At 63.6% G+C, this 57,671-nt stretch carries 37 protein-coding genes; 16 read left to right on the top strand and 21 right to left on the bottom strand.

Annotated features, from left to right (window positions below):
* Positions 1-28 precede the first annotated feature (28 nt).
* From MOV80_RS14455 to MOV80_RS14420, 8 genes are all read left to right on the top strand, one after another.
* Positions 29-1,324 carry a D-tagatose-bisphosphate aldolase, class II, non-catalytic subunit gene (locus MOV80_RS14455; protein WP_043593141.1) on the top strand — a complete coding sequence of 432 codons (1,296 nt, stop codon included), beginning with the start codon at positions 29-31 and terminating at the stop codon, positions 1,322-1,324.
* Positions 1,321-2,481 carry an SIS domain-containing protein gene (locus MOV80_RS14450; RefSeq protein WP_118267553.1) on the top strand — a complete coding sequence of 387 codons (1,161 nt, stop codon included), beginning with the start codon at positions 1,321-1,323 and terminating at the stop codon, positions 2,479-2,481. The genes MOV80_RS14455 and MOV80_RS14450 overlap by 4 nt, the downstream gene beginning before the upstream one ends.
* Before the next feature lie 8 nt (positions 2,482-2,489).
* Positions 2,490-2,987 carry a PTS N-acetylgalactosamine transporter subunit IIB gene (agaV, locus tag MOV80_RS14445; protein WP_043593137.1) on the top strand — a complete coding sequence of 166 codons (498 nt, stop codon included), beginning with the start codon at positions 2,490-2,492 and terminating at the stop codon, positions 2,985-2,987.
* Entirely contained in the window at positions 2,984-3,766 is a 783-nt protein-coding gene (agaW, locus tag MOV80_RS14440) for a PTS N-acetylgalactosamine transporter subunit IIC (RefSeq protein ID WP_233423356.1), read from the top strand. Before agaV ends, agaW begins: the two co-directional genes overlap by 4 nt.
* Positions 3,756-4,631, top strand: a complete 876-nt coding sequence (gene agaE / locus MOV80_RS14435) for a PTS N-acetylgalactosamine transporter subunit IID (RefSeq protein ID WP_039754129.1) — start codon at positions 3,756-3,758, stop codon at positions 4,629-4,631. Before agaW ends, agaE begins: the two co-directional genes overlap by 11 nt.
* Positions 4,632-4,878: 247 nt before the next feature.
* On the top strand, positions 4,879-5,331 hold the full coding sequence (gene agaF / locus MOV80_RS14430) for a PTS galactosamine/N-acetylgalactosamine transporter subunit IIA (RefSeq protein WP_019100768.1): 453 nt from the start codon (positions 4,879-4,881) through the stop codon (positions 5,329-5,331).
* 28 nt (positions 5,332-5,359) lie between these two features.
* Complete coding sequence (gene nagA / locus MOV80_RS14425; protein ID WP_039754152.1) at positions 5,360-6,517, top strand: N-acetylglucosamine-6-phosphate deacetylase; 1,158 nt, start codon at positions 5,360-5,362, stop codon at positions 6,515-6,517.
* Positions 6,518-6,634: 117 nt separating this feature from the next.
* Positions 6,635-8,410: a ricin-type beta-trefoil lectin domain protein gene (locus tag MOV80_RS14420; protein WP_107731881.1), complete on the top strand. Its 1,776-nt coding sequence runs from the start codon at positions 6,635-6,637 to the stop codon at positions 8,408-8,410.
* Positions 8,411-8,498: 88 nt separating this feature from the next.
* Here MOV80_RS14420 and MOV80_RS14415 read toward each other — a convergent pair whose 3' ends face one another.
* A complete protein-coding gene (locus MOV80_RS14415; protein ID WP_249605245.1) occupies positions 8,499-10,310 on the bottom strand; it encodes a sigma-54-dependent Fis family transcriptional regulator in 1,812 nt (603 codons plus the stop codon).
* A 374-nt stretch (positions 10,311-10,684) separates the two neighbouring features.
* On the opposite strand from MOV80_RS14415, the gene MOV80_RS14410 reads away from it, so the two are divergent.
* Positions 10,685-12,205: an aldehyde dehydrogenase family protein gene (locus MOV80_RS14410; protein ID WP_081576339.1), complete on the top strand. Its 1,521-nt coding sequence runs from the start codon at positions 10,685-10,687 to the stop codon at positions 12,203-12,205.
* Between the two features lie 62 nt (positions 12,206-12,267).
* On the opposite strand, the gene MOV80_RS14405 is transcribed toward MOV80_RS14410, so the two are convergent.
* The 12 genes from MOV80_RS14405 to MOV80_RS14350 all read right to left on the bottom strand — a co-directional run bounded on the left by MOV80_RS14405 (position 12,268) and on the right by MOV80_RS14350 (position 23,897).
* Positions 12,268-14,466: a phospholipase C, phosphocholine-specific gene (locus tag MOV80_RS14405; protein ID WP_118267549.1), complete on the bottom strand. Its 2,199-nt coding sequence runs from the start codon at positions 14,464-14,466 to the stop codon at positions 12,268-12,270.
* A gap of 17 nt (positions 14,467-14,483) precedes the next feature.
* Positions 14,484-14,660: a hypothetical protein gene (locus MOV80_RS14400; protein WP_019100762.1), complete on the bottom strand. Its 177-nt coding sequence runs from the start codon at positions 14,658-14,660 to the stop codon at positions 14,484-14,486.
* A gap of 172 nt (positions 14,661-14,832) precedes the next feature.
* Positions 14,833-16,182, bottom strand: coding sequence for a cell envelope integrity protein CreD (creD, locus tag MOV80_RS14395; RefSeq protein WP_249605244.1), 1,350 nt, complete (start codon positions 16,180-16,182; stop codon positions 14,833-14,835).
* 94 nt (positions 16,183-16,276) lie between these two features.
* Positions 16,277-17,695: a two-component system sensor histidine kinase CreC gene (gene creC, locus MOV80_RS14390; protein ID WP_249605243.1), complete on the bottom strand. Its 1,419-nt coding sequence runs from the start codon at positions 17,693-17,695 to the stop codon at positions 16,277-16,279.
* 2 nt (positions 17,696-17,697) lie between these two features.
* Positions 17,698-18,378 (bottom strand): two-component system response regulator CreB, encoded by a 681-nt coding sequence (creB, locus tag MOV80_RS14385; RefSeq protein ID WP_019100759.1) that lies wholly within the window; start codon positions 18,376-18,378, stop codon positions 17,698-17,700.
* Positions 18,375-18,839, bottom strand: a complete 465-nt coding sequence (gene nudB, locus MOV80_RS14380; protein ID WP_019100758.1) for a dihydroneopterin triphosphate diphosphatase — start codon at positions 18,837-18,839, stop codon at positions 18,375-18,377. Before nudB ends, creB begins: the two co-directional genes overlap by 4 nt.
* Positions 18,839-19,462, bottom strand: a complete 624-nt coding sequence (locus MOV80_RS14375; protein WP_019100757.1) for a response regulator — start codon at positions 19,460-19,462, stop codon at positions 18,839-18,841. The genes nudB and MOV80_RS14375 overlap by 1 nt, the downstream gene beginning before the upstream one ends.
* Positions 19,463-19,480: 18 nt before the next feature.
* The gene (locus tag MOV80_RS14370) at positions 19,481-20,764 is read right to left on the bottom strand and encodes a mechanosensitive ion channel domain-containing protein (RefSeq protein WP_233620847.1); all 1,284 of its coding nucleotides are present in this window, start codon (positions 20,762-20,764) and stop codon (positions 19,481-19,483) included.
* A 39-nt stretch (positions 20,765-20,803) separates the two neighbouring features.
* The gene (gene lolD / locus MOV80_RS14365) at positions 20,804-21,505 is read right to left on the bottom strand and encodes a lipoprotein-releasing ABC transporter ATP-binding protein LolD (protein ID WP_039754126.1); all 702 of its coding nucleotides are present in this window, start codon (positions 21,503-21,505) and stop codon (positions 20,804-20,806) included.
* On the bottom strand, positions 21,498-22,742 hold the full coding sequence (locus MOV80_RS14360; protein WP_043593116.1) for a lipoprotein-releasing ABC transporter permease subunit: 1,245 nt from the start codon (positions 22,740-22,742) through the stop codon (positions 21,498-21,500). The genes lolD and MOV80_RS14360 overlap by 8 nt, the downstream gene beginning before the upstream one ends.
* Positions 22,743-22,821: 79 nt before the next feature.
* Positions 22,822-23,043, bottom strand: coding sequence for a hypothetical protein (locus tag MOV80_RS14355; protein ID WP_174243663.1), 222 nt, complete (start codon positions 23,041-23,043; stop codon positions 22,822-22,824).
* 74 nt (positions 23,044-23,117) lie between these two features.
* Positions 23,118-23,897, bottom strand: a complete 780-nt coding sequence (locus MOV80_RS14350) for a C40 family peptidase (protein ID WP_043593114.1) — start codon at positions 23,895-23,897, stop codon at positions 23,118-23,120.
* A gap of 228 nt (positions 23,898-24,125) precedes the next feature.
* On the opposite strand from MOV80_RS14350, the gene MOV80_RS14345 reads away from it, so the two are divergent.
* The gene (locus MOV80_RS14345) at positions 24,126-25,808 is read left to right on the top strand and encodes an AarF/UbiB family protein (RefSeq protein ID WP_019100751.1); all 1,683 of its coding nucleotides are present in this window, start codon (positions 24,126-24,128) and stop codon (positions 25,806-25,808) included.
* Between the two features lies 1 nt (position 25,809).
* Positions 25,810-26,619: a hypothetical protein gene (locus MOV80_RS14340; RefSeq protein WP_249605242.1), complete on the top strand. Its 810-nt coding sequence runs from the start codon at positions 25,810-25,812 to the stop codon at positions 26,617-26,619.
* 203 nt (positions 26,620-26,822) lie between these two features.
* Here MOV80_RS14340 and MOV80_RS14335 read toward each other — a convergent pair whose 3' ends face one another.
* Positions 26,823-27,470 carry a hypothetical protein gene (locus tag MOV80_RS14335; protein WP_019100749.1) on the bottom strand — a complete coding sequence of 216 codons (648 nt, stop codon included), beginning with the start codon at positions 27,468-27,470 and terminating at the stop codon, positions 26,823-26,825.
* 325 nt (positions 27,471-27,795) lie between these two features.
* On the opposite strand from MOV80_RS14335, the gene MOV80_RS14330 reads away from it, so the two are divergent.
* Entirely contained in the window at positions 27,796-28,215 is a 420-nt protein-coding gene (locus MOV80_RS14330) for a hypothetical protein (protein ID WP_019100748.1), read from the top strand.
* A 324-nt stretch (positions 28,216-28,539) separates the two neighbouring features.
* Positions 28,540-29,532 (top strand): DUF2860 family protein, encoded by a 993-nt coding sequence (locus MOV80_RS14325; RefSeq protein WP_249605241.1) that lies wholly within the window; start codon positions 28,540-28,542, stop codon positions 29,530-29,532.
* A 198-nt stretch (positions 29,533-29,730) separates the two neighbouring features.
* Here MOV80_RS14325 and MOV80_RS14320 read toward each other — a convergent pair whose 3' ends face one another.
* From MOV80_RS14320 to MOV80_RS14300, 5 genes are all read right to left on the bottom strand, one after another.
* The gene (locus MOV80_RS14320; protein ID WP_249605240.1) at positions 29,731-30,456 is read right to left on the bottom strand and encodes a type III secretion system effector phosphothreonine lyase; all 726 of its coding nucleotides are present in this window, start codon (positions 30,454-30,456) and stop codon (positions 29,731-29,733) included.
* Between the two features lie 643 nt (positions 30,457-31,099).
* Positions 31,100-31,639 (bottom strand): hypothetical protein, encoded by a 540-nt coding sequence (locus MOV80_RS14315; RefSeq protein ID WP_083860596.1) that lies wholly within the window; start codon positions 31,637-31,639, stop codon positions 31,100-31,102.
* Positions 31,639-44,691, bottom strand: a complete 13,053-nt coding sequence (locus MOV80_RS14310) for a hemagglutinin repeat-containing protein (RefSeq protein ID WP_275975353.1) — start codon at positions 44,689-44,691, stop codon at positions 31,639-31,641. Before MOV80_RS14310 ends, MOV80_RS14315 begins: the two co-directional genes overlap by 1 nt.
* Positions 44,692-44,758: 67 nt before the next feature.
* Positions 44,759-46,453: a ShlB/FhaC/HecB family hemolysin secretion/activation protein gene (locus MOV80_RS14305; RefSeq protein WP_219909607.1), complete on the bottom strand. Its 1,695-nt coding sequence runs from the start codon at positions 46,451-46,453 to the stop codon at positions 44,759-44,761.
* A 183-nt stretch (positions 46,454-46,636) separates the two neighbouring features.
* Entirely contained in the window at positions 46,637-46,819 is a 183-nt protein-coding gene (locus tag MOV80_RS14300) for a hypothetical protein (protein WP_107732334.1), read from the bottom strand.
* On the opposite strand from MOV80_RS14300, the gene MOV80_RS14295 reads away from it, so the two are divergent.
* The 3 genes from MOV80_RS14295 (at position 46,818) to MOV80_RS14285 (ending at position 55,732) form a co-directional block, all read left to right on the top strand.
* Complete coding sequence (locus tag MOV80_RS14295; protein ID WP_249605238.1) at positions 46,818-52,496, top strand: MG2 domain-containing protein; 5,679 nt, start codon at positions 46,818-46,820, stop codon at positions 52,494-52,496. The two genes, MOV80_RS14300 and MOV80_RS14295, sit on opposite strands and share 2 nt — an antisense overlap.
* The gene (gene pbpC / locus MOV80_RS14290; RefSeq protein ID WP_107732336.1) at positions 52,486-54,675 is read left to right on the top strand and encodes a penicillin-binding protein 1C; all 2,190 of its coding nucleotides are present in this window, start codon (positions 52,486-52,488) and stop codon (positions 54,673-54,675) included. The genes MOV80_RS14295 and pbpC overlap by 11 nt, the downstream gene beginning before the upstream one ends.
* A gap of 70 nt (positions 54,676-54,745) precedes the next feature.
* Positions 54,746-55,732 (top strand): patatin-like phospholipase family protein, encoded by a 987-nt coding sequence (locus MOV80_RS14285; protein ID WP_249605237.1) that lies wholly within the window; start codon positions 54,746-54,748, stop codon positions 55,730-55,732.
* 126 nt (positions 55,733-55,858) lie between these two features.
* Here MOV80_RS14285 and yedF read toward each other — a convergent pair whose 3' ends face one another.
* Positions 55,859-56,098 carry a sulfurtransferase-like selenium metabolism protein YedF gene (yedF, locus tag MOV80_RS14280; protein WP_107732338.1) on the bottom strand — a complete coding sequence of 80 codons (240 nt, stop codon included), beginning with the start codon at positions 56,096-56,098 and terminating at the stop codon, positions 55,859-55,861.
* The gene (gene yedE / locus MOV80_RS14275) at positions 56,095-57,306 is read right to left on the bottom strand and encodes a selenium metabolism membrane protein YedE/FdhT (protein WP_019100737.1); all 1,212 of its coding nucleotides are present in this window, start codon (positions 57,304-57,306) and stop codon (positions 56,095-56,097) included. The genes yedF and yedE overlap by 4 nt, the downstream gene beginning before the upstream one ends.
* Positions 57,307-57,671 lie beyond the last annotated feature (365 nt).

Here is a 57,671-nt window from a genome sequence, read left to right as displayed (position 1 = left end):
TCGTTCCCATCAACCAGTGAGACAACTAATGAACCCCCTGCTAAAGCTAGTACGGCGCCACAGGCAAGGCGAGCATGTCGGCATCTTTTCCGTGTGCTCCGCCCACCCCCTTGTGCTGGAAGCCGCACTGATACAGGCACGCGAAAATCAGACTCCCCTGCTAGTGGAAGCCACGTCCAATCAGGTGGATCAGTTTGGCGGCTATACCGGCATGAGGCCCCATGGTTTCAGCGAACACCTGACCCAACTAGCGCAACACTACGGCTTTCCCGCCGACAAGCTGATTTTGGGAGGCGACCACCTTGGCCCCAATCGCTGGCAAAGCCTGCCCGCCGCTGAGGCGATGGAACATGCCCGCGATTTGATCGCTGCCTACGTGGCCGCCGGCTTCCAAAAACTGCATCTCGATTGCAGCATGGCCTGCGCCGATGACGAGCTCCCGCTGGACGACGCGCTAGTCGCCGCGCGCGCGGCGGACCTCGCCCGCGTAGCGGAAGAAGTTGGCCGCCACCTGTATGGCCGCAGCGAGCTTTTATATGTGGTGGGCACCGAGGTACCTACGCCCGGCGGCGCGCAGGAACATCTGGATGAGCTTACGGTTACGCGGCCGGAAGCCGCCGAACGCACTCTTCTCGCGCACCGCGAGGCCTTTGCCGCCGCCGGCCTGAGCGATGCCTGGCCGCGCGTGATCGCGCTGGTGGTGCAGCCCGGCGTAGAGTTCGATCACATCAGCGTGGCCAATTACCAGCCCGCCGCCGCCGCCGCGCTCAGCCGCATGATAGAGGAGCATCCGGGCCTGGTTTACGAAGCCCATTCCACTGATTACCAAACTCCTGCGGCCTACCGTCAGTTGGTGCGAGACCATTTCGCCATCCTCAAGGTTGGCCCGGCTCTCACTTTCGCGTTGCGCGAGGCTTTATACGCGCTTGCCGGCATCGAAAACGAATTGCTGCCGGAAAAGGAACGCTCCCATTTACGCAAGGTGCTGGAGCAATCAATGCTGGAGCGCCCCGCCTTCTGGCAAAGCCATTATCACGGCAGCCAGACGGAATGCCGGCTGGCACGCAGTTTCAGCTATTCGGACCGCATTCGTTATTACTGGCCCATCCCGGCGGTGGAGGCCAGTTGTCAGACGCTGCTCAACAACCTCTCCGCCGTAACCCTGCCAGAAACCTTGCTCAGCCAGTATCTGCCCGCCCAGTATCAGCGCGTGCGCGCCGGCACGCTGGAGGCTAAACCCAAGGCCTTGGTCATCGATTGCATCCAAGAGGTGCTGCGCCCCTACGCGGCGGCCTGCCGCGCGGAGACGGAGAAACAGCCATGATTCTGGGACATAGCCGTGAAGGCCTGGTGAAGGCGGGAGGGCTGGCCACCGCCCAAGAGATCGACCAGCAGCCGCTTGCTTGGGCCGATACGCTGGACATCGTCGAAGCCGAACGACCATCCATCAACGTCTTTCTTGCGCCGCTGCTCGCCCACCCCAATTTGCGCATCATTTTGACTGGGGCAGGCAGTTCCGCCTTCATCGGCGAAGCGCTCGCGCCCTATCTCAGCCGCTGGCTCGGCAGGCAGGTGGAGTCCATTGCCACCACCGACATTGTGACCTCGCCCGTCAGCTATTTCAACGCCAAGCGTCCTACCTTGCTCGTCTCCTTCGCCCGCTCCGGAAACAGCCCGGAAAGCCTGGCGGCCATAGAGTTGGCAGACAGCTTGCAACCCTCCTGCCGCCACTTGGTGCTGACCTGCAGCGAACATGGCGAACTCTATCGCCGCAGCCGCGAGAACCCCCGCGCGCTAAGCGCGCTGATGCCGCCGGACAGCAACGATCGCGGCTTCGCCATGACCAGCAGCCTTAGCTGCATGTTGCTTGCTTGTCTGGCCATCCTGTTGCCGCGACGCTTCAATCCCGTCGAATGCCTGGGCATGCTTCAGCGCGGTCGGCATCTGATGGACGCATTGCCGCGGCAACTGGCGGGCTGGGCGGTGCCCCCTCCGAAGCGCGTGGTGTATCTCGGCAGCAACGAACTCAAGGGCATCGCGCGCGAAGGGGCGCTCAAGATGTTGGAGTTAAGCGCGGGCCGCATCGTGGCCTTGTTCGATTCCGCCATTGGCTTTCGCCATGGGCCTAAGTCCGTCATTGACGAGCGGACGGTGGTGATACAGCTCATTTCCAACCAAGCGCATGTGCGCCGTTACGAATTGGACCTGCTGCAAGAGCTGCGCCGAGACGCGCGAGCGGAACAAGTCGTAGCGCTGGCCGATCGCCGCGACTCCATCATTGACGCCGGCGACCGGCTGTATCTGCCGCCAGGAAAAGAAGGCGACGATATGAGCCTGGCTTTTTGCTATCTGCCGTATTTGCAGTACATGGCTTTTCAAGCCTCCATGCTGCTGGGCATTTCTCCGGACTCGCCGTCTCCCGACGGGCATGTCAACCGCGTGGTGCAGGGCGTCACCATTTACCCCTATTCCGAGGCTTAGGAGGCGAAATGCCGAATATCGTATTGAGTCGCATCGATGAACGTCTGGTGCATGGACAGGTGGGCGTGCAGTGGGTGGGTTTCGCCGGCGCCAACCTGGTCATGGTGGCCAATGATGAGGTTGCCGCGGACACCCTCCAGCAAAACCTGATGGAGATGGTGTTGGCCGAGGGCATCGCCATCCGGTTTTGGCCGCTGCAAAAAGTAATCGACCAGATCCACCTGGCCGCGGACCGGCAAAAAATCCTCATCGTCTGCAAGACTCCGGGGCACTTTCTGCAATTGATCGAAGGCGGCGTGCCGATCAAACGCATCAATGTCGGCAATATGCATTACGCCAACGGCAAGCGTCAGATCCACAAAACCGTATCGGTAGACGAACAGGACGTGCGCGACTTCCGGGCGCTGCGCGAAAAGGGCGTGAAATGCTTTATCCAAGGCGTACCCACCGAACCGGAACAGGACGTTTACCCCTTGTTGCAAGACCAAGAAGAAGGAGAGTCATGATGGAGATCAGTCTGTTACAGGGGCTGGCCTTGGGCCTGCTGGCCTTTGCCGCCGGGCTGGACCTGTTCAACGGCCTTACCCATTTTCACCGGCCCGTGGTGCTGGGACCCTTGGTTGGCCTGATTCTGGGCGACGCGCGCACCGGCATTCTGGTGGGCGGCACGCTGGAACTGGTGTGGATGGGGCTTGCCCCGCTGGCCGGTGCGCAGCCGCCCAACGTCATCATCGGCACCATTGTCGGCGCCACTTTCGCCATCACCACCGGAGTCAAACCCGAGGTGGCGGTTGGCGTGGCGGTGCCGTTCGCCGTGGCGGTGCAGATGGGCATCACCTTTCTGTTTTCCGTGATGTCCGGCGTGATGTCGCGCTGCGACAGCATGGCAGCCGCCGGCGACTACAAAGGCATTGAACGGGTGAATTATCTGGCCTTGCTGGCCTTGGGTTCTTTTTATTTTCTCTGCGCCTTTCTGCCCATCTACTTTGGAGCCGAGCACAGCAAAACGATGATCGACATGCTGCCCAAGCGTCTGATCGACGGCCTTGGCGTCGCTGGCGGCATCATGCCCGCCATCGGCTTTGCCGTCTTGCTCAAAATCATGATGAAAAACGTTTATATCCCCTACTTCATCCTCGGCTTCGTTGCCGCGGCCTGGCTCAAGATGCCGGTATTGGCCATCGCCACCGCCGCGCTGGCCATGGCGATGATAGACATCATGCGCAAAGGAGGCGGTCAAACGCCGCCGCGCGCGCCTCAGGAGGCAGCGGAAGATGGCATCTAACACTTTGACCCAACCCTTGCCGCAGCAGGCGGAATCCCGTGCCGCGGACATGGATGACGACCGCTACGAAGACCAGCGCCTTGGCGCGGAATTGACGCGGCAAGACATTAATCGCTTCGCCTGGCGCTCCTTGCTGTTGCAGGCGTCTTTCAACTACGAGCGGATGCAGGGCGCAGGATGGCTGTACGGTCTGATTCCGGCGCTTCGCAAAATCCATACCCACCCAAGAGACTTGGCGCGCGCGATGAAGGGGCATATGGGCTTCTTCAATACCCACCCCTTCCTGGTCACCTTCGTGATGGGCATCGTCCTGGCGATGGAGCGCTCCAAACAGAACGTCAACAGCATCCAAAGCGCCAAGATCGCGCTGGGCGCCCCGCTGGGAGGCATCGGCGATGCGATGTTCTGGCTGACCTTGTTGCCTATCTGCGGAGGCATCGGCGCCGATCTCGCCTTGCAAGGCTCAGCGCTTGGCGCCGTGCTTTTCTTCGCCTTGTTCAACACCGTGCACTTCGGACTGCGCTTCTCTCTGGCTCACTACGCGTACCGGATGGGCATCGCGGCGATTCCCTTGATCAAAGCCAACACGCTCAAGGCCGCTCACGCCGCCTCCGTTGTCGGCATAACCGTGATCGGCGCCTTGGTCGCCACTTACGTGCGCCTCTCCACCCCCTTGAAAATTACCGCCGGCGACGCGGTGGTCAAGTTGCAGACCGACGTGATCGACAAGCTGATGCCCGCCTGTCTGCCTCTGGCCTACACCCTGGCGATGTATATGCTGGTGCGCCGCGGCTGGAGTCCTTTGCGGCTCATCGTCATCACCCTGGCCTTGGGCGTGGCCGGCACCTTTGGCGGCTTTCTGTAAGGATGACTTGCCTCGTATCGGCGACCACCACGCCCGTCCTTGTCGCCTCTGCACGACAAAAGCATCAACCACTGGGCCTTGGCCCTTAGAACGTGTTTACGATCTCGCGAGCAAGAGCGAGACAAGGCGAAAACGGCTGAGAAAGCGGAATGTACACGCGGTACATGAGCATTTCGAAACGGTTTTCAACGCGGTATCGCCGCAGCGCAGCAGATCGTAAACAGGTTCTTACAACCGGAGCATATCTATGTTGAACGTCATTTTCTGTGGTCATGGCCGCTTCGCCAGCGGCCTGCTCAGCGCCGCCGAACAAATACTGGGCGAACAGCACAACTGCATCGCCATCGACTTCCCCTCCACCTCGTCCATCGCGCTGTTGGAGCAGCAATGCCGCGACGCGCTCGCTTTACTGGATCATTTGCAAAGCGTGGTGTTCTTCACCGACCTTCTCGGAGGCACGCCGTTCCGCATCGCCTCCACGCTGGCGGTGCAAAACAGCCATATGAAAGTGGAAGTGTTGACGGGAGTCAATTTGCAACTGGCGGTGGAAATGCTGGGGGAACGTAACGGCGAAAACCTGGAGACCTTTCGCCAGCAAGCGCTGGACTGCGGCCGCCGCGGTTTGACCAGCCTTGCCGATGAACTGCGGAAACCGAGCAAGCCGCGTTGGCTGGATGGCGCCCCCGGCGCCGGCATCTGAACCGCGCCCGCGCCTGCCGGAGACCAATATGATCAACCTCATCCGCGCACGCCGCTTATTGACCGAGCAGGGCTGGCGGGAGCATCAGCTTCTCGCTCATGAAAACGGTGTCATTACCGCGATAGAGCCCCTTCCGTCCGCTCACGAGCGGTACGACGCCGAATGGCTGGTTCCCGCCCTGATAGACACTCATGTGCATGGCGGGCGAGGCGTGGACGTGATGGATTGCCGCGCCTCTTCGCTGCGCGCATTGTCGGCGGCCAAGGCCGATGAAGGCGTGGGCGCATTTTTGGCCACCACCGTCACCGCCCCGCTGCCCGAATTGGAACAAGTGCTGGCCTTGATCGCGGACGTCCGCCATGAAACGCCGCCCGGGGCGGAAATCCTGGGCAGCTATCTGGAAGGCCCCTACTTTACCCCCCGCCACAAAGGAGCGCATGAAGAGCGCTGGTTTCGCGAATTGGACATCGCGGAGCTTTCCCGCCTGAACGATTGCGCGGCCGGTTCGCTCAAGGTAGTGGCGCTGGCGCCGGAGAAGCCGCACGCCATCGCCGCCATCCATTACCTGAACGCCTTGAACGTGCGGGTCATGCTGGGGCACTCCGGCGCGGACTACGCCACAACCCAAGCCGCGCTGGACGCCGGCGCGTCCGGCCTCGTGCACTGTTTCAACGGCATGAGCGGCCTGCACCATCGCGCGCCGGGCATGGCCGGCGCGGGTTTGGCTCATCCCAAGGCCTGGCTGGAGCTGATCGCCGACGGCCACCATGTTCACCCCGCCGTTTTGCGATTATGCCGCTGCTGCGCCGGCGAGCGCCTGCTGCTGATCACGGACGCGATGCGCGCAGCCGGCATGCCGGACGGAGCGTACGAACTGGCCGGCAGCATGGTGGAAATGCGGGGAGGCATTGTGCGGACAGCCAGCGGCAGCCTGGCCGGCAGCACTCTGGGGCTGCTGGATGCGGTGCGCAATATGGTGGAGCTGGCCGGCGCGGACTTGGCCTCCGCTATCGAAATGGCTTCCCTGCACCCTGCACGGCTATTGGGCATTGACCATGAGTTGGGATCCCTGACGATAGGCAAACGCGCCAATGTGCTGGCGCTGGACGCCCGGATGCAACTGCAGGCGCTATGGGTTCGGGGCCGCCAAGTGAGAGGCAAGATATCCGCCCCGGTTTCAGCGTGAACCGCGAAATGCGCGGATAGAAAAACAAGAAGGATGCGGGGCCGCATGTTGTCGTTGCTTGACCTTCCGTTTCAACACCCAGGTTCTTGACTATCGCAAGCCAATAAAGGAATCGACATGTCCAGCATACTCTCCCGTTGCAGCCTGCTGCCCATTCTGGCGCTGCCCTGGTGCAGCCTGGCCGCTCAAGCGCAGCTCTTGGCGCCGCTGCCTCCCATGGGCTTCAATAACTGGGCCAGGTTTCAGTGCGTTCCGCAGAAACCGCTAGACGGCTCCAACCCCGCGGCCTACTCCTTCCAGCGCTTCATGGAGGACCAGGGCCGGGCGCTGCACGACTCCGGCTTGAGCGCGGCCGGCTACAAAACCGTTGTGGTCGACGACTGCTGGATGATGCGCAACTCGCAGGGCTACCTGCACGGCAACCCCAAGTGGTCCGGCTCTCAACAACCTGGCTTTGATTATGAGCTGACGGACTATATGAACACCCTGCACAATCTTGGCCTGCTGGGCGGCGTCTACAACACCGCCGGCGCCAAAACCTGCCAAGGGGAAAAGGCCGGCGCGCAGGGACACCAACAGGCCGACGCCAACTCCTATGCGTTCTGGGGCGTGGACTTTCTCAAGCTGGACAACTGCGGCGCTGAAGGCGGCGTTTCAACGGAAACACTGGATAAGCAGATGCAGGCGGCGCTGAAAAACGTCAGTCGCCCCATTGTGTTCGACCCCTCCTTGCCGGCGGGTCAATACCCTCAATCTCCCGCCAAATACACCGCGCTCGCGCTGGCCAAAAAACTTGGCCAGATGTGGCGGGTGGGACCGGACATCAAGATCACGCATGATACGGCGCCCCCGGTTTCCCCTTGGGATTTCAAGGAGGCCGGTTACGAAATCGGCGTCTATCAAAGCTACGACAGCACCATCGCCTTGTCGCGCTATGTCGGCCCTGGCAGTTGGAACGACGCAGACCAACTCATGCTGGGCGATAACGGCCTGTCCACCAGCGAAGAAAGAAGCCAAATGGGCCTGTGGTCCATCATGGGCGCGCCTCTGTTCATCAGCGCGGACGTCCGCAAAATGGTCAACCCTCAAACCGCGCACCTCAAGGATTCGCTCGCCATCTTGAGCAATAAGCGCGTGATCGCGGTCAACCAGGACCCCCTGGGCGCCGGCGGTTACCGCGTCCTGCGCGACAACCCCGCCACCAACGCCGGCTTCGACGTCGTCGTCAAACCCTTGAAGGACGGCAGCCTGGCCGCCCTGGTCTTGAACAAGAACGCTAGCGAGCAAACCTATACGCTGAAACTCGCGACACTGGGCCTGGCACCCGCGGCCAACGGCGCTTACACCGTGCACCACCTGTGGACCGGGGCAAGCCAGTCCTCGGTGAAGGCCGTGACGATGCGGATCGCTCCCCACGACAATATGATGCTCAGAATCGTAGGCGGCGGCACGCTGACCCCCACCGGCCAGATTCAGACGGTTCAGCCCAGCTTTGACGTGGCCGCCAAGTGCTTATCGGTGGAGGGCTCGGCCAAGCCCGGCGCGAGCATTATCATCGACAACTGCTCTAACTCAGCCAAACAACAATGGCAGCGCCAGGCCAATGGCAGGATCAGGCTCTTGGATTCCAATCTTTGTCTGTCCGCCAATAATGGGCCGGTTAACTCAAGCCACTCGCAATGGGCGAAGCTGGACGCCTGCAATCCAAACGACCGGAAGCAAGCCTTCACCTACACCTTGACCGGCAATCTGAAAAACAGCCAAGGTTGTCTGGGTGTTTTCCGAGGCACGGTCGCCATAGCCGGCTCCCGCGTCAATATGTATCGCTGCGCGGCGGAGACGGCCCCGCAAGTCAACCAGATCTGGTCCGCGCCTCACGGCGCCAAGCTGTAAGCACCCGCTCAACGTCTCGTAAGCAAGAGCGAAAAAAGCGAAACCGCTGAAAAACCTGGCTGGCCTGCCTTGGCAGGCCACGCCCGTTCTATCTCGGCGTCTGCTTGCGCCGACGGTACACTGTGCTGCGCGCCACACCCAGCTCCGCCGCCGCGCGGCTGACATTGCCCTGGCAACGCGCCAGCGCCCGCTCGATCAACTCGTCGCGGCCCACCGTCAACGTAGGGCAAGCTCGGGGGGCATCGACCCGGCAGCCGGACGGCAGGTCCTCTTCCCCCAGCACCACCCCATCGTCGGCCAGGGCCAGCATGGTGCGCAAGGCGCTGTACAGCTGGCGCGCGTTTCCCGGCCAGCTGCAGGCCTGCAAAGCCGCGCGCAGCGGCCCGCCCAAGCGCACGCCGCGTTGTTCCGCGCCCAGTTCGTCCCACATCTCGTCGATCAGGCGCGGCAGGTCGTCGCGCTCGCGCAAGGGCGGCAGCCGTACCGGGTAGTCCTGCAAGCGGTAGAACAGATCGGCGCGGAACTCGCCGGACGCCGTCATCGCCGCCAGGTCGCGATGGGTGGCGCAAATCAGCGCGAAGTCCACCGCATGCGTTTGACCTCCCCCCAAGGGCGTGACTTCGCGCTGCTGCAAGGCGCGCAGCAAGCGCGCCTGCATCGCCGCCGGCATATCCCCCACCTCATCCAGGAACAACACGCCGCCGCTGGCTTCGCGCAGCTTGCCCGCCATGCCCTTGCGCCTCGCGCCGGTGAAGGCGCCCTCCTCGTAGCCAAACAGCTCCGATTCGATCAGCGCCTCGGGGATCGCCGCGCAGTTGACGGCGACGAAGGGGCCGCGGCCGCGCCGGCTGGCGGCGTGCAAAGCGCGAGCGAACACCTCCTTGCCCACACCGGTTTCGCCCAGCAGCAATACCGGGATGTCGGCGTTCAGCACTTTGACGGCGCGCTGCAACTCGGCAGAGGGCCGCGCCGCCGCCTCGGTCTTGGGCGTTTGACATTCGGCCAAGGCCTTGCGCGCCGGAGGCGTGATACGCAGATGAAAATGCTGGCCGCGCCGGCTAAGCCGCGTCCGCAAGCCGTCGGCCGGTTCCAGCTCGCCGTCGAACAGCTGGCCGAAGCGCACCCGGCCCAGGTCCGCCCAAACCAGGCCCAGCCAGGCCAGCGCGCAGCTGTTGGCTTCCACCAGCACCTCATCGGCGAAAACCAGCACGCCTTCGCGCGGCGACCCCAGCAAAGCGTGGTTCAAATGGAAGCGCACCAGCCAATGCTCGGAGGCCGATCGGGCCAGCCAGCGGTGTTCAATCTGGCGCGCGGCCAGCCTCACCAGGCCCAGCGCGTGCGCGTCATGGGCGCGCGCGTCGCTGCTGATGTTCAGCGCGCCGGCCAGGCGGCCGTTGGGCGCGAAAATGGGCGCGGCCGAGCAGGAAATCCCACCATTGCTGGCCAGATAGTGTTCCCCGCCGTTCACCTGCACCGCCGCGCCCAAGGCCAGAGCGGTGCCGATGGCGTTGGTGCCTCGGTCCCGCTCGCCCCAGGCCATGCCGGGCAACAAGGCCACCTGTTCCGCCTTGGGCAAAAAGCCGGGGCAGCCGGCGGCGTTGAGAATCACGCCGTCGGCATCGCTGAGCAGCACGATGCCGCGGCGGTCGATGACTTGCTCCCCCAGCCCGTCCAGCTCGGGCTGAGCCAGCCGCAGCAGCAGCCCGTTGGCCTCGCGCAGCGCGTTCAGCGCCGCGCCCTCCAGGCCGTCCTCTTGCCGCGCGGCCTGCGGCGGCAAGGCTTGTTGTCGGCAACGCTGCCAAGACTGGGCGATTTCGCCCCTGAGCCCCGCCGGCGCCAGTCCTTGCTGAAAGAAGCTGCGGCGTGCCCGTTCCACGGGCAAAGCGATGGGATGATCCATGGTGAACTCCCTCCGGTCATGAAAGCCGGCGCAAGGTCTCGCAAGTGCCGCGAGACGGAACGAAGACGGTTGCGACGGCGGATGAACCCACGCGTCACCTTAACATGCGGCACGCCGGCACCCATGTCGCATCAAGCGCGACACTGTAGCGTTTTGCAACAGCTTGCGCCGCGTCCAATGGGACAGGTGGCCCGCCTGGCGCTTGCCGTGCCATGCCGCGCCGCAACGTGTGATGGGCGGAATAGTCGCATATGCTGGGCATACTGTGTTTTGCACTGCAACACGCACGCCAAACCTCCACCACTGGCACGCTTTCTGCTGAGCCACTGCCGCCGCCGCGCGGCAACCGGCTTATTCATAACAGGAGAAACACCATGCGTTACGCTCACCCCGGCACGCCCGGCGCGCTGATCGCCTTCAAGCCTCGCTACGGCAACTATATCGGCGGCGAGTTCACGCCTCCGGTCAACGGTCAGCATTTCACCACCACCTCGCCGGTCAACGGTCAGCCCATCGCCGAGTTTCCGCGTTCCGACGCCGCCGACATCGACAAGGCGCTGGACGCAGCCCACGCCGCCGCCGATGCCTGGGGCCAGACCTCGGCACAACAGCGTTCCTATCTATTGCTGCAAATTGCGGACCGCATCGAGGCCAATCTGGAAGTGCTGGCCGTCACAGAAACTTGGGACAACGGCAAGCCGGTGCGCGAAACGCTGAACGCGGATATCCCGCTGGCGGCCGACCACTTCCGCTACTTCGCCGGCTGCATCCGCGCCCAGGAAGGCACGGCGGCGGAGATAGACCACAACACCATGGCCTACCACATCCACGAACCCTTGGGCGTGGTGGGCCAGATCATCCCGTGGAACTTCCCCATTTTGATGGCCGCGTGGAAACTGGCGCCGGCGCTGGCCGCCGGCAACTGCGTGGTGCTGAAGCCGGCGGAACAAACCCCGTTGGGCATTGCCGTGCTGATGGAGGTGATAGGCGACCTCCTGCCGCCGGGCGTAATCAACGTGGTGCATGGCTTCGGCAAGGAGGCCGGCCAGGCGCTGGCCACCAGCAAACGCATCGCCAAAATCGCCTTCACCGGTTCCACCCCGGTGGGCCGCCACATTCTGCAATGCGCGGCGGAGAACATCATTCCGTCCACCGTGGAGCTGGGCGGCAAATCGCCCAATATCTTCTTCGAAGACATCATGCAGGCGGAGCCGTCCTTCATCGAGAAAGCCGCCGAGGGCCTGGTGCTGGCTTTCTTCAACCAGGGCGAAGTCTGCACCTGCCCGTCGCGCGCGCTGGTGCAGGAATCCATCTACCCGGCTTTCATGGCCGAGGTGATGAAGAAGGTAGCGGCGATCAAGCGCGGGGACCCGCTGGACACCGATACCATGGTGGGCGCCCAGGCTTCGCAACAGCAATTCGATAAAATCCTGTCCTACCTGGACATCGCGCGCCAGGAAGGCGCCGAGGTGCTGAGCGGCGGCAAGTTGGAGCCGCTGGAAGGCGGGCTGGCGCAAGGTTATTACATCCAGCCCACCCTGCTGAAGGGCAATAACAAGATGCGGGTATTCCAGGAAGAGATCTTCGGCCCGGTGGTCAGCATCACGACCTTCAAGGACGAAGCCGAAGCCATCGCCATCGCCAACGACACCGAGTTCGGCCTGGGCGCCGGCGTGTGGACCCATGACATCAACCGCGCCTACCGCGTTGGCCGCGCGATCAAGGCCGGCCGGGTGTGGACCAACTGCTATCACCTCTACCCGGCCCACGCGGCCTTCGGCGGTTACAAGAAGTCCGGCATCGGCCGAGAAACCCACAAACGCGCGCTGGACCATTACCAGCAGACCAAGAACCTGCTGGTGAGCTTCGACGGCAAGCCGCTGGGTTTCTTCTAACCCTTCCATCAATGAAAAAGGCGGGGCCGATCAGCCCCGCCTTTTTCATTCGCGCCATCCGTTCAAGCCGGCGGCGTCCACTGATCGCCCACTGCCGCCCCGCCCATCGCCGGGTCGCTGTAGCCGTCGCGTCCGGTTTCCACCCGTCCGGCAAAACGGCGGCTGAAGCCAGGGAAGATCGGCGCGCTGACGCTAACGTCATACCAGCCGTAGCTATCCTTCAAGGTCCAGTTCAGCACCGCTTCGCCTTGCGGCCCCACGACAACGCGCTGCGCGTCGGTCTTGGCATAAGCGTTGGCGCGCACCCGGAACTCGCAGTTCTCGCGGCCGCTATTGTGCAGCTTCAAGTAAACGTCGCCCGCGGCCGGATCGTAGCAGACCTGGATTTCCGGCTGCGCCTTGCTTACACGGCCCAGTTGGCCGGCGTCGCCGGTGAAATGGCGATGGAAGCCGTTGGGCCCCAGCACCCACAGGTCATAAAGATTAGCGTCGTAATTCACCCTCCATAACCCGGACAGCTGCTTGCCGGCCTCCACCGCGTAGCGGCGCGGCGGTGCGTCCAGATGACGGCGGTCGTAGACATGGAACACCGCCGTTGCCTGGCCGCTATTGGCGAAGATCAATTCCACCGTGCCGGCGTTGCCGTCCACGCGCGCGCTGGCGTGCAATTCGTAGGGCAAGGCGCGCGAGCGGCGCAGGCCGCTGGCCTGGACCGGCAGCTCCGGCAGCGCCGGCGCGCTGGGCTTGGTGCGGCCGGGCAAGGCTCGCGCCCGCGCCGCCAGCGCGGCGGTAGCCGGGAGTTTGGGCAGTTCCGCGTTGGGGTTGACGAAGTCGAAACAGGACAGCAGATCGCCGCATACCGCGCGTCGCCAGGCGCTGATATTGGGTTCCTTGACGCCGAAGCGCTGCTCGATGAAGCGGATCACCGAGGTATGGTCGAACACCTGGGAATTAACCCAGCCGCCGCGGCTCCACGGCGAGATCACATACATCGGCACCCGCGGCCCCGGCCCGTAGGGCACATGGATCAGGTCCGCGCGCTCGTTGCTGGTTTCGCTGCTGCGCAGATGGTGGTATTCGCCTTCGGTGGCCACGGTGGAGCCGCCGGCCAGCACCGCCTTGGCCGGATCCGGATCCCAGCTTAGATAGCTGGGCGCGGCAGGCGGCGGCACGTGGTCGAAGAAGCCGTCGTTCTCGTCGAAGTTGACCAAGAACACCGTCTTGCTCCACACCTCCGGATTGGCGGTCAGCGCGTCCAGCACGCGGGCGGTGTAATCGGCGCCCTGCGCGGGGCTGGACGGCCCCGGATGTTCCGAGCCGTCGGCGGTGGCGACGATGTAGCACACTTGCGGCAGGCGGTTGGCCAGCACGTCCTGGCGCAGATCCTCCAGCGTCCAGGTGGACAAGCCCTTGCTCTTGAGCGCGGGCTTGGCGCCGGCCTCGCCGAAGTAAGCGGCGCGGAAGCTGCGGAAGCCGGCCACCGGGTTGTCGGTGAAGTTATCGGCCATGTCCTGATAGATCTTCCAGCTCACCCCGGCCGCTTCCAGCCGCTCGGCGTAGGTGGTGAAGGTATAGCCGCCCTTGGGGTTGTAATCGACAGAATCGTAGGCGTTCGCGATCACCGGACCCTTGCCCTGTTGCAGCGGGTCGTTGCCGCCGCACCACAGGAACACGCGATTGGGATTGGTGCCGCCCTGGAAGGCGCAGTGATAGGCGTCGCACAGGGTGAAGGCGTTGGCCAGCGCGTACTGGAACGGCAGGTCCGCCTCCTTGAAATACCCCATGGAGTGGTTCTGCTTATAGGTGGGCCAAGCGTTCATCGCCCCCTTGCCCCAAGCGTATTGCGCGTCCGACCACACATGCGGCGTGCCCTCCACCCGCATATAGGCGAAAGTCTGCGCGGTGTTGAGATGGAACGGCGCCACCACGCGCGGCGGGGTGGCGCTGTTTCCCTGGTTGGTCTGATACCAGACGGTCTTGCGCTTGAGCAAGGCGCTGTCGGCCAGCGGCAGCGGGAAGCGGTCGCCAAAGCCCCGCACCCCGGCCAGGCTGCCGAAGTAGTGGTCGAAGGCGCGATTCTCCTGAGTCAGGATCACGATGTGCTCGACATCCTGAAGCGTGCCGGTGCGGTTGTTGGCGGGAATGGCCAGCGCACGCTGGATGGAGGCCGGCAACAAGGACAGCGTCAGGGAGCTGGCGGCCAACGCGCTGCCGCGCTTGATGAACTGGCGGCGGGAAGTGGAAACGGGGGTGTCGGTCATGGCGGGCTCGTACGGGTTCAGGGCGCGCAGCGGAGCTTGGCCGGCGGTTTGGTTTGATTGGAATTGCCGTTGCCCGGTTGGCCGGCGTTGTCCTGATTGTCGCCCAGGCAGCCGGCAAGCGCGGCCGCCAGCAGACAGGCGGCCAGCCGGCGCGCCCAACGGGCGGACCTTGGCGAGAGAGTCGTAAGCGTCATCGGAGTGCAGTCGTCTTGTGGCGGCGCGCCGCGCCGCGATGAAAAACCAAGGGCCCGGAAAGCGGAAACCGGGCCCTTGCCCAGCCCGGCTGCGATGCCGGGCGGGAAAACGATAGCGAGAACGCGTTACCTGATGATGGCGGTTTTGTGAAACCGAGAAATCATGATGTCGTCAAGGCTGCGGCGGTGCCGGCGGCGCCTCCTCGTTCCGCGCGGAGAAGCGATACCAATCCAACCGCCGGGTCAGCGTCATGATAGCGGTCAGTGCGGCGAAGAGCAGCAGGCTGCCCAGCAGCAAGGCGTTGTCTTCGGACTGCAACAGGCCGTACAGCACCGCGTACAACAGGCTGAGCAGTCCGGCGAAACCCAGGCCGCGCTTCCAGCCGCCCAGAATGTGGCTGACGTAGAAGCCGATCTGGCCTACGCAGGCCGTCGCCGCCAGCAGATAAGCCGGCCCAAAGCCCAGGTGCTCGGACAGCGCCAACAGAATCAGGAAGAACATGACCAGCGCCATGCCCACCAGCACATACTGGATGGGATGCACGCGCAAGCTGCGCAGCGTTTCCAGCAGGAAGAAGGACAAGAAGGTCAGGCCGATGAACAGCACCGCGTATTTGACCGAGCGCTCGTTCTGCTGATATTGATCCACCGGCTGCACCAAGCCAGTACTGAAGGACGGCAAGGCGCTCAAACCGGATTTCCCGTCGCTGAAGGCGGCCTGCTGAAAACGGTCGTTCAGATTATTGGCGAACCAGCTGCTCTCCCATTGCGCCTTGAAGCCCTTGGCGTCCACATTGCGCTGCACCGGCAGGAAATTGCCAATAAAGCTGGGATGCGGCCAGTTGGAGGCCAGGCTCAGCGTGCTGCTCTCGCCCACCGGCACATAACTGATGCTGCGCGTGCCTTGGAGATTGAGTTGAAAAGCGAACGGCAACGTCTGCGCCTTGGCGAAATCCAGCAACTGCGGCAGCGGCGCGTGTATGCCCTCGCTCATCCGCGGCAGCCCGGCGCCGGCCGCGAATGGATGCGCTTTGCCGCCAGCGCTCAATTGCGGCACTTTGCCAATGCCGCGCGGATCGCTGATGCCCACCGCCAGATACGGCGTTTTCAGCTGAATCGACGGCTTGAGCAGCTCGGGCTGCGACGGAATCTCAAAATGCCCGCTGAAGCCGGCCTCGCTGCCGAAAATCAGCGCCTGATAAATGCCCAGCGAGCGCGGGCTGACCTTCAGTTTGCCGTCTATCGCCAACTGGCGCGGCAGCACGTAACGCTCCAGCTCGCGCTTGACGCTTTGGGTCTTGCCGTTTTGCTTTTCCTCCACGGTTTCCACATAAGGGATCACCAGCACCGGACCGATCACGGTTTGCTCGCCGCTGGTGCTGGCCACCACTTTCTCCACCGCTTCTTCCTGGTAATGCTTGCGCTCGGAGATCAGGTTGCTGATCGCGCTCACCGGCACCAGCAGCGCCAAAGACAGCGCCAGCAGGATCAGGATTTTGGTCAATAAGGGGTTTTTCTTCATCGCTTGCCTCCTGGTTTCATCACGGGAGACAGCGTAAGCCTGGAGAGTGAAGCGGAAATGGGCTGGTGTGAAAAGCGTGTGAAGTCCGCGCGCCTCAGCCTAACGGCAGCCACAGCCGCGCCTCTGCGCCGCCGTCGGCGTGATTAAGCAGTTCGGCGCGGCCGCCATGCAACTGCGCCACCTCCCGCACCAGGCTCAAGCCCAGGCCGGTACTTTTGCCGCTGTCCGGACGCGGCAAGGAGTAGAAGCGCTCGAACACCCGTTCCAGCGCGTAATCCGGCACGCCCGGCCCGTGATCGCGCACGCGGAGCAGATACCCCCCCTCTTCCAGCCCACCGTGCAGTTCGATCACGCCGCCCGGCGGGCTGAACTCCAGCGCGTTGTCCAGCAGATTGGACAGCGCCTGAGTCAGCAGCAGGCGGTCTCCGTTCAGGCTGGCCGGGGTCAGCCTACGCTCTATGCGCGCGTCGCGCCGGGCGGCGGCCAGCGCCTTGCCGTCGGCGGTTTCCTCGATCAAGGCCGGCCAATCCAGCGGCTGAGCGTCCGGCCTCAGCCGGGACTCCACCCGCGCCTGCCACAACAGCCTTTCGATCAACTGCTGCATGCGCAGGCTTTGCGCCAGGATGTTGTCGACGAAGCGGCGACGCGTTTCCGGCGGGGGATCTTCCCGCAACAGCTCGCCGGCGCCGCGTATCGCGGCCAACGGGCTTTTCAACTCGTGGCTCAGGGTGTGCACATAGCCTTCCACATAGGCCTTGCCTTCCAGTTTGCGCCGCATCGCCTCCACTGCCTGGCCGAGGCTGTCCAGCTCCGGGCTGCCCAGCCTGGGCACATTGGCCGGCTGGCCGGCCGCCACCGCTTCGGCGTAGCTCACCAGCCGGCGGATGGAACGGTTGATCCACCACACCATCACCGCGCCTATCAGCAAGGCCGCGCCCAGCAGCGCGCCGCCGGCCAGCATGATCTTGCGCTCGCTGCGACGGATCACCGGCTCCATCGTCACATTGGGCTTGGACACGGTCAGCGAGCCGACGATGCGCCCGTCCAGCCGCACCGGGGCGGCCACGTGCATCACGCTGCTGTTTTCGTCCTTGGGGTCGCTGCGGGTGCTGCGCGCGCCGTATTCGCCGCGCAGCGTGCGGTAGACATCGTTCCAGCGCGAGTAGTCGCGCCCCAGATCGCGGCCGCTGGAGTCGAAGATCACCATGCCGCGCGCGTCGGTGACGTAGACGCGGAACTCCATGGCGTTTTTGACGATGCCTGAGATATTGGCGGCAATGGGCGGCCGCGCTTTGTCGCGAAAGGCGCGGGCCAGCCGTCCGTTGGCGATGTCGCCGTCCGCCATGTCCGCGGCGGCGATGCCGGCCAGCACATTGGCGCTGTCCACCAGCGTGCCCTCGGTGGCTCGGCGCACGCCTGGCTTCACTTCCTGGGTGAAGATGGCCAGCACGAACCAGCCGGCCACCGCCACGATCAGGAAATAACCGAGGAACAGCCGCAGGCCGAAGCGCATGCTCACTCGCCCAGGCTATAACCCAGGCCGCGGTGGGTCTGGATGGGCTGGGCGTCGGGGTCGATATCGCGCAGCTTGGCGCGCAGCGTTTTAACGTGGGTATCCACGGTGCGGTCGAAGCTGTCCTCGGCGTCGCGCCACACCCGCTCCATCAATTGCTGGCGCGAAAACACCCGGCCCGGCTCCGCCAGCAGGGTTTTCAGCAGCAGATATTCGTAGCGGGTCAGGTTCAGCTTGCGGCCGGCAAAATGGATGCAGGCGCGCGCCTCGTCCAGTTCGAAGCCGGCGGGCGCCGACGCGACGGCCGGGGATTGCCCCTTGGCGTAGCGCCGCAAGATGGTGCGCGCGCGGGCGCTGACTTCACGCGGCGAAAACGGCTTGGCCACGTAGTCGTCGGCGCCGATCTCCAGGCCGATGATGCGGTCCATTTCCTCGCTGCGCGCGGTCAGAAACATCAGCGGTAGATCGGCGCGCTCACGCAGCCGGCGGCACAACTCGAAACCGTTGATGTCCGGCAGACCCACGTCCAGGATGCACAAGGCCGGGGCGGCGTGATCCAGCCGCTCCAGCAGGGGCAGACCGCGCTCGAACCACTCAACCGCGAAGCCGTCGGTTTCCAGCGTGTAGATCAAAGTGTCCGCGATGCCGGCCTCGTCCTCGGCCAGCCAGATCAAGGGCTTCATGGCCGCGCCGCCACCGGCGCCAGCTTTTGCGGCAGCATCCGCAACGCCTCCGCGTTGGACGGAGAAAACACCTTGTCGGCGGCCTCGTCCCACGGCAGCCATTGCTGGGCCAGATGCTCGCGCGGCGCCAGCGTCACCGCCACCGGCCGCTCCAGGCACAGCCCGAACACATGCTCGTCGTTGTGGGTGACGCCTTCCGGATAACGGTGGCGCCAATGCGGATAGATTTCGTAGCGGTTGACCAGGCCCCAGTCGCTGAGCCGGGGATCGTCCCGCGTCAGGACCAGGCCGGTTTCCTCCGCCAGTTCGCGCAGCGCGGTGTCGCGCAAGGCTTCCTCGCCCTCTCGGCTGCCGGTCACGGATTGCCAGTAGCCGGGCTTGTCGGCGCGCTCGATCAGCAGCGCCTGGCCGTCTACGGTGTGGATCACCACCAGCACCGATACCGGTTGCTTGTCGCCCATCAGCGCTTGCCCCCGTTGGCCGGGCTCTGGCTGGCCAGCAGGCCGGCCAGCTCAACCGCGGATTTGACGCCCATTTTGTCGAACACGCGAGCGCGGTGGACTTCCACCGTTTTCATGCTGATGGTCAATTCTTCCGCAATCTGTTTGTTCAGCTTGCCGGTGAGGATCAGCTGCATCACCTCGCGCTCGCGGTCCGTCAACAAGGACAAGGCCGCGGACACCTTGCTGCGGCGGCCGTGGAGCAAACGATTCTGCTCATCGCGCAGCACCGCGGCCTCTGCGCGCTCCAGCAAGCGCTCGTCGTCAAATGGCTTCTCCATGAAATCCAGCGCGCCCAACTTGAGCGCCGCCACCGCGTGCGGCACGTCGCCGTGGGCGGTGAGCATGATCACCGGCGGACAGTAAGGCCAGCCCGCCAGCTTTTCCAGCAACATGATGCCGCTCATGCCGGACAGCCTCAGGTCCAAGATGATGCCGTTGAAGTCGCCGCCGTCCGGGCAAGCCAGAAACTCCTCCGCGCTGTCGAAGCCGCTGGCCAGATAACCCTGGCCGTCCAGCAGCCATACCAGCGACTCCCGCACCGCGGCGTCGTCGTCTATGATTGCCAAGCGTTTGCCTGCCATGGCGGCGTCTCCCCTGCCTTATTCTTGCGGCTTATCGTTGAGAATGCGGATTTCCCGCTGCGGGAACGGCATTTGAATGCCATGTTGCTGGAACAAGCGCCAAATTGCCATATTCAAATCGGATTTCAAACCCATGAAGCCGTTTTCCGGGTCCGCCACCCAAAAGCCCAGCTCAAGATTGATGCTGCTGTCGGCAAATAAAGTGACAAAGCCTCGCGGCGCCGGGTCCTGCTGTACCCGCGGGTGATTGGCCGCCTGCTTGAGCAGCTCCAGCGCCTTGTCCAGATCGGTGCCGTAAGCCACCGACACCGGCAGGCTGGTCCACATGCTCTTGTCGGAGTACGACTGATTCACCACGGTGTTGGACATCAGCGAGTCGTTGGGAATCAAGGCCTCCGTGCCGTCCGCCCCCTTGAGCACCACATAGCGCGAGGTCATCTTGGTGACGTAGCCCACGCGGTTTTCCACCATCAAGCGGTCGCCGATGCGGATGGAGTGGTCCAGCAGGATGATGAAGCCGGATACAAAATTACTGGCGATCTTCTGCAAGCCGAAGCCCAAACCAATACCTACCGCGCCGCCAAACACCGACAGCACGGTCAGATCAATGCCCACTACCGGCAGCGCGATCAGCACCGCGGCGATCAGCAGCCCGGTGCGGGTGAGCTTGGCGAACACGATGCGCAGGCTGGGGTCCAGATGCTTCAAATTCATCAAGCGCGATTCGATCAGGCGGCTGGCCCACAAGGCCACCACCACGATGATGGACACCCACAGCAGGCCGTTGAGTATGGTCAGCATGTTCAAGCGGCTCTTGCCCACCGAGAACGACATCGACTCCAGCCACTCGATCACCACCATGTCGAAGCCTATGGCCCAGCTGACGAAGCCCAGCCACAGGGCCGTGGCCAGGAAATGCTCGGTATGGCGTTCGAAACGGCCCTTGGGCAGCGCCTGGCGCACCACCGCGCAGCACAGCCGGATCAGGGTCAGCCAGAACAGCATCGCGCTCAGCAGGTGCAACACCATCGCGCGCTCGTGCAGCAGGTGCACCCAGGCCGAACGCGATAGCATCACCAGCGCCTGCGCCGCCACCGGCAGCACCAGGCGGAAACCCACATAGGGCAAAAAGCGCTCGTAGCGCTCGGGGTTGTGATCGAAAAATTGCTTGAAGGCGAAACGGGCCAGATAGAAGGCGATGAACACGCACAACACGCCTATCGCCGACTCCATCATGCCGGACGGGGTTTGCAGAATGTCCAGCAAGGCATCGAAATCGATTTCTTCACGCTTGAACAGCAATGTGGTCTCCTAAAGCTTTGGAACGAGTCCCGATAAAAATCACAGCGGCAGATCGGCGGCGCGCGCCGTCTCCGTCAACTTGCCTTCCGTCAGGCGCAGCACCCGCTGGGTGCGCGCCGCCAGGTCCAGATCATGGGTGACGATGATCAGGCTGGTGCCCAGCGTGCGGTTCAGTTCCAGCATCAGATCGAACACCTGCTTGGCGGTGTGCACGTCCAGATTGCCGGTGGGCTCGTCCGCCAGCAGGCAGGCCGGACGGGTCACCAGCGCGCGCGCGATCGCCGCCCGCTGGCGCTCGCCGCCGGACAATTCGCCCGGCTTGTGCTGCAGGCGCTGGCCCAGGCCCACGCGGCCCAGCATCTCGCTCGCCTCCCGCTCCGCCTGCTTGCGCGGCATGCGGCGGATCAGCAGCGGCATCATCGCGTTTTCCAGCGCGCTGAATTCAGGCAACAGATGATGGAACTGATAAACGAAGCCCAGCGAAGCGTTGCGCAGCCGGCCGCGCTCGGACTCGGACATGGTCGCCAGATCGCGGCCCAGCACCTCCACCCGGCCGGCGCTGGGCGTGTCCAGGCCGCCCAGCAAATGCAGCAGCGTGCTCTTGCCGGAGCCGGACGCGCCGACGATGGCCAGGCTGGCGCCCTTCTCCACCGTCAGGCTGACTTCGGACAACACCGTCAGCTGCAGCTTGCCTTCGTTATAGGACTTGCCCAGTCCTTGGCACGACAACACATTACTCATAACGCAAGGCCTCCGCCGGTTGCGTGCGCGCCGCGCGCCAGCTGGGGTACAGCGTGGCGAACAAGGCCAACGCCAGGGAAATCAGGGTGATGGTGGAGACATCGCTCCACTGCACGTCGGACGGCAGGTAGTCGATCATATACACCTCGCTGGACAGAATCTTGCTGCCGATCACGCGTTCGATCAGCGGCACGATCACATCCAGGTTCAAGGCGATCAGCACGCCCGAGGCCACCCCGGACAAAGTGCCCAGCACCCCGGCCACCGAACCCTGGATCATGAAGATTTTCATGATGCTGGCCGGCGACGCGCCCAGCGTGCGCAGAATGGCGATGTCCGCCTGCTTGTCCGTCACCACCATCACCAGCGTGGACACCAGATTGAAGGCCGCCACCGCCACGATCAGCGTCAGGATGATGGTCATCATCCTTTTCTCGATCTGCACCGCGCGGAAATAATTGGAATTGGTGTCAGTCCAGTCCGTCACCAGGTTTTGCGGCAGCTTGGCGCGCAGCGCCTGCTTCACCGTCGGCGCCAGCATCGGGTCGTCCAGCTTGAAGCGCACGCCGCTGACGCTGTCCCCCATCCGCGACAACACCTGGGCGTCGCGCAGGTTCACCATCGCCAGCGAGGCGTCGAACTCGAACATGTCCACCTTGAAAATGCCCACCACGGTGAACTGCTTGGAGCGCGGCAGCATGCCCGCCGGCGTGATCGTGCCCTGCGGCACGAACAACATCACCTTGTCGCCCAGGCCCACATTCAGCTGGCGCGCCAGTTCCGCGCCCAGCGCCATGCCGAACTCGCCGGGGCGCAGGCTCTCCAGCTTGCCGGCCACCATGTGGCGGCCCACGTCCACCACCTTGTCCTCCAGCGCCGGCTCGATGCCGCGCACCAGGCCGCCGCGGACATTGCCGTAAGCGGAGAACAGGCCCTGGCCGTTGACGAAGGGCGCGGCGGCCAGCACATGCGGCTGCGCGCCGCCCAGCTGGGCCACCTGCCGCCAATGATCCAGCCGACCGTCGTAAGTGCTGACCTCCAGGTGCGAGGCCACGCTCAGGATGCGGCCGCGGATTTCCTTCTGAAAGCCGTTCATCACCGACAACACGATGATCAGCGCGGCCACGCCCAGCGCGATGCCGACGATGGAAATCAGGGAAATGAATGAGATGAAACCGTTGCGGCGTTTGGCCCGCAAATAACGCAGGCCGATAAAGGCTTCAAAAGGCCAATGCATCAAAAAAGCCCCTTTCCGGAGCGAATCGCGGGCTCGCCGCGCGCGGCGGCCAGCCCGAGGGGGTGGATGAAAACGGCGCTCAGCGCCCTTGATAGGGGTTATGCAGGCTTTGCATCACCTGCACCAGGAAATCCTTGACCTGGCCTTCGTCACAGCCCATCAGCACAGCGTCTTCCAACGCGTCCTGCGCCAGCTGTGCCAGTTCTTCGAGGTTCTCCTGCATCACTTTCAGTTTTTCCACGCAAGCCACCACATTGCCTTGCGGATCTTTCCACACCGGAATAGTCACGTTCAATGCCATCATCTCGCTCCAAAGCACATTGCCCGCAACGCGGGCAATGTTGTTCCTGCATCTTTATCAGCTTAAGCCGCCAATCAACGCTTGGCTTTTTTCTTGGCGCCGCCGGCGGCCTTGCCGCCCTTCTTCGCCGCCGCCTTGCCGCCGCTCTTGCCCGACTTCTTGGCTTCGGCCTTGCCGCCCTTTTTGGCGGCGGCCTCCGGCTTGCACTTCTTGCCCTTGCGGCACTTGACCGCCGGGGCGCTTTCCGCCGAGGCCTTGCGCGTCGACACCGCCACGTTCAGATCGTCGGACGTGTCCGCCGACTGCGCCGCCGTGCTGCGATTCACCCGACGCGCGCCGTTGAAGCGGCCGTTCCAGTAACTCTGGTTGATATTGGCCACTTCAATATTCTTGCCGGTGCGCGGCGCGTGAATGAATTTGCCGTTGCCCATGTACATGCCCACATGGGAATAACTGAAGCCGCGGGTGTTGAAAAAGACCAGATCGCCGGGCACGAGTTCGCTGCGATTGATGGATTTCCCCACGCGGGCCATTTCAGCCGAAGTGCGCGGCAGGTTCACTTTCAGGGATTTTTGAAACACATAACGGATAAAACCGCTGCAATCCAGGCCGTTTTCCGGCGAATTGCCGCCAAAACGATAGGCCACGCCCAAAAGGCTCATGGCTTGCAACAGCAGATCCCCCACCGCGTCTTCCGCGGGGGAGGAGAATTTGGATATGGGATCGTCTTGGCCGGACTGCGCGCTAGCTTCCGCCGCGGGGCGCCCCTCCGGAGGGGCCTTTTCCGGAGCCGCTTCAGCGAATACCATAAAGCCCGCCAGCACCAGAGTCATTAAGCGGAGTTGCAATTTCATAGGCCGAACTCTATCGGACGGGGGCGGCAGTGTAAAGCCGCAGGCAGGCCGTTTCCAGCGCTTTGGGCCGGCCCGCTTGAACCTTGGGCGAAACAGCCCGCACTAATGGCGTACAATCCATCGCATTGGCATGGCCGACGACCAAACCGCGCGGCGGGACGGCGCCGGCGCGCCCGGACGGCAAGCCTTTGTTTTTGAGCGAAAACCAATGCCCACAAGGCAAAACCGATGCTGAGAGAAACCCTGATCGCCATGCGCGACCTGCCGCGACTGAAGGAAATCAGCGGCATCCTGATCCGTCACGGCCTGGGCGAATTCGCCCAAAGGCTAAAATTACCGCGCGCGGTGGAAAAAGCCGGCCAATGGCTGAACCTCAACCTGCCGGAGCCGGAAAACCGCCCGCCCACCCCGGTGCGCGTGCGTCTCGCCTTTGAAGAACTGGGCCCCACCTTCATCAAACTGGGCCAGATCCTCTCCACCCGCGTGGACGTATTCCCGCCGGACTGGATCGCCGAATTTGAAAAGCTGCAAAACAAGGTGCCGCCGGTTCGCCCGGAAGCGGTGCGCCGCCTGGTCAAGGCCGCGCTGGGCGACGAGCCGGAAGCCGTGTTCGCCCACTTCGACTTCAACCCCATAGGCTCCGCCTCCATCGCCCAGGTGCACCGCGCCACCCTGCACGACGGCACCGACGTGGCGGTGAAACTGCGCCGCCCCGGCATTGTGGACAAGGTGGAAGCCGACCTGCGCATCCTCAACCACCTGGCCGGCCTGCTGGAACTGGAATTTCCCGACGTGCGCCGCTTTCAGCCGGTGGAAATCGTCGGCCAGTTCGCCCGCTCGCTGAAGCGGGAAATGGACCTGGCGGTGGAAGCGCGCAACTCCGAGCGTTTCGCCCGCGACTTCGCCGACGATCCGGAAGTGCAAGTACCCAAGGTCTATTGGGATTACACCAACGCCGCCGTCAATGTGCAGGACTACATCGCCGGCGTGCCGGCCGCCCGGCTGGAACAACTGGCCGACAGCGGCCTGGACCCGGTGCTGCTGGCCCAGCGCGGCGCGGACGCGGTGTTGAAGATGATCCTGATCCACGGCTTCTTCCACGCGGACCCTCACCCCGGCAACGTCTTTTTCCTGCCCGAGCACCGCATCGCCTTCATCGACTTCGGCATGGTGGGCCGTATCAGCCACGGCCGCCGCGACGAAATCGTCGACCTGCTCGCCGCTGTGGCCAACCGCGACGAAGCCGGCATCATCGACGTGCTGATCGAATGGACCGGCAACACCCCGGTCAACGAACGCCAATTCGCCCACGACGTGGGCGAATTCCTGTTCCAGTACGAACATGTCCCCCTCAAGGGCATCAACATCAGCCAGCTGATCGCCGACATCATGGCGCTGATCCGCGACCACTCCATCCTGCTGCCGCCGGACATGGCCATGCTGTTCAAGGCGCTGATCACCCTGGAAGGCCTGGGCCGACAACTGGACCCGGACTTCCAGCTCATCGCCCACATCACCCCCTTTGTGCGCGAGCTTTCCATCGCCCGCTACCACCCGGCGGCCCTGCTCAAACGCGGCCGCCACTCGCTGGGCGAAGCGCTGGCCATGCTCTCCAGCCTGCCGCGAGACCTGATGCGCATGGGCAAGGACATGCGCCACGGCAAATTCCGCGTCAACCTGGACCTGCAGCGGCTGGACAGCTTCGGCCGTCAGCTGGACCGCAGCACCAACCGGCTGACCATGGGCATCGTCACCGGCTGTCTGATCATCGGCTCCTCCATCGTAATGACCGTCAACGCCGGCCCCAAGCTGTTCGGCCTGCCCTTCTTCGGCTTCGTCGGCTTCATGCTGGCCATGTTCAACAGCGTGTGGCTGGTGTGGGCCATCTGGCGCTCCGGCAAGGATTTGTGACATGAAATCAAACAAGAAAAACCTCTTTGCGGCCGCCTTGCTCGGCCTGGCCGCCGCGGCCAACGCCGCCGACGTCATCACCCTCAACTGGCGCGATGGCGACGAAGTGGCCGCCGCCCTGCGTCCGCAACTGCGCGACGGCGAAAAACTGGGCGCGCTGGGCAACCAACTGATCCTGGACGCCCCGCCCGGACGCAGCGCGGAGCTGCGCCGGCTGATCCGCCAGTTGGACGTCAAATCCTCGTCCCTGCTGGTGGAAGTGGCCCAGGACGGCGTCAGCCGAGAAAGCAAATCCGCGGTGCAACTGGGCGGCCAGGTTCAGGGCGGCGGCTACAGCATCAGCACCGGCAAGCCGATGACGGTGCGCCCCGGCAGCCAGGTAGTGATCGCCGGCGGCGCCGGCCAATCCAACACCCGGCTGCAAGCCAGCCAGGCCTTGCGCATGCTGGACGGCAAAACCGGTTTCATCGAGATAGGCAGCAGCCGGCCGCTGCCCTGGCTGATGTTCGGTGCCGACGGCCGGCCGGTAGTGGGCGTGCGCTACCAGGACGCCGTCACCGGCTTCTACGCCCGCCCTCGGCTGCACGGCCAGCGCGTGACGCTGGAGCTGGCCGCCAGCCAGCAAGCCTTCAACGGCCAGAACCTGGACAGCGCCAAATTGGCCACCACAGTGGAAGGCGCAGTGGGCGAATGGCTGACCGTGGGAGGCATCGGCCGCGACCAAAGCGGCCAGGAAACCGTGCTCATCGGCGTCAGCCGCAGCAATGTGCAACTGGAGCGCAGCATCAAAGTGAGGGTGACGCCGCAGTAAGAACGTGCTTACGATCCAGCGAGCGTTGCGGCTGAGAAAGCGGAATGGTCAAGTGGCACATGAGCATTTCGAAGAGGTTTTCAACGCCGTATCGCCGACGCGCAGCAGACTATGAACAGGCTCTAAAAACCATATTGCCGACGCGCGGCGGTTCGTAAACCGCTTTTTAAAACCCGTAGAAGATCTCTCTAGCCCAGCCGGGCCTAACCGGCCGGCGGCAGCCAACGCGCCCAGTCCGGCAACTCGTCGCGGTCATGGTCGCGGTGCGGGCCGCGGCCTTCCCTATTGCCGCCGCGCGTCACCGTGCGCGGAGAATCGTAAGCCGACGCCGGCCGCTCCAGTCTCGCCTCCAGCTGGCCGTCCCGCCAGGTCCACACCATCGCGTTCAAACGGTTGCGCTGCTGGCGCGCGCGCCATACCCCGTCGTCCGAGTTAACCGTCATGGCCTCGCTCTGATTGCAACTGGCCACCAGGGTCCAACTCTTGACCTGATAATCCCGCACGCACAGCAAACGATAGGCCGGTGCGCACTCAGCGTCGTCCGCGCGCAGCAGCACCAGCAGGCTTCCGCCCTGCTCGCTAGCGTCCATCACCCGCACCTTGCTCCAGCGCTCATCCAAGGGCACTACCAGCTGCCGGTCGTAGAACTTCAACTCATAACGCCCGGACAAGGCCGACGAGCGCAGCACCAAGTGATTGCCGGCCAGCGGCACATCCTGATGCACAAAAGACAAAGCCTCCTGCACATCCAGCCTACGGCTGAGCGTGCCGTCCGCGGAGCGTTGCATAGAACAGGCGGACAAGGCCAAAGGCAACAAGACCGACCAGATAAAACCGCGACAACCCGCCATGCCGGCCTTTCTCTGAGCATATTTGCTGAGCGATCGATACTACCATCAAATATTGCATTGCAAGAAAACGCAATGCGAAAGAAACCCAAGCCTTGCCTGCCGCGCTCCGGCCGGCAATAATGCGGCCGTGCTTGAGATTACAGGCACCGGGATTGCAAACCCGCCTCAGGAAAAGACACGCCATCGCTATGCCTTAAACGGCGGGCCATGGCGGGGAGGCCTATGGCCTGCCGGTTGTCTTTTCCCGGTTTTGCAATCCCTGTCATGCGCCTGCCTTCCCGATTGCAAACGGGGGTGCAGGGTTTACTCAGAAAGGAACCTGCACATGACATATACGCAAAAGCCTCTTCGCCGCCGTTATCACCCTGACCCTCAGCCCCAGCCTTACCACGCTTTGCCCTTCGTCGCCCCGCTGCCCGGTCAAGCCAGCGCCCGCTACTGGCAAGTGCCGCCGCTGGCCGATCGTCGCCAGGCTTATCTACTGGGACGGGAATACGCGGGCCACTACCTTGCCTTCCTGCAAGACAACCCCGGCTGCGCGGACCGTTTTCTGCTGGCGCGCATCGCCCAAGATGTGAACTTCAGCGACCCAAGCGCGGCCAGCGCATGTTGGGCCGGCTTCTTTCACCTGGTTGAACAAGTGCTGACGCAAAGCATCGCACCGCTGGACGTGTTCGAATACATTGACCGGCTCAACACCTACGAACTGTCGCTACAGCAGATCTTGCGTCAAACACCGTCTTAAACTTAAGATATGCACAAAGGCGGCCACGGTCGCCTTGCCCATTTCATCCCGCCACCGGCCGGCTAGTTTCAAGACTCGTCACGGCCCAGCTAGTCCGCACGGCAACAGTCTCTCCCTCTGCGGGAGCGATCGCCTCGCGATGGTAATTCCGCAACAAGCCGCGGCTAAAACAAAGCGATCTCAGGCTAAATTTTCGCTGCAAGCGACAAATCGGCCAGCCGTCGGCTTAACATGGACAAATAATCCATTTTGCATAAATCGACGCCATGCACTGCTGCGTCGGTGAAAACCTAAAGTAGCTCTTTTTATTTGAGGATGATGAATATGCGCACTATATGCGTGGGCTTGTCCGCTCTGCTGGCGGCTCAACTCGCAATGGCGGACCCCATACCGGAAGAAAACGGCTTCTCCGGCAGCATCGGCCTGGGCGTGGGCGGCAACCGCGTCAAATCCAACCTCTTCAAAGGGGACAAAAACCAAAGAACCAATAGCCTGAACAGCGCGCCGGAATCCCATAACGACTCCTTCGCGCTGCCGGTGCTGGACCTCAGCTACACCTTCGCCGCCAGCCGCACCCAGATCGTGTTCGACAGCCAAATCCACGACCCGCTGGGCATGGACGACACCCTGGAGCTGGGCGTGCGCCAGCAAGTGGGCAACAACGGTATCGTCTCCGCCGGCCTGCTCTATGGCGGCCTCAGCAAAAACACCTGGACCGACCCCTACGCCGTGGGCGTGGACCGCGACGGCACCAAGCGCAAATCCACCGGCCTGTTGCTGGGCTGGGAAAACATCATGGGCACCGGCTTCAAGGCCCAGCTGACCCAGCGCAACATCAAGATAGACGACGAGCGCAGCGGCCAGAGCGTGGCCGGCCTCAGCGCGGCGGACCGCGCCACGCTGAACCGCAACGGCGACGCCACCTTGCTGAAAGCGGGCTATGAATGGGCCTTCGCCCCCAATCAAACGCTGACCCCGGGTCTAAGCTGGGGCAAGGACAAGCTGGACGGCGGCGCGATGAGCAACAAGAGCTACGGCCTGAGCCTGGACTACGCCTACAGCAGCGACCTCAACACCCTCAGCGCCGGCCTGCAATTCCGCAAACAGCGCTTCGACCAAAGCAACCCGCTGTTCGGCAATAAAAAAGCCGACAGCAACGCCTACGCCGTCGACCTCAACTACCTGCGCCATCAGCTGTTCGGCGAGAAAGCGCTGTCCGCCTTCGTCAGCGCTGCCTACGGCAAATCCAACGCCGACATCAGCTTCTACGACGCTGAAATCCGTTCGCTGGGCGTAGGGCTGATTTACTCGTTCTAAGAACGTGTTTACGATCTCGCGAGCTAAGGCGAGACCAGGCGAAAACCGCTGAGAAAGCGGAATGCACAGGTGGTACATGAGCATTTCGAAGTGGTACTCACCGTGCCACGTCTCACGACGCGCAGCAGATCGTAAACAGGTTCCAAAACCATCGCGCGCCCCTGGCTGTTCAAGGGGCGCGACATGGCGGCTCCAGCCTTACTCCGTCATCAACCGATAGAACGGCTCCTCGCGCAAGGCCTGGCTTTGCGCATCGCCACCCTCCCGGCCGCTGCGCAATTCATTGCGGTAGCTGGCATAACGCCAGTGCTCAGGACGAACGTCGGACTCCGGATGCTGCCCCGGCTCAATCCCGTGCTCGGACAAGGTCGTTTCCAGGCGTTCCACAAACTGACGCACCTGGCTCAAACCTTGTGCGCTGTATTGGGAGTCCGCGCCATCCGGCTTCACATACAAGGTCAACTGCGCGCCGGCACCGACTCTGGCCTCCGGCCCTGCGCGCTCAATATCCGTCACTTTCCATTTATCAATCGGGCTGGACTCCGAAAACAACAGCCCGGACAGCACCTGAAACGCCTGCGGCACCAAGTCCCGCCGCACGCTGAGATGGAATTTATCGCCGGCGAATTCGCCCTGATTCTGCGCCTGCTCGCGCCGGGCATGCATGAACACATCCTGCCCTCCGCTGCTCAACATAAAGCCGTGGCTCATGCAGGCGAAACCGCTTTGCCGCATGCCGGCATAGTTCGGAGCATGCTGGGCCTCGCGAAAATCAGCGGGCGGCATCGCCCGCAACTGCTGGCGCAAGCCGTCCATATTGGCGCGAAGATGATCTGCACTGGACGGCGCTGGCGCGTGGGCGGCAGGCGCGCCCATATTCAGAGGAGGGAGATTCAGTTTAAGGCCGGGACGCTGGATGGGCATGGTGGGAGCACACAGGGAAAAGCGCAGATGCGCGACGCCGGCACTTTCGCATAGGCTCTGGAGGGCGAGCTTGCAAAAATTGCTCTGTGCTTCATACCTCACCCCCTCTCATACAAAGGCTTTCTGTCCAATCAAACAGGCCACTATCGTTATCGGCTTAGTAATAGTTAGCCTTTCTATCTTTTTAATGTCACAGTAGCTTTTCAAGATATGCCTCGACCACTCCAATGCCACTTACCCCTCAGTTAGTCCAGCTGCGTTCACGCCAGCATTTTCAAGAAAATCATCTCATCGCTTAAGAACCCTGCTACTGACACGACCTTCTAAGCAGGAGGCAAGGGCGATTCAATTGTCCAATTCCATCCGGTCCGCTCTATGACATACTCTTCAAAATCGCAAGAGGCTACCACGTAATCACAGAAACCGTGAAGTCTAACGATTAAGTCAAAGCCATCAAATATTTCACCCACTTCGCCATCCATGAAGCCTTGCAAAACCAAATCATCACAGCCTACATCTATGTAAAGCTTACAGCCCCACGCCCCCAAAGGCCCTTACAAGCGAAAACCGAAGACCATTTTCAAACATTTTCACCAAGCCAAAACCAATTCGCCGACATTAAATCGGCTTACCTCGCCCCAAGCTATATAGACCTAGTAAAATTAGATATATCTTCCGCTGTGAGCTCATCCAAAAAAAGATGAGTAATATTCCTTTCATTATTTAGCCCCAAATATACACCCCCACCACATCGCACCCATTTGACAGCCTGATTACCGAGTTTATTTATATCAAGAAGAATGGCGCCCTCTGATAAAAATATTTGCACCTCACAATTAAAGTTATCAAGAAAACGCTGCGAAAAATCACCACCGGATGAGCCCACCCATAGATCTAGACAAATCACTGGGAATCCGGATACTTGGCACGACAAATCAGGACGACAATTACTTACTTCATGAGTGGATTCAATATCTGCAATCACCAATGTAATGGCAGACAATAAACCACTTCCTGGCAAAACAGCCACCTCAAGCAAGCTCTTGCGCCCATCCCCAGCTCTCCAATAAAGAGGGGGGGCGCCATTTGGATCAACAAATTTAATATCTATCGGGACGTAGCCATCCATACTAAGCTCTACGCCCCCTGCAAATTCAACTACACGATCAATAGTCAAGTTCATTATTTATACAGTGCATGTTTTAGTACTGGATATGGATCAGTTGGTCGTTTACTAAACACCAATTCCCAACGGCCAACCTTGGTCATCTCATTAAACTTAATTCCTTGGGAAGATGCATTTTTAACAGCACTTTGAAGGCTAGTTAACATTGCCTGGCTTCCATCACTTGTACTATGGGACAAACCATTGCGTGTCAAATACTCTCCCATGTGTTTGGTCGCATTTGGATTTACCCAAATAGTCTGCCCATTGACTGTTAATTCGAAAGATTTGGGGATGGATGTTCCTGGTATCGCGGGCTGAGTTGCCTTAATTGAGTCAAATACAGTACCCGTTTTCCCTACATCCGCAGCAACAGCCCCAGCTTTACCAACGGCTTTCGCCACCGCCTTTTCCGTCACGACCACCGCGACTTTTTCAGCCAGCTGCATGCCAGTTTTGGCTAAGCCTGCACCACCGGCCACCAAGCCGGCCACGTCCGTAAATAATTTACCGGCCTCCTTTCCCGCATTGAATGCACCACTTGCTCCTGCCTTCTGATATTCGGCCTCCATTCGGTCAATGCGCTCAAGATAGCTTTGCTTAACCGATTGGCCAACCGAAGCAAACATGCCATCCTGCTGCAGTAACTGGCGCACAGCTTCATACGTTTCCAGTGGACTGCTGACCGTTTTAGCGAGACCGGCCACCGTATCATACAAGCTGAGGGGAATCCCGGCGACAAAGCCGCTGGCATAGACCGCATCCTGGCTTGACGACATCGCCTCCCATTTACCCCACACCTTGGCCTGACAAACGATATTATCTTCGCAGGCAGCCAGTTCTTTTTTCTTTGCCGTCTCTTGGCTATGGGACAGATAGTTGTTCTCCACCTCATTCTTGGCCGTCTGTGCCCCTGCCAGCGCTCCGGCACTATCACCCCCAGCCAACGAACCCGCCAGGCTGCCCGCCATCGTCGTCAGCGCGGAAATGGTCTGTTTCTGGGACTCGTTGAGATCCTCGACTTTTTTCCCAGGGTATAGCTGAGTTAACAGTAATTCGGCCACGACGGGAGCCGCTGCGCCGCCGGCAGCCCCCGCTGCCGCGCTTTCTCCCTTCATCTGCGCCAGCGTCGCGCCCAGCAAGGCATGCGCCATCACATTGGCTTCTTTGTTGCCATCGGTCAGGTTTTTAACTACGCCAGCCAAGTAAGGGGCGGCGGCGCCGCTGATGGCGGCTTGCACATTCCCGCCGGCCAGGCCTTGCAACGCGGCGGTGGCGGCCTGGGCGGCACGCTGGAAATCGCTGTCGGCACCCCATTTAGCGTTCAGCTTCTTATAGTCTTCGCTGTCCGCATATGCGGGATTCCGTCGCAACTCCTCGTTCGCCTTCATCATCATCTGAGTGGCGACAATCTGGGTGGCTTGCGCGCCGATCTGGCCGACCAGCTGCGCTTCCTGCAGGCGGTTGAGCTCCTTCTCCTTGTCGAAAATCGGGCTCAGGCCGTTGGCGGCGTGTTCGGCGTCGCGGCTCAGCTCTTTCAGAGCTTGTTGCTGTTTGTCCTGGTCGCGGACCTTGATCGCCCCTTCGCTGACCGCGGCGTAGGTGGTGGATTCGGCGTGGCCGCTGCTGTTGCCTCCGCCCAGCACGCTGCTGGCGCCCTGGCTCATCAGCGTGCCTTTTAGCGTGCCGGTGATGCTGCCGCCGCTGCTGAAGCCGAAGCTTTGGCTTTCCACCTTGAAGTCCGCCTGGTTGTGCTGATTGTTGAAGCCCAGCGTGCCGGTATCCAGCGTGTTTTTGTCCGCCTTGGCGGTGCTGGCGATCACCGCGCCGTCCAGCTGGGTGTGGCTGCCCACCTTCACGTCGAAACCGCCCTGGCCGGCGTAGAGGCCGGTTTGCTCCTGCACGCTGACAAAGTCGCTATTGGCCTTTTGACGGCTGATGCTGACGGAGGCGCTGCCGTTCATGCTGCCGAAGGTGAAGCTGGCACCGGCGGAAGCGTTGCTCTGCTCGCTGTGGTAGCGGTCCTGATCTTGCAGACTCTGCAGCGTCAGATTGCGGCCTATATCCGCCACCACGGTCTTGCCGCTGGCGCTGGCGCCGGTCAGGCTCGCGTCGCGGCCGCTTTGCAGGTTCAGAGTGTCGCCGGCGCTAAGCACGGTTTCGTTCCAGCGGCTGCCCTGACCCTCTTCCTTGCCCTTGCCCTTGTTGGCGTTGGCGAAGATGGAGATGCCGGCCCCCTGGCCAACGCCGATGCTGAAACCGGCGTTCCAACCACTGCTCTTGTTGCCGCCGCTCTGAGAGTCTTCATTGCGGCCGGCTTGCAACTGCAGATCCCGCGCGGCGTCCAGCGTCAGGTCCTTGCCGGCCTTGAGACGGCCGCCGGTAACGCTGATGTCGCCGTCCAGCGCCTGGCCCTGGGCATCCTTGGCGCCGCTGCCGGTGGCGGTCAGGCTGAGATTGCCGCCGGCGGTGAGCTGGCTGCCCTGACTCTGGCTCTGCTGGCGCTGGCTGTGGGATTGGCTTTGCTGGTTGCCCACGGACAAGCTGATGCCGACAAAGCTTTGTTCCGCCGCCGGTTTCATCGCTTCCTGCTGGTAGGCCTGATAAGCCTGGTAGCCTGACAGACCGGCCTGAACGCCTTGCAGCGCGGCCAGGCGGCCGCTGGCTTTTTTGCTGTCCTGCGCCTGCTGCACGGCGGTGTTGGCGGCGGCGCCCACCACGCCGGACAAGGCCACGGTGAGGCCGCTCTTGCTGGCTTCGTGCTTCTCGTCGCGCTGATAGCGGTTGGCCACGTCTTCCACGCGAATGTTCTGCGCTTGCACGTCGATGTCGCCGCCGGCAACCAGGTCGGAGCCCTTGATCAGCGCATTGCGGCCGGCATCGACATTGACATTGCCCAGTACGCTGCCAACAGTGCTGCTGGCATGGCTGACACTGGTTTCGCCCACCTGGTCGCGCTGTTTCTGGCTGCCGATGGTGAAACCGATGCCGCCGCTACTCAGTAGGCCGGATTTTTTGACGCTTTCATCCCTATGGCTGTATTCGGTGTTTGCCGCGCTGGTGATGCTGACATCGCGGCCGGCGCTCAGGTCGGCGTCATGTGTGGCGGCAACGCTGCTGCCGGCCACGCTCAGATCACGCCCCGCTTGCAGCACAATGCTGTCGCCGGACAAGCTGCTGCCCTTGGCGGTGGCGCTGTCCGTTTCGGCGCGAGTCTGCTTTTGCGTGCTGCTGAGGACGCCTTTGCGGGTACCGCTGCTCTGAAGCAATTCTGTTTCACGCTCGGTCGCGACACCGATATCGATATCGCGGCGCGCGCTCAGTTTCAGCGCGCCTTGTTCGCTATCTATGGTGCTGGCGCGTACGGTCAGGTCGCTGCCGCGCGCCTGGACGGTGACGCCTTGCTGACCACTGATCTGGCTGCCCATCGCCAGGTCGCTGCTGCTTTGGATGTGCTGACTGCTGCGTTTCTTGCTTTCTCTGTCGTCATCCTGGGCGTGGCGCATCACTTCAAGAATGTCCACCTTTTCGCCGGACAGCAGCACCTGTCCCTGTTTGCTGTCGATGGCGCTGCCCTGGATGCTCAGGTCTTGCCCCGCCACAACCGTGACACCAGCGCCGCCGCCCAACTGGCTGGCATGCAGTGTGTCTGCGTTATGGCTGGCGTTGACGCTGGAGCTGGCGCTATTGGCGCTGAGCTGGCCGCTGTTGGTGGTCTTGTCCGCCCTCACCGTCAGTTGGCCGCCGGCGCTGGCCAGCAACTGGTCGCGAGCCTGGGCGCTGGAGCCGATCACGCTGAGATCCTTTCCTGCGCTGAGCTTGATCTTGCCGTCGGATTGGAGGCTGGAGCCCAGAGCCTGCTCCCAATGGCCGCTGTAATGCGCGACACCACTGCCACCCACCTCGCCGCCAAGGCTGCTGTCGCGGTTGCCCATGCGCCCGGCAAGCAGGTCCAGACTGCCGTCGCGGCTGCTGCGGGCGGTGCTGATGCTCAGAGTGTTGCTGGCGGACAAGCTGGCCAGCTCCGTAGCCGTGACCTTGGCGCCCTGCAGGGTAATGTCCTTGCCGATCAGGCTGATGTCGCGCCCGCTGACGGCGGCCTGCCGGCCGCCGTTTTGCAGATCGGTGTCCAGCATCAGACTGTCCGCCAACAACTTAACGGTGTCGGCCTGGATTAGGCCGCCGGTGTTGCGGATGACGTCGGCCTTGGCCACCAGACTTTGGTCCGCCTGCAGCTTGCCGCTATTGCTCAGGCTGGCGGCGGACAGGCTGAGGTCCTTGCCGGCGATCACTGCGCCGTCGCCGGTGAGGCTCACGGTGTTGTGCGCCAAATAGACGGTGGGCACCAACACCGTTTGCGGGCCGTTGGCGGTGTTGACGGTTTCGTTGACCATCCAGACGATGTCCTGCTGCAAGGCGGCGATCTGCGCCGGGGTCAGCGCCACGCCGGTGGTGAGGCGGAAGTCCTTGGCCACGTTGACGCCCTGGTTCATCAGCGCCTTGAATTGCTCGGTGGCGTCCTCTCCGCGCAAAGACGGCCGGCCGGTCAGCGCAAGGACCTGGTCACGCACCAGCTTCTGCTCGTAATAACCGTCGCCCAGGCGCTTGTGCGCGCCGGCCGGGTCGTAGTTCAACTGCTTCAGCATGTAATCGCTGCTAACGAAGTTGTTGTACTCGGTGAAGCGGCTGTCGGTCTCTATCAGGTAAGGCGCCGTGGGGCTGGGGTTTTGCTGGAACAGCTGGTTGTTGGGCAGGCGGTCCAACAGGCCGGGCTGAGCGGCGCTGCCCTTGAGCGGATGCGTTTGCGCGCGCGGCTGAACCGTGGCCACTTGCGCGGCGGCGGGGACGCCTCCGGCCTGGGCTTGCTCCAGCCTGGCCCCTTCAAGCGAAAGCCCGCCAGTGGATGGAGTTTGCTCCAGCTTGATTTGCTGAGCCGCCGTGCCGGCTTGCACCGCAGCCACCGCGTTGTGTCCGGTGTTGGGGGCAATGCGCTCGCCCGCTCCCAAACTCAAGGGCAAGGCTTCCGCGCCGGATTGCGCCTGGCCCAGACGGCCGGCTTCCGGGCCTTGGCCGCCTCGGGCCTGGCCAGCGCTGGCGGCGGTCTGCGCGCCGTCCCAGACAGCCTGTTCCGCTTGCGCGGCGGCCTTGGCCGCTTCGGCCACGCTGACCTGGGCAGGATTGACTGTAATGTTTTCTATACTGGGCGCACGTACGCTGACGCCCTGGTGGCCGGCGATGGTGGCGTCCAGGGTTTCCAACGCCGTAGTCTTGTCCAAGGTGTAAGAGCGATACCAATGGTGGCCGACGTGGCGATCATAGTGGTCCACGCCGGTTTCCTGCCGGCGCTCATTGATGGAGTAAGCGCGGTTGACTACGCGCGCGTCGCCGCCTCCATTATCCTGTCCGTTGATAACCAAGCTGCCGTTGGCAGCGATGTGGCTGGCATCGTTCAACAACTGCCCGCTGATGGAAATTCGCATCTGGCCGCCAGCGCTGAGCGCGGCCGCCGTACCGGCGGAAATCAGCTTGTCCACGGTGCGGGTGCCGTTGGCCGAGCGCTCGCGGAAGTTGTACAAGTCCTCGATATTGTTCAGTTCGAACGGATTGACGTGCAGATTGGGATTCCACTGTTCTATCCGACGACCGCCATTGTCAAACTCCCGATACACCACTTGCTGATAGGGGCAGGCTTCACCGATTCCCTGGCAGGCTCGCCCTTCATAGAAGGTCATGTCGTAGCTGCCGTTGGCATTTTGCTTGATCGCGTTGTAGTTCACCCATAGCTGCTTGTCGCCGAGGAAGCGCACCAGCGCCTGCTTATTGGCGGCATCCACTTGCAGGATGGTGCCGTACTTGCCATTGGCCGCCGCCGCGTCGTTGAACGGCAGATTCTGGGTGGTGGCGCTCAGATCACCGGTTCCGTAAGCGCCCCAAGTGCGCCAATAGAAGTTGTACTTATTCCAGCGATAGGTGCTGGATTCCGCCGCGCGCTGGATGTTGACGTGGGTGCGCTGGTTGTTGAACCGGCCGGCGCTGATGCTGACGTCTCCTTCGGCCTCGATGGTGGTGGAGATGTTTTCGATCAAATCTCCGCTGCTCAGGCTCAAGGCGCCGCCGCTGTAGATGTAGGCGCTGTCGCGGTTGCTCAGGCGGGTGCCGGCGTTGAGGCCCAGGCTGCGGGTGGCGGCCAGCACCGCCTGGCCGCCGTGATTGTCGATGACGCCGCCGCTCGCTGTGACGTCGCGACCACTGATCATGCCGGTGTTGTCCAGCGAGGCCGCAGTCAAGTTCAGTTGCTCGGCGTCCAGCCGGCCTTGGTTAAGCGCCTGGCCGGCGCTGTTGATGTCCAGGCGGCCGCTGGCGGCCAGTTTGGCGCCGGCGGCGTTGCTGAAGCTGGCCGCTTGCAGGCTGACGTTGCCGGCGCTGGCCCATTTGCCCTCATTGCGCAGGCTGCCGCTGGTGCGGAAGCTCAGCGATCCTTGGCTGGCCAGGGTGTCGCCTTCGCGGAAGACATAGTCCTGGCGCAGGTCTAGGCTGAGGCTGGCCTGCCCCACCATTTTGCCGCCCTGGTTGCTTAGCTGCTCCGCGTTCAGACTCAGCGCCTGACCGCTGCTGACCGCGCCGCCCTGGTTGTTCAGCTGGCTGGCGCGCAGCCGCTGGTCGCGATCGGCGATCAGTTTGCCCTGGCGATTGTCGATCTGGCCGCTCAGCTGCGCCTCCAGCGCGCCCGTGGTCTGTACCTGGCCGTATTGGTTGTCGAAGCCGCTCAGGCCCAGGCTGATGTCGCCCAGACTCAACAGGCTGCCATAGCGATTGCCAAGCTCGCCGGCGGTCAGCGCCAAGGCGCCGCGGCTGCTGAGCATGCCGCCGGCGTTGTTGACCGCGGCGGCCTGCAGCCGCATTCCCTGATCGGCGATGACCTTGCCCCGGCTATTGTCCAGCCCGCCGCTCAGCTCCAGCCGCGCGGCGCCGCCGCTCTGCAGTTCGCCGTCCTGATTGAGCAGCTGCGTCAATTGATAGCGCGCATCGCCGCTGCTGATCAGCTTGCCTTGCTGATTGCGCAGCACGCCGCCGTCCACGCTCACGGCCTGGCCGCTAGCGATCAGGCCGCGCTGGTTGTCCAGTTCGCCGGCGCGCAACTGTAGCCCTTGGTCCGCCACCAATTTGCCGCCCTGATTATTCAGCAGGCCGGAGCTGCTCAACGTCAGCTCGCCCAGGGATTGCATCTTGCCATCGCGGTTGTCCAGCGCATCCAGCGTCAGGCTCAAGCCGCGTTGACTGGCCACCGCGCCGTTCTGGTTGTCCAACTGGCCGGCGCGTACCTCAATGCCCTCTCCCCCGGCTAGCGTGCCCTGTTGATTGCGCAGCGCGCTGCCGACCAGCCTCATCGCACCCTGGGCACTGATACGGCCCAGTTTGTTGTTGATCTCTCCTTGGCTCTGCACCATCAGCGCGCCGCCGCTCTGCAGCTTGCCGCCGACATTGTCCAGTTGATCCAACCGAACCTCTCCGTCGCCCAAGCTGGTGATGCGGCCACCCTGGTTGCTGGCGGCGCCGGTTTTCAGTTTGAACGCGGCGCGGCTGACGATGTCGCCGCCATCATTGTTAAGGCTGCCCGCTTTCAGGCTTTGCCGCTGATTGCTCAGCAAAGAGCCCTTGGCGTTATTGAGCCGGCCGCTGACTCCAAGAGCCAGGGCTGCCTCGCTTTCCATCGCGCCGGCGGCGTTGTCGATATTGGAGGCTTGCGCCGCAAGGCCCGCGCCGGCGCTAATCTTGCCGCTCCGATTATCCAGACTATCCGCAGCGGACAGCTCCAGCGCGCCGCGTCCGTCGATGATGCCGCCCAGGCTATTGTCCAACTGCTGCGCGCCGGCGTTCAACGCGCCGCCGGACAAGAGCTTGCCGCCCTGATTGTCGATCTTGCCGCCCAGGCTGCTCAGGTCCAGCTGCTTAAGCGCGCTGAGCTGGCCCTTGCGGTTCAGAATATCGCCTTGCGCCCGCACTTCCAGCTTGCCGTCGCTGTGCACCTTGCCGCCGGCATTGTCCAGGCCGGCCAGCTTGAGTTCGGCATCGCCCAAGCTGAGGATTTCACCTCCTCGGTTGCTGGCTGCTCCGCTGTCCAGCTTCAGGCCGGCTCTGCTGCCTATGCTGCCGCCGTCATTGTTCAGGTTGCCGGCCCGCACGTTCAACGCCTGCTCGCTCAGCAGTCTGCCGCCATGATTGTCCAAGGCCCCGTCCACGCCCAGTTCCAGCACGCCCACGCCTTCCAGTTTGCCGCCGGCATTGCTCAGGCTGGCGGCCTGCACGGCCACCGCCGCGCCGCCATGGATGCGGCCGCCGTCATTGCTTAGTTGGCCGGCGCTGTTCAGCGTCAGCGTGCCGTCGCCATTGATGATGCCGCCCTGGCCGTTGTCCAGTTGCTGCGCACCCAATTTCAGCGCCTCGCCGGCCTGCATCTTGCCGCCGACATTGTCTACCTTGCCGTCGCTGCTGTTCAGCGTCAGTTGCCGGTCTGCGCCGATCAGTCCGCGCGCATTGAGGACATCGCGCCGAACTTGCAACTGCAGTGAATCGCCACTCAGTATCTTGCCCCCGGCGTTCTGCAAACCATCCAGTTGAAGCCCGCCACGCCCCAGACTGGCGATAGTGCCGCCCTGATTGCTGACAGCGCCTGTCTGCAAGTCCAGCGTTTCAAGACTGGCGATCTCGCCGCCGTCGTTATGGACGCTGCCAGTCTTCAGATTCAACGCCTGCTTGCTGCGCAGCTTGCCTTGCCCATTGCTCAAGGCTTGGCCGATATTCGCGCTGACAGCGGCCTCTCCCTCCATCATGCCGCCGGTATTGTCCAGCTCGCCCGCTTGCAACGCGATGTCCGAGCCGCTGCCAATGTGACCGCCGGCATTGTCTAGCCGGCCGGCGCTGTTCAAGGTTAACGTGCCTCCGCCATCAATGACTCCACCCTGGCTATTGTCCAGCCGCTGCGCGCCGGCGTTCAGCGCTCCGCCGGACAGTAATTTGCCGCCCTGGTTGCCCAGCTTACCGGCCTGGCTGCTCAGTTCTAGTTGTTTCAGCGCGCTTAATTGGCCCTTGTTGTTCAGAATGTCGCCTTGCGTCCGCACGTTCAGTTTGCCGTCGCTATGCACCTTGCCGCCGGCATTGTCCAGGCTGGCCAGCTTGAGTTCGGCATCGCCCAAGCTGAGGATTTCACCTCCTCGGTTGCTGGAGGCGCCGCTGTCCAGCTTCAGGCCGGCGCGGCTGCCTACGCTGCCGCCGTCGTTGTTCAGGCTGGCGGCCTGCAGGCTCTGCGCCTGCTCGCTCAGCAGTTTGCCGCCCTGATTGTCCAGCGCGCCTTCCACTTTGAGCGCCAATGCTCCGGTGCTTTCCAGCGTGCCACCGGCATTGTTCAAGCCGCCGACCTGCAGTTCCACCGCCGCGCCGCCATGGATGCGGCCGCCTTCATTGCTCAGTAGGCCGGCGTTGTTCAGCGTCAGCTTGCCGTCGCCGTCGATGAGGCCGCCCTGGCTGTTGTCCAGCTGTTGAGCGTTAACCTCCAGTGTGTCGCCGGCTTGCAGCTTGCCGCCGGCATTGTCTATCTTGCCGTCGCGGCTATGCAGTTCCAACTGCTTCAGCGTGCCGAGCAACCCTTGGTGATTCCGGATGTCGCCCTGTGTCCGTACCTGCAGCCTGCCGTCGCTGAGCAGCTTGCCGCCGGCGTTGTCCAGACTGGCCAGTTGGAACTCGCCATCGCCCAGGCTGAGGACTTCACCGCCGCGGTTGCTGGCCGCGCCGGTCTGCAAGCTCAAGGTCTGGCGGCTAACCATCTGGCCACCGTCGTTGTTGACGCTTCCGGCCTGCATGTTCAGCGCCTGCTTGCTACGCAGCTTGCCTTGGCCGTTGTTTAGGGCTTGATCTACGCTGACGCTGACGGCGGCCTCTCCATCCACCACGCCGCCAATGTTATCGAGTTCACCTGCTTGCAACGTAATGTCGGCGCCGCCGCCTATCCGACCGCCGGCATTGTCCAGCCGGCCGACGCTGTTCAGAGTCAGTTTGCCGGTGGCGTCGATGCCCCCTCCCTGGCTATTGTCCAGCAGCTTCGCACTGGCGCTCAGGCCGCCGCCGGACAACAATTTTCCGCCCTGGCTGTCTATCTTGCCGGTCCGGCTATGCAGTTCCAGTTGCTTCAACGAACTGAACTGGCCCTTGCGGTTCAAGATATCGTCCTGCGTCAGCAACGCCAGCCTTCCGTCGCTGTGCACCTTGCCGCCGGCGTTGTCCAGGCCGGCCAGCTTGAGTTCGGCACCGCCCAGGCTGAGAATTTCGCCGCTACGGTTGCTTGCTGCACCGGTTTCCAGCTTCAAATCGGCGCGGCTGCCTATCTTGCCCTTGTCGTTGTTGAGGCTGCCGACCTGCAAGCTCTGCGCCTGTTCGCTCAACAGTTTGCCGCCCTGGTTGTCCAGCGCTCCATCCACCTTGACCACAAGCGTGCTCTTGCTTTCCAGCGCGCCGCCGGCATTGCTCAGGCCGCCGGCTTGCAGTTCCAGCGCCGCGCCTCCGTGGATGCGGCCGCCGTCATTGTTCAAATGGCCTAGACTGTCCAGCGTCGACTGGCCGCCTCCGTCAATGACGCCTCCCTGCGAATTGTCCAATTGTCTCGCGCCGAGACTCAGCGTGTCGCCGGCCTGCAGCTTGCCGCCCGCGTTGTCTATCTTGCCGTCGCGGCTATGCAGCTCCAGTTGCTTCAACGTGCTGAACAAGCCTTGCTGATTCAGAATGTCGCTCTGCGACTGCAAGCCCAGCTTGCCATCGCTGATCAGCTTGCCTCCGGTATTGTCCAAGCTGGCCAGCTGAAACTCACCGTCGCCAAGGCTGACGATTTCACCGTGGCGATTGCTTGCTGCGCCGGCTTGCAGGCTCAAGCCAGCGCGGCTGCCGATGCTTCCGCCGTCATTAGTGAAAGTGCCGGCCTTCAGCGTCTGCGCGCGCACGCTCAGCAGCTTGCCCTGGCTGTTGTCCAACAAGCCCTGGGCGCTAAGCCTCAGCGCCCCCTGGCTTTCTATCGAGCCCTTGGCGTTGCTCAGCCCACCCACGCTGACTGCGACATCGGCGCCGCCCGCCAACTGACCAGCCTGGTTGTCCAGCAAGCCGGCGGTGTTCAGTGCTAGACTTTTTCCGCCATCGACGCGGCCGCCGTCACGGTTGTCCAGGCTGCCCGCATCCAGTTTCAAGTCGTCCGCGGCTAGCATTTTGCCCCCGCGGTTGCCCGCGGTGGCGTCAATGCGCAAGCTAAGGCGGCGCGCACTCTGCACGATGCCGCTGGCGTTGTCCAAACTGCCGGCGCTCAGGCTCAGATCGCCGTTGCCGCCAATCAGACCGCCCTGATTGCTCAGGCTCTGCCGCACGCTCCAACTCTGCTCCGCTTCGCCCAGGGCCAGCAGTTTACCGCCGCCGTTGTCCATCTGGCCAAGACTCAGCGCCAGGCTGTCGGCCTCGATGCGGCCGCCGCGGTTGTCCAGCAGTTGGCCGATGCGGAAGTCGCCGCTGCCCTGGCCTATCTGTTCCCAAACGCCGCCCAGGTTGTTGAGCGCGGCGGCGCTAGCCTGCCATTGGCCCGCTTGCAGCCTGGCCGAGTCGCTGTCGATCTGCCCGCCGGCCTGGACGATCAGCCGGCCGGTGTTCAAGCTGGCGCGGCTGAGCCCCAACCCGTCCGCCGCTTTCAAGGTGGCGCTGTCCTTGGCGCGCAGTTTGGCGTCGGCGGCCTTGATCGTCGCCGCGTCCAGTTCCAGGCTGGAACCGGCCAGCGCGTGGCCGCTCAGCTGCAGGCTGTCGCCGGCCTTCAGGCTCAGCGCGCCTGCCGCGCCCACTTGCCCCTTGTCGTCGCTGCCGGCGGCGAAGTCGCCGCTGGCAGCGATGCTGCGCGCCTTGACCCTTACATCGCCGGCCGCCGCCATGGTGCCGCTCTGGCGCAAGGCGGCGTCGCCGTCCAAGGCCAACTTGCCGCGGCTGTAGCTGGCGCCGCCGTGTTCGATGTCGCCGGCGGCGTGGTACTGGATGTCGCCGCCGTTCTGGCGGCCGCTCAGGTTCAGCTGGCCGGCGCTGTCCAGCCGCAGCTGCTCGTCGCCGCTCAGCTGCCCGCTGCTGCGCACGCCTACGCCGGCTTCGGTGGCCAACAGGCGGATCTTGCCGGCGTACATGCCGCCCAGTTGCGCCACGTCGATGGCGAAGCCGGGCCGGCCGGCGCCGTCCGCCGCCAAGGCCTGGACGTTTTGATGGTCTGCGCTGATGCGGTTGCGCCCGGCGCTGACGCTAAGCTGCGGCGCCCAGATGCCGGCCTGCACTTCCACCGCGCGCGCCATCAGGTCTGCGTACTCGGTGCTGCCGGCCTGCATGCCGGCGCCTTCAATGCGGATGGTGCCACTTTCCACCCGGTAGCCGGCCAGGCTGCCGTCCGGGTTCAGTTCCGGACGGCCGGTGGTCAGGGTCATGCGCCCGGCGTTGATGGTGCCGCAGCCGTCGCAGAGAATGCCGGAAGGGTTGGCCACGATGACCTGGGCGCGGCCGCCGGCCACTTCCAGGAAGCCGCGCAGCTGGCTGGGATTGGCGCTGTTGACCTCGTTGAGGATCACCCGCGCCGGCGCGGCCGGATTGAGGTTGGGGTTGCCCTGAATCCACCCGCCCAGTTGGGTCTGCACGCTGGTGCCGCTGTTGTTGAGAATGGCGCCGCCCTTGTCGACGTCGAACTGGCTGTACTGATTGCGGGACACCCCGGCGGCGCTAGGCGCCTGGATATTCACCTGCGGCAGGCCGTTGGCGGTATTGATCACGCTGGGGCGCTGGGCCGTTGGCGCGTTCGGGTCCGCCGCGATGCCGCCGGCCAGCGCGGACGCTCCGGCCAGCGCGCACCAGCTGGCCCAGACGATGCCGCGCAGGGTCACGCCCAAGCGCCGGTTTGCCGCCGCCGGCTCGGCGGAGCGGCCGCCGCCCGCGCTCATCGGCTTGACGATTTCGGCGACGGCCATGATCAGGCCCCGCGCGCGGTTGAAAATTAGACGGTAACAAAGACGGTTCATGGCCAAAACTCTCGACAAGGACGGGGCCGTGCACGCAGAACGTTGCCGCCGGCCCCAAATTCAAAGATCAAAATTGCAGGTTCAGGCTGAAGCCCGACGCCGCGCCGGTATGGAAGCCGGCGGGTTTCTGGATCGGCCAGCCGGTGAACATGTCGTAGGACAGGCGCTTGAACAGGCTGCCGCGCATGCCGACCGCGCCGCCGGCCAGCTGCCGGCCTATCAACTGGCTGCTTGCGGCGCCGCTGACGCGGCCCAGATCCAGCCCCAGATACAATTCCTGACCGCTGGGGCCCATCGCCCAGGACAACTCGTTGCGCCACAGCCAGCCGCGTTCGCTGGACAGGCTCAGATCGCCGTCGAAGCCGCGCACGGTGTAACGGCCGCCAATGGCGAAGCGGTCCTGCGGCACCAGCGCGCCCTTGCTCCACTGGCCGCGCCACTGGCTGTTGAGCCGCAGCTTTTGCGTACCGATTTGCAGCGGCTGGTTGTAGCTCAGGTCCGCGGTCACGATGCTGGACCGAGAGCTTCCGTTGCCGGTTTCTTCTTCCGGCGCAGGCAAGGCGCCCAGCATGCCGGTGCCGCGCCGCCAGTTGAGACCGGCGTCCAGCGTGGCGTCGCCCAGATAAGAACGCTGGTTCAGCCCCAGCTCCCAACCAGCGGTTTGCCGATGCTGCAGGCGGATTTCCGTGTCTTCGACAAAGTTGCGCGATTTGCGCTGGTAGGCGCGCAGGCTGAGCGTGGTCTTGTGCGCCTGGCTGCGGTACACCACCCGCGACAGGCTCAGCTGGCTATTCTCGCTGTCGCCGCGATACAGGTATTTCTCGTTGGCGCCGGCTATGGTCTGGTGGTAGCGGTAATCATTGAGGGTCAGGCCCAGCTGCCAGTACCCCAAGGGCAGCGAGTAATGCAGCGAACGGCTTTTCGAACCCAAGGGGTCGTGCTGGAACAAGTCCTTGCCCTGGCTGTAATAGAACAGATCATTGACGGTGAGCAGATTGTCCAGCGACAGCGTGGCGCTGCCCTGATAACGGCCGGTGGCGTCGCTGCCGCCATCGTCCAGGCTCAAGGACAGCCGGATGGGCAAGGCCTCTTTCCAGGCAATCACCAAATCGCTTTCACCGTCGGCGCCGGCCGGTTCGATCTGGATGTCGGCGTCCGCCGTCGGCACCCGTTTGAAGTTTTCCAGCGCCTGTTCGATGTCGCGCAGGTTGAGCACGTCGCCCGGACGCGCCGGCAAGGCGTTGGACCAGCGCGCGCGCCATGACATCGGATCGGCGAAGCGGATGGCGTGGATGCGGCCGGGAACCAGCGTCAGGGTCAGCACGCCCGGTTTTAGATCCTGCGGTTTGACCAGCACCCGGGTGGTGACGTAGCCCTGTGCGATCAGGGCGTTCTGCACCCGCTTCATCGCCAGGTTGACCCCTTGTGCGCCCAGGCAACGGCCGGGGGCGTCGGCGGCGGCCAGCGCCCAGCGGAAGCGCTCGGCCAGTTCTCCGGCCAAGCGCAGTTCATGGATGGCGAAGCACGGCGCTTCGCTGGCCGGATAGTCCGCCAGCGCATCGGCCTGGCGCGGCAGACGCACGTCGGGCACCGCCGGCTGCGCCTGCTCTTGCAAGGCCCGCTCGCGCTCTTGTTGCAGAATCAGTTGCTGATTGGGAGACGGCAACTCCGCCGGCAGCTTGGACCAGGCCGGCGCGGCCAGGCAAAACGCGCTTAGCGACGCGATAATGGCCCCGGCTGGCCGTTTTAACAGGGAGGCCACCGGCTTTAATTTAAAGTGAGACACTTACGAATGCGATTTTTCTTAAAAACGGGCGATTCTATGACAAACGACGCCTCTCCCCATCCGTATAACTACGTAACCCACGGGTGTGAATCTTCACACCAAAGCGTTTGGAACATTTTGTTTTTATTAGGAATAAATGGTCAGCATCATTCCACCCCCTCATCCTTCCTTCTTTCCCGCCCGCTTGTCCGCAACGCATCCATCATGAAAATCTAAAATTCCGCTGAGGGCCGAGAAACCCCGGAACCAGGGCAAGCCGCCGCCGGTCTTTTTTACATCTCGCCTCTTGCCGCCGCTCCAGCCGCGTATAATTGCGATGGTATTTTCCGGAGCCTCGTCCATGTCTTTGCCATTCCGCCTTGCGCCCGCGCTTTTGGGTTTCGCCTGCGCCGCCGGCCTTGCCGCCGGCGTCACCACTTTCAGCCCCCAGGGCGAAGTCAAAGAAGTGCAGCAGGTGCGCGCCACCTTCAACAGCAGCATGATTCCGCTGGGCAATAGCGCCGCGCCGGCTCCGTTCGCCTGGAGTTGCGGCTTGAAGGCCAAGGGCCACTGGGTGGACGACAAGACCTGGGTGCTGGACGTGTCGGAAACCCCGGCTGCCAACACCGACTGCCGCTTCACGGCCAAGCCCGGCCTCAAGGATCTACAGGGCAAGGCCGTGGACACTGGCTTGAGTTTCCGCTTCTACACCGGCGCGCCGGTGGTGGTGGAGCGCTGGCCGCGCAACGGCCGCATCGAGGAAGACCAGGCCTTCGTGCTGCAATTCAACGGCGCCGGCGTGCCGGCCTCGTCCCTGTATTGCCAATCCTCCAGCTTGCCGGAACGCATCCCGGTCCAGCCCTTGCCGGCCGGCGAGCGCGCGGCGCTGCTCAAGCATCTGAAGCTGGAGCAGCAATCCGCCAAGGTGCTGACCTTGCGCTGCGGCCAACGGCTGGCGCCGGACAGCAAACTCACCCTGGTGCACCAGCGCGGCGCGGCCGCGCCGGACCGGCTCAATTACCAGGTGCGGCCGCCGTTCACCGCCAATATGAGCTGCCTGCGCGAGAACGCAAAAGGCGCGTGCATCCCGTTCAAGCCCATCTCCCTCAATTTCAGTTCGCCGGTACCGGAAAAACTGGCGATGGCGGTGCGCCTGAGCGGCGCCGGCGCCGAGCGCGCGCCGCAGGCCGAGGCGCGCGGCAAGGGCGAGCCGGTGGACAGCGTCAGCTTCGCGCCGCCGTTCCCGCCGCTGGAAACGCTGACGCTGAAGCTGCCCAAGGACTTTGGCGACGAGGTGGGCCGGCCGCTGGTCAACGCCGAGCGCTTCCCGCTGGCCATCAAGCTGGCCGATTACCCGCCCTTGGCCAAATTCGCCGCCGCGCCGTTCGGCATCATCGAATCCGGCGCGGACGCGGCGCTGCCCATCACCCTGCGCGGAGTGGAGGGCGACCTCAATATCAAATCGGTGCAATTGGGCGGCCAGGCGCTGCGGCTGAACAAGGATCAGGACATGATGGCCTGGCTGGCCAAGGTGCTGCGCTATCACGAAAGCTATCTGCCCGCAGGCAAGGACAAGACCATAGAAAGCCGGCGCCTGTCCCTGCTGGCCAAGGAAAAGGCCGCTCAGCCGCTGAAGCTGCCCAGCCAGCCGGACAAACAGGGGAAATGGCCGTTTGAAGTGGTGGGCATCCCCCTGCCCAAGCCCGGCCTCTACGTGGTGGAAGTATCCTCGCGGCTGCTGGGCAAATCGCTGCTGGCCAGTACCAAGCCCATGTATGTGCGCACCGCCGCGCTGGTCACCAATATGGCGGTGCACTTCAAGAGCTCCAAGGAAAATGCCGCGGTGTGGGTGACCACGCTGGACAAGGGCAAGCCGGTGCCGGCCGCCCGCGTCAACATCTACGATTGCAAGGGCAACGCGCTGTGGTCCGGCAAAACCGACGCCAAGGGCGTGGCCGCGGTCAAGTCCGTGCTACCGGCCGGCAGCTGCGACAACGGGGAGCTGTCCGGTCTGTTCATCACCGCCGCCGCCAAGGACGCCAACGGCAACGACGACGTGTCCTTCGTCCGTTCCAGCTGGAACCGCGGCATCGAATCCTGGCGCTTCCCCTTCCCCACCCAGTGGAGCGACAGCCCCAACATCCTGGCCCACACCATCCTGGATCGCGCGCTGTTCCGCGCCGGTGAAACCGTATCGATGAAGCATCTGCTGCGCACTCAGGTCAGCCGCGGCTTGGCCCAGCTCAAGCCCGGCCAGCTGCCGCAGCAACTGCGCATCGTCCACGACGGCAGCGGCGACGAAATCAGCCTGCCGCTAAGCTGGCGCAACGGCCGCTACGCGGAAAGCAGCTACGCACTGCCCAAGGAAGCCAAGCTGGGCGAATACACGCTGTATCTGGAACGCAAAGGCTCGCGCGGCCCGGACGACAAGGACAAACCCTCCAGCCCGGAACTGGACGGCTACTCCTTGCACAGCGGTAGTTTCCGGGTGGAGGAATTCCGCCTGCCCACCATGACTGGCCGCCTGTCCACGGTGAAGAACGCCGGCATCGCGCCCAAGCAGTTGCCGCTCAACGTATCCCTGTCCTGGGGCAACGGCGGCCCGGCCAAGGGCTGGCCGGTGGAAGTCAGCGCCATGCTGGCCGACGCCTACCAGCGCATCAAGGGCTATGAGTCTTACAGCTTCTCGCCGCCGCAGCGCCAGCGCGACCAGGCCGAATCCTCGCTGGACGGCAAAGTACTGCTGGACAAGGCCGCGCTGCAACTGGACGCCAACGGCAACGGCAAGACCACGCTGGACAAATTGCCCAAGCTGGACCGCCGTTATGACCTGGTCACCGAGGCCGCCTACCGCGACCCCAACGGCGAAGTGCAAACCCTGACCCGCCGCATTCCCCTGTGGCCGGCCGGCCTGCAAGTGGGCATCAGCGTGGACAACTGGATCACCGCCGGCCGCGCGCTGCAGCTCAAGGCCGTGGTGCTGGACACCGCCGGCAAGCCGCTGGCCGGCAAGAACGTCAAAATCAGCCTGCGCGAACACCGCTACCTGTCCAGCCGCAAGCGGCTGGTGGGCGGTTTCTACGCCTGGGACCACAACGAAGAGACCGACGACAAGGGCAAGGTGTGCAGCGGCAGCACCGACGGCCGCGGCCTGATGTTCTGCGAAATCAATCTCAAGGACGCCGGCGACATGGAACTGATCGCCGAAGCCGCCGACGACAACGGCAACTTGGCGCAAAGCGCGCAATCCGTCTGGGTCAGCAAGCACGACGAATTGTGGTTCGACGTGGACAACAACGACCGCATCGACATCCTGCCGGAAAAAATCAGCTACGCGCCCGGCGAAACCGCCCGCTTCCAGGTGCGCATGCCCTTCCGCAAGGCCACCGCCTGGCTGGCGATTGAACGCGAAGGCGTGATCGAAACCCGGGTGGTGGAGCTGGAAGGCAAGAACCCGGTGATCGAACTCAAGATCGAGCCGGGCTGGACACCCAACGTCTACGTCTCGGTGCTGGCGGTGCGCGGCCGCGTGCGCGAAGTGCCGTGGTACTCCTTCTTCACCTGGGGCTGGAAAACCCCGAGCGAATGGTGGGACGCCTACTGGAACGAAGGCGGCGATTACACCCCGCCCACCAGCATGGTGGACCTGTCGCGGCCGGCCTTCAAATACGGCATCGCCGAAATCCAGGTGGGCGACGCCGCCAAGCGGCTGGACGTGACCGTGAGCCCGGCGCGCAAGAGCTACGGCATCCGCGAAACCGCCGAAGTGGCCGTCCAGGTCAAGCTGCCCGGCGGCAAGCCGGCGCCGGCCGGCACCGAAGTGGCCTTCGCCGCGGTGGACGAAGCGCTGCTGGAACTGCAGCCCAACCGCAGTTGGGAACTGATGCAGGCGATGTACCAGCGCCACAGCTACGGCGTGGAAACCGCCACCGCCCAGCTGGAAGTGGTGGGCAAGCGCCATTACGGCCGCAAATCGCTGCCGCCGGGCGGCGGCGGCGGCAAGGCGCCCACCCGCGAGCTGCTGGACACCCTGCTGCTGTGGCAGCCGCGCGTAGCGCTGGACGCCAACGGCAGCGCCCGCGTCAAAGTGCCGATCAACGACTCGCTGACCCGCTTCCGCCTGGTGGCGGTGGCCGACGTCGGCAATGATTTGTTCGGCACCGGCGAAGCCGGCTTCAACGTCACCCAGGATTTGCAACTGAGTTCCGGCATCCCGCCGCTGGCGCGCGAAGGCGACCAGTTCAGCGCCGGCGTCACCGTGCGCAACGGCGGCGACAAGCCGCTCAAGGTCAAGGTCCAGGCCGGCGCGCCCGGCTTGCCGGCCTTGCCCGCGCAGGAGATCAGCCTGCCGGTGGGCGAGGCGCGGTTGTTGAGCTGGCCGGTGACGGTGCCCAACGACGTCAAGGAATTGAAATGGAGCTTCAGCGCCCAGCAAGTGGACGGCCAGGCCGCCGACAAGCTGGCGGTGCGCCAGGAAATCGAGCCGGCTGTGCCCGTCACCGTGGAGCAGGCCACGCTGCAACGCGTGGCGCCGGAACTGAGCATCCCCGTCGCCTTGCCGCCGGGCGCCCTGCCCGGCCGCGGCGGCATCCGCGTCAGCCTGCAGGCCAAGCTGGGCAATGAACTGCCCGGGGTGCGCCGCTGGTTCCAGGACTACCCCTATGTCTGCCTGGAACAGCGCAGCTCGGTGGCCCTGGGCCTGGCCGACGCCAAGCGCTGGGATCAACTGATGAGCGAGCTGCCGCTGTATCTGGACGGCAGCGGCCTCGCCGGCTACTTCCCGCTGGCCGAAGGCGCGCCGGACCGCGGCAGCGACATCCTCAGCAGCTATCTGCTGGCCGCCGCCCACGAAGCCGGCGTCGCCATCCCCGAAGCCCAGCGCGCGCGGCTGCTGGACGGCCTGACCGCCTTCGTCGAAGGCCGGCTCAAGCGCGATCTGCCGCTGGGCCGCCAGGACGCAGACGCCCGCCGCCTGAGCGCGATGGAAGCGCTGGCGCGCTACGGCCGCTTCCGTCCGGCCATGCTGGACGTGCTGGACCTCAATCCGCAGAAAATGAGCACCGCCATGCTGGTGGACTGGCTGGCTCTGCTGAACCGCGCCGCCGACGTTCCACAGCGCGCCGCGCGGCTGAGCGAGGCCGAGAACCTGCTGCGCGCGCGTCTCACCTATCAGGGCACGCGCATGGGCTTCAGCACCGAGGCCAGCGACAACGCCTGGTGGCTGATGGGCAGCGCCGACGTCAACGCCGCCAAGCTGCTGCTGACGGTGCGCAAGCTGCCCGGCTGGCAGGCGGACATGCCGCGCCTGCTCACCGGCCTGCTGGGGCGTCAGCAAAAAGGCCATTGGGGCACCACCACCTCCAATCTGTGGGGCAGCCTGGCCGTTGCGCAATTCTCGCGCCAGTTCGAAACCACGCCGGTCAGCGGCCAGACCAGCGCCGCGCTGGGCGGCGCCAAGCTGAACCTGGCCTGGCCGCAGGAAGGCGTCAAACAGCTGGGCCTGCTGCCCTGGGCCACAAACGGCGGCAGCCTGCAGCTCAAGCACGCCGGCAGCGGCGCGCCGTGGGCCACAGTCCAGGCCGAGGCCGCCATCGCGCTCAAGGCCCCGCGCTACGCCGGCTACAGCATCAAGAAAACGCTGAGTCCGGTCAGCCAGAAAACCAGCGGCCAGTACCAGCCCGGCGACGTGGTCAAGGTCACGCTGGAGATCCAGGCGCAAAGCGATATGACCTGGGTGGTGGTCAACGACCCGATCCCGGCCGGCGCCACCATCCTGGGCTCCGGCCTGGGCCGGGATTCGGCAATCAACGCCAAGGCGGACAACGACGGCGACCCCGCCGACTACGTGGAGCGCCGCTTCTCCGGCTACCGCGCCTACTACGGCTACGTGCCGCGCGGCGGCCTGAAAACCAGCTACACCATGCGGCTCAACAACCCCGGCGCCTTCAAACTGCCGCCGACGCGGGTGGAAGCGCTGTACGCGCCGGACGTGTTCGGCATATTGCCCAACCCGGTATTCAAGGTAGTCGATGGCAAATAGAGCGGGATGGAAGTGGCTGGCGGCGCTGGCTTTTTGCGGCGCGGCCGCGCCGGCGCTGGCCCAACCCAGTTTTCAGCAGGTCAAGGCGGAATGGCGGCCGTCTGACGTGGTGGTGCTGGACCGCAACGGCCAGCCCATGCAGCGGCTGCGAGTGGACAAACAAGGCCGGCGGCTGGACTGGGTGAGTCTGGCCGACACTTCGCCGGCCTTCCGCCACGCGCTGGTGGTGTCGGAAGACCGGCGCTTCTACCAGCACAGCGGCGTGGACTGGTCCGGCGTGGCCGCGGCGGCCTGGGGCAATCTGTGGAACACCCGCACCCGCGGCGCGTCCACGCTGACCATGCAGCTGGCCGGCCTGCTGGACAACGACCTCAAGATAGGCCGCAACGGCCGCAGCCTGTGGCAGAAAATGGGCCAGGGCTGGTCCGCCGCCTGGCTGGAAACGCATTGGAGCAAGGCGCAGATCCTGGAGGCTTACCTGAATCTGGTGGGCTTCCGCGGCGAACTGGTGGGCCTGTCCGCGCTGTCCGCCACCTTGTTCGGCAAACTGCCGGCCGGCCTCAATCTGGAAGAATCCGCCATCGCGGTGGCGCTGATCCGCGCGCCCAACGCCGCGCCGGACAAGGTGGCCGCCCGCGCCTGCCGCATCCTGCAGGACATGCGCCGCCAGCCCAACTGCGCGGCGCTGGCGGTGCGCACGCGCCAGGCACTGGCGCAAAGCCGCGCCGCCAATCCGCTGGCGGAGCAGGACGCGCCCCATTTCGCGCAGAAACTGCTGCAGCGCCAGCCGCTGGCGGCCGGCAGCCGCATCGGTTCCACACTGGACCTGGGCCTGCAACGCTACGCGGCGTCGGTGCTGCGCCGCCACCTGGCCGCGCTGGCGCAACGCAATGTTCAGGACGGCGCGCTGGTGGTGCTGGACAACGCCAGCGGCGACATCCTGGCCTGGGTTGGCTCCAGCGGCCGCGGCCTGTCCAACGCCGCGGAAGTGGACGGCGTCACCTCGCTGCGCCAGGCCGGCTCCACGCTCAAACCCTTCCTCTACCAGCTGGCGCTGGAGCGCCGTTACCTGAGCGCTGCCTCCCTGCTCAACGACAGCCCGCTGGACCTGCAAACCGGCTCAGGGCTGTACGCGCCGCAAAACTACGCCAAGGACTTCAAGGGCCTGGTGTCGGCTCGCACCGCGCTGGCCTCCTCCCTCAATGTGCCGGCGGTGCGCGCCATCGAAATGGTGGGCCCCAACGCACTGCGCGACCGCCTGTACCGGCTGGGCCTGAGCAGCCTGCAACAGGACGGCGACTACTACGGCTACAGCCTGGCGCTGGGCGCCGCCGACATCCGCCTGCTGGAACTGGCCAACGCCTACCGCACCCTGGCCAACCAGGGCCTGGCCAGCCCGACCCGCTGGACGCTGGCGGACCCCAAACCCAAACCGCAGCGTCTGCTGAACGCCGCCAGCAGCTTCATCATCGCCGACATCCTGTCCGACCGCACCGCCCGTGCGCGCACCTTCGGCCTGGAAAGCGCGCTGTCCACCCGCTACTGGAGCGCGGTCAAGACCGGCACCAGCAAGGACATGCGCGACAACTGGGCGGTGGGCTTTTCCCGCCAGCGCACCGTGGCGGTGTGGGTGGGCAACGCCGCCGGCGAGCCGATGTGGGACGTGTCCGGCATGCACGGCGCGGCGCCGGTGTGGCAGGCGGTGCTGGACCGTGCCCAACAGGGCGCGCCGGCCTCCCTGCCGCCGACTCCGCCGCCCGGCGTGGTGAGGCAGAACGTGCGCTACGAGGGCGATGTCGAGGCCAGCCGGCGTGAATGGTTTCTGGCCGGCACCGAGCGCGCGCTGATCGTGCCGGAGCGCGGCGGCGCCGCCAGCCAAACGCCGGGCATCGCCGCGCCGGTGGACGGCAGCGTCTACGCACTGGATCCGGACATCCCTCCGGCCAACCAGCGCCTGCTGCTGCGCGCGCGCGGCGTGGCCCGCCCGCAATGGTGGCTCAACGGCAAGCGCCTGGGCGCCGGCGCCAGCCTGCCCTGGTTCCCCTGGCCCGGCCGCCACGCGCTGGAACTGCGTGACGCCAAGGGCCTGGTGGTGGAGAAAATCCGCTTTGAAGTGCGCGGCGCGGCAGCCATTCCAGGCCGAAAGGCCGGTAAAGTTAGTTCCCCCGCTAAAAAATAGCCGCAAGCATCGCTCCATGCCATAAACATAAATGGCGTATCGTTTCTACCTCAACGACAAGGAGCAACACATGAAGTATTCATTCAAAAACCTGGCTCTGTCCGGCGGCGGCGTCTGGGGCATCGCCTACCTGGGCATGCTGGCGGAATTGGAGCAAGCCGGCGCGCTGCCTCAAATCCAGCGCGTGATCGGCTCCTCCGCCGGCGCCATCTCTTCCATGCTGATCAGCTTTGGACTCAGCGCCGCTCAAACCAAGGACTTGGCCGATTCCCTGGACTATCGCAAGATTCCGCAAAAAGTGGCCAGCGCGTTACCGTCGAATTTGGATGCGGCCTTTAACGCCTTCAAACCCTTTGCGCCCAAAGCCAATTTGGAAGATTTTGTGTGTCTGCTGCGCTTGTTTAACAAGAAGGGCTGGTACTCCAGCGACTATTTCTATCATTGGCTGAAAGACATCGCCGCCAGCCAGTTCAAGGACGGGCGGCAGGATAAGAAATACACTTTCGCCGACTTCGCCAACCCAGCGCTGCACAAGAACGAACGTCCCTTCCGCGAATTGTTCGTCACCGGTTGCTACGCGCCCGCTCAAAAAAGCATGGTTTTCTCCGCGGAACTAACACCGGACGTAGAAGTGGCGGAAGCTGTGCGCATCTCCATGTCCATCCCCTTCTTCTTCGAAGCGCAGAACTTCACTTATCCAGGCCAAGAGGCCGGCGTGTTTGTAGACGGCGGGACCATGTGGAACTACCCAATCAACTTCTTCGACGACAAATACTCGTCGGAAACCGTTTTTGGGGCCCGCTTCACCCATCAATCGTGCCAGAAATCAGACCGTAATCTGATTGAGCACATCGCGGACATTTCGCACTGCGTCATGGCCGTGCAAACTCAAAACTACGACCAGTCTCGGCAGGACCAAGGCCGCAGCATCAATATAGACACAGGGCAGGTGAAAGCCACCGACTTCAACATTCAGCCAAACGACCCGGTCTACCAACAACTCTACCAAGCCGGCGCGATCGCCACCCGCGCCTTCCTCTCCCGCTGCGAACAATAAAACATATCCCCGCGCCCTTGGTCGCGGGGACGACATTGCAATAACGGCCTGCCGCCAAGCACTTGATTTAAGTGATTGAACGACAGGCCGTCTGCTTACGCCTCCACAGGCACTATTTAAACAGGCTCAACGCTGGATCAGATAACGTATCGTCGGGCCGTCCTGCTGGATTTCCAGCACGGTGTAGCCATGGTTCTTGGCGTCCAGCGGGATGTTGTTGATGGACTGCGGGCAATCGGCCACCACCTCCAGGATTTCGCCCGGCTGCAGCTGCGGCATCGCCTCCAGCGTGGCCACCGCCGGGTACGGGCAAGGCTCGCCCATCATGTCCAAACGGTAATTCGGGGTATAACTCTGCTTGCTCATGCCGCCTCCTTGCTGAATCTAGCCGCCTGCGCCTTATCGGCGAAGAAGCGCTTTTCCCACCACATCACCGCCAGCATGGCCAGCGCCAACATTCCATAAGTCAACACCAGGCCGCCTTGCGGGCCAAACACCGCCAGCAGGTTCACCTTGGCGTAATCAGTCGCCACCGCCGGCGCGATATCGTCCCACCACGCCGCCAGCAAGGTGGCGCCGACGATATTGCCCAGCCCCACCCACCAGTAATGCACCTGGCCCTCTACCGCGCGATACATCCAGCCGGTTTCGCAGCCGCCGGCCAGCACAATGCCGAAGCCGAACAACACCCCGCCTATCACCGCGTTGGGGCCGGCCCACAGGATCTTGGGCGGCACGCCCAGCTGCACATAGCTGTATACGCCGATCACGCTCACCGCCATGCCGGCAATGATGGCCTTGGCCATCTGAGTGCGGCCGGTTAGCCACAGATCGCGGAAGGCCGAGGTGAAGCACACCTGGGCGCGCTCGATGATCAGGCCGAAAGCCAGGCCGAACAAGGCCGCCAGCCCCAGCTTGGGCATGGAGAAGGTCCGGGCCAGCGCCCACAGCGTGAAGGCGGCGAAAATCAGCATGCCCAGGCGGAAGCGCCGCCGCGCCTGATCCTCTCGCTGCTGCAAGGGCTGCGGCGCGTTCACCTTCTGCAGCTTCACCGGAATGCGGAACACCGGCAGCATGGTCACGCGCGCGCCAAACCAGGAACCGGCCGCCGTGGCCAGCGCAAACAGCCAGGCATGCAGGGAAAACTGCGGAATGCCGGTGAAGAAGGCCGCCAGATTGCAACCCATGGCCAAGCGCGCGCCAAAGCCGGCGATCAGGCCGCCCAACACCGCCTGCGCGATGCGGACGCGATGATGCGGCATGCGCAGCTTGACGTTGTTGGCCCACAAGGCAGCGGACAGACAGCCGGCGAACATGCCGATGATCATCATGCCGTCCACGCGGTCCAGCGGTGTGCCTTCAAGATGGATCACCTTGAAATAACCCCAGGTTTCCGGATGAAAGCCAAACAGCTGCAAAGCGTGGCCGCCCCAGCGCGTGAACTCCCCGGTCACCGCCCAGAAGGTACCGGTAATGCCGAAATAATAAGCGGACAATACCCCGGCGGCGATCACCGCCGGCACCGGCGCCCAAAAGCGCACCAAGTATTGCATCTTGAAATCCTGCCAAGTCATGGCTCAGACGTCTCCCAATAAAAAAACCCGCCCGCGGGCAGGATCAGAAATATACGGTTGGCATTGTAAAACAGTGCGTGAACCATGTCAGAGCAGGATTGTCTCACCCGCCGCCATCCGCAGGCAAACCCAAAGCCAGGCCCGCTTGATCTGACTCGGCATGGCAGCCGCGCTTCAAGCGCGCCGGCTGGTACTGATTAAAACGAAATCCCTTTGGCATCAAAGCCTTTGTGCGGAGCAGTAAAAACACATAGAATAAGCTCGCTTTTTAACAATAACTATCAACAGCTATCGCGCAAGCCACGATGCCGCCGCTACGGCGCCTGAACGCTTGCACGCAAACCTTCGCCAGATAGAGCCCTGAA

It is taken from the genome of Chromobacterium sp. IRSSSOUMB001 (assembly GCF_023507765.1).
GTDB lineage: Bacteria > Pseudomonadota > Gammaproteobacteria > Burkholderiales > Chromobacteriaceae > Chromobacterium > Chromobacterium haemolyticum.
This window is presented reverse-complemented; position numbering and strand designations above follow the sequence as displayed.

Bases quoted from the DNA above. Each gene is read 5' to 3' on its own strand.
- MOV80_RS14340 (WP_249605242.1), top strand. From the start codon at position 25,810: ATGAAATCAAACAAGAAAAACCTCTTTGCGGCCGCCTTGCTCGGCCTG.
- pbpC (WP_107732336.1), top strand. From the start codon at position 52,486: ATGGCAAATAGAGCGGGATGGAAGTGGCTGGCGGCGCTGGCTTTTTGC.
- agaE (WP_039754129.1), top strand. From the start codon at position 3,756: ATGGCATCTAACACTTTGACCCAACCCTTGCCGCAGCAGGCGGAATCC.
- nudB (WP_019100758.1), bottom strand. From the start codon at position 18,839: ATGGGCGACAAGCAACCGGTATCGGTGCTGGTGGTGATCCACACCGTA.
- creD (WP_249605244.1), bottom strand. From the start codon at position 16,182: ATGAAGAAAAACCCCTTATTGACCAAAATCCTGATCCTGCTGGCGCTG.
- MOV80_RS14450 (WP_118267553.1), top strand. From the start codon at position 1,321: ATGATTCTGGGACATAGCCGTGAAGGCCTGGTGAAGGCGGGAGGGCTG.
- MOV80_RS14360 (WP_043593116.1), bottom strand. From the start codon at position 22,742: ATGCATTGGCCTTTTGAAGCCTTTATCGGCCTGCGTTATTTGCGGGCC.
- yedF (WP_107732338.1), bottom strand. From the start codon at position 56,098: ATGAGCAAGCAGAGTTATACCCCGAATTACCGTTTGGACATGATGGGC.
- MOV80_RS14285 (WP_249605237.1), top strand. From the start codon at position 54,746: ATGAAGTATTCATTCAAAAACCTGGCTCTGTCCGGCGGCGGCGTCTGG.
- MOV80_RS14455 (WP_043593141.1), top strand. From the start codon at position 29: ATGAACCCCCTGCTAAAGCTAGTACGGCGCCACAGGCAAGGCGAGCAT.
- MOV80_RS14345 (WP_019100751.1), top strand. From the start codon at position 24,126: ATGCTGAGAGAAACCCTGATCGCCATGCGCGACCTGCCGCGACTGAAG.
- MOV80_RS14335 (WP_019100749.1), bottom strand. From the start codon at position 27,470: ATGGCGGGTTGTCGCGGTTTTATCTGGTCGGTCTTGTTGCCTTTGGCC.
- creC (WP_249605243.1), bottom strand. From the start codon at position 17,695: ATGCGCTTCGGCCTGCGGCTGTTCCTCGGTTATTTCCTGATCGTGGCG.
- MOV80_RS14330 (WP_019100748.1), top strand. From the start codon at position 27,796: ATGACATATACGCAAAAGCCTCTTCGCCGCCGTTATCACCCTGACCCT.
- agaV (WP_043593137.1), top strand. From the start codon at position 2,490: ATGCCGAATATCGTATTGAGTCGCATCGATGAACGTCTGGTGCATGGA.
- MOV80_RS14405 (WP_118267549.1), bottom strand. From the start codon at position 14,466: ATGACCGACACCCCCGTTTCCACTTCCCGCCGCCAGTTCATCAAGCGC.
- agaW (WP_233423356.1), top strand. From the start codon at position 2,984: ATGATGGAGATCAGTCTGTTACAGGGGCTGGCCTTGGGCCTGCTGGCC.
- lolD (WP_039754126.1), bottom strand. From the start codon at position 21,505: ATGAGTAATGTGTTGTCGTGCCAAGGACTGGGCAAGTCCTATAACGAA.
- MOV80_RS14355 (WP_174243663.1), bottom strand. From the start codon at position 23,043: ATGGCATTGAACGTGACTATTCCGGTGTGGAAAGATCCGCAAGGCAAT.
- agaF (WP_019100768.1), top strand. From the start codon at position 4,879: ATGTTGAACGTCATTTTCTGTGGTCATGGCCGCTTCGCCAGCGGCCTG.
- MOV80_RS14350 (WP_043593114.1), bottom strand. From the start codon at position 23,897: ATGAAATTGCAACTCCGCTTAATGACTCTGGTGCTGGCGGGCTTTATG.
- MOV80_RS14300 (WP_107732334.1), bottom strand. From the start codon at position 46,819: ATGGACGAGGCTCCGGAAAATACCATCGCAATTATACGCGGCTGGAGC.
- MOV80_RS14415 (WP_249605245.1), bottom strand. From the start codon at position 10,310: ATGGATCATCCCATCGCTTTGCCCGTGGAACGGGCACGCCGCAGCTTC.
- MOV80_RS14310 (WP_275975353.1), bottom strand. From the start codon at position 44,691: ATGAACCGTCTTTGTTACCGTCTAATTTTCAACCGCGCGCGGGGCCTG.
- yedE (WP_019100737.1), bottom strand. From the start codon at position 57,306: ATGACTTGGCAGGATTTCAAGATGCAATACTTGGTGCGCTTTTGGGCG.
- MOV80_RS14420 (WP_107731881.1), top strand. From the start codon at position 6,635: ATGTCCAGCATACTCTCCCGTTGCAGCCTGCTGCCCATTCTGGCGCTG.
- MOV80_RS14375 (WP_019100757.1), bottom strand. From the start codon at position 19,462: ATGGCAGGCAAACGCTTGGCAATCATAGACGACGACGCCGCGGTGCGG.
- nagA (WP_039754152.1), top strand. From the start codon at position 5,360: ATGATCAACCTCATCCGCGCACGCCGCTTATTGACCGAGCAGGGCTGG.
- creB (WP_019100759.1), bottom strand. From the start codon at position 18,378: ATGAAGCCCTTGATCTGGCTGGCCGAGGACGAGGCCGGCATCGCGGAC.
- MOV80_RS14295 (WP_249605238.1), top strand. From the start codon at position 46,818: ATGTCTTTGCCATTCCGCCTTGCGCCCGCGCTTTTGGGTTTCGCCTGC.
- MOV80_RS14410 (WP_081576339.1), top strand. From the start codon at position 10,685: ATGCGTTACGCTCACCCCGGCACGCCCGGCGCGCTGATCGCCTTCAAG.
- MOV80_RS14325 (WP_249605241.1), top strand. From the start codon at position 28,540: ATGCGCACTATATGCGTGGGCTTGTCCGCTCTGCTGGCGGCTCAACTC.
- MOV80_RS14320 (WP_249605240.1), bottom strand. From the start codon at position 30,456: ATGCCCATCCAGCGTCCCGGCCTTAAACTGAATCTCCCTCCTCTGAAT.
- MOV80_RS14315 (WP_083860596.1), bottom strand. From the start codon at position 31,639: ATGAACTTGACTATTGATCGTGTAGTTGAATTTGCAGGGGGCGTAGAG.
- MOV80_RS14400 (WP_019100762.1), bottom strand. From the start codon at position 14,660: ATGACGCTTACGACTCTCTCGCCAAGGTCCGCCCGTTGGGCGCGCCGG.